The 56,604-nt window shown below is 49.3% G+C and carries 57 protein-coding genes and 1 tRNA gene (2 of these 58 running past the window's edge); 27 read left to right on the forward strand and 31 right to left on the reverse strand.

Features of this window, described 5'->3' with window-relative positions; translation table 11 throughout:
* The 3 genes from O3681_RS06290 to O3681_RS06300 form a co-directional block, all read left to right on the forward strand.
* Positions 1–150: the end of an AMP-binding protein gene (locus O3681_RS06290; RefSeq protein ID WP_107723848.1), read on the forward strand. Its footprint begins 1,290 nt before the window's first position; the window shows 150 of its 1,440 coding nt (coding positions 1,291–1,440); the start codon falls outside the window, past its left edge; it ends in the stop codon at positions 148–150.
* Position 151: 1 nt separating this feature from the next.
* Complete coding sequence (locus O3681_RS06295; RefSeq protein WP_371459539.1) at positions 152–1,522, forward strand: XcbB/CpsF family capsular polysaccharide biosynthesis protein; 1,371 nt, start codon at positions 152–154, stop codon at positions 1,520–1,522.
* A gap of 85 nt (positions 1,523–1,607) precedes the next feature.
* On the forward strand, positions 1,608–2,657 hold the full coding sequence (locus O3681_RS06300) for an acyltransferase (protein ID WP_107723847.1): 1,050 nt from the start codon (positions 1,608–1,610) through the stop codon (positions 2,655–2,657).
* Positions 2,658–2,728: 71 nt separating this feature from the next.
* On the opposite strand, the gene O3681_RS06305 is transcribed toward O3681_RS06300, so the two are convergent.
* Together O3681_RS06305 and O3681_RS06310 are read right to left on the reverse strand one after the other, a co-directional pair.
* Positions 2,729–6,415, reverse strand: a complete 3,687-nt coding sequence (locus O3681_RS06305; protein ID WP_107723846.1) for a CDP-glycerol glycerophosphotransferase family protein — start codon at positions 6,413–6,415, stop codon at positions 2,729–2,731.
* A gap of 18 nt (positions 6,416–6,433) precedes the next feature.
* Entirely contained in the window at positions 6,434–7,537 is a 1,104-nt protein-coding gene (locus O3681_RS06310) for a stealth family protein (protein WP_371459540.1), read from the reverse strand.
* Between the two features lie 119 nt (positions 7,538–7,656).
* Here O3681_RS06310 and O3681_RS06315 point away from each other — a divergent pair, with 119 nt between their 5' ends.
* The 6 genes from O3681_RS06315 to O3681_RS06340 all read left to right on the forward strand — a co-directional run bounded on the left by O3681_RS06315 (position 7,657) and on the right by O3681_RS06340 (position 14,339).
* Entirely contained in the window at positions 7,657–8,835 is a 1,179-nt protein-coding gene (locus O3681_RS06315; protein WP_107723844.1) for a polysaccharide biosynthesis/export family protein, read from the forward strand.
* Between the two features lie 11 nt (positions 8,836–8,846).
* Complete coding sequence (locus O3681_RS06320; RefSeq protein WP_107723843.1) at positions 8,847–10,016, forward strand: capsule biosynthesis protein; 1,170 nt, start codon at positions 8,847–8,849, stop codon at positions 10,014–10,016.
* On the forward strand, positions 10,016–10,813 hold the full coding sequence (locus O3681_RS06325; RefSeq protein WP_049323612.1) for an ABC transporter permease: 798 nt from the start codon (positions 10,016–10,018) through the stop codon (positions 10,811–10,813). Before O3681_RS06320 ends, O3681_RS06325 begins: the two co-directional genes overlap by 1 nt.
* Positions 10,810–11,460 carry an ABC transporter ATP-binding protein gene (locus tag O3681_RS06330; RefSeq protein WP_003747991.1) on the forward strand — a complete coding sequence of 217 codons (651 nt, stop codon included), beginning with the start codon at positions 10,810–10,812 and terminating at the stop codon, positions 11,458–11,460. Before O3681_RS06325 ends, O3681_RS06330 begins: the two co-directional genes overlap by 4 nt.
* A gap of 63 nt (positions 11,461–11,523) precedes the next feature.
* On the forward strand, positions 11,524–13,797 hold the full coding sequence (locus O3681_RS06335; RefSeq protein WP_371459541.1) for a Tex family protein: 2,274 nt from the start codon (positions 11,524–11,526) through the stop codon (positions 13,795–13,797).
* A gap of 200 nt (positions 13,798–13,997) precedes the next feature.
* Positions 13,998–14,339 (forward strand): hypothetical protein, encoded by a 342-nt coding sequence (locus O3681_RS06340; RefSeq protein ID WP_003683849.1) that lies wholly within the window; start codon positions 13,998–14,000, stop codon positions 14,337–14,339.
* 57 nt (positions 14,340–14,396) lie between these two features.
* Here the strand turns inward: O3681_RS06340 and O3681_RS06345 are convergent, their stop codons facing one another.
* A complete protein-coding gene (locus O3681_RS06345) occupies positions 14,397–15,287 on the reverse strand; it encodes a LysR family transcriptional regulator (RefSeq protein ID WP_371459542.1) in 891 nt (296 codons plus the stop codon).
* Positions 15,288–15,415: 128 nt separating this feature from the next.
* Between O3681_RS06345 and O3681_RS06350 the strand changes: the two genes are divergently transcribed.
* Entirely contained in the window at positions 15,416–15,811 is a 396-nt protein-coding gene (locus tag O3681_RS06350; protein WP_371459543.1) for a DoxX family protein, read from the forward strand.
* Positions 15,812–15,826: 15 nt separating this feature from the next.
* Entirely contained in the window at positions 15,827–16,432 is a 606-nt protein-coding gene (locus O3681_RS06355; RefSeq protein WP_371459544.1) for a nitroreductase family protein, read from the forward strand.
* Positions 16,433–16,545: 113 nt separating this feature from the next.
* Here the strand turns inward: O3681_RS06355 and cysS are convergent, their stop codons facing one another.
* The 15 genes from cysS to rpmE all read right to left on the reverse strand — a co-directional run bounded on the left by cysS (position 16,546) and on the right by rpmE (position 28,455).
* A complete protein-coding gene (gene cysS / locus O3681_RS06360; protein ID WP_371459545.1) occupies positions 16,546–17,967 on the reverse strand; it encodes a cysteine--tRNA ligase in 1,422 nt (473 codons plus the stop codon).
* 29 nt (positions 17,968–17,996) lie between these two features.
* Positions 17,997–18,440 carry a YDG/SRA domain-containing protein gene (locus O3681_RS06365; RefSeq protein ID WP_107737412.1) on the reverse strand — a complete coding sequence of 148 codons (444 nt, stop codon included), beginning with the start codon at positions 18,438–18,440 and terminating at the stop codon, positions 17,997–17,999.
* A gap of 39 nt (positions 18,441–18,479) precedes the next feature.
* Positions 18,480–19,634, reverse strand: a complete 1,155-nt coding sequence (gene obgE / locus O3681_RS06370; protein ID WP_371459546.1) for a GTPase ObgE — start codon at positions 19,632–19,634, stop codon at positions 18,480–18,482.
* Between the two features lie 143 nt (positions 19,635–19,777).
* Entirely contained in the window at positions 19,778–20,266 is a 489-nt protein-coding gene (locus tag O3681_RS06375; RefSeq protein WP_295708618.1) for a peroxiredoxin, read from the reverse strand.
* A complete protein-coding gene (locus O3681_RS06380) occupies positions 20,263–20,646 on the reverse strand; it encodes a thioesterase family protein (protein WP_003681810.1) in 384 nt (127 codons plus the stop codon). Before O3681_RS06380 ends, O3681_RS06375 begins: the two co-directional genes overlap by 4 nt.
* Positions 20,646–21,008 carry a hypothetical protein gene (locus O3681_RS06385; protein ID WP_003681812.1) on the reverse strand — a complete coding sequence of 121 codons (363 nt, stop codon included), beginning with the start codon at positions 21,006–21,008 and terminating at the stop codon, positions 20,646–20,648. The genes O3681_RS06380 and O3681_RS06385 overlap by 1 nt, the downstream gene beginning before the upstream one ends.
* Positions 21,009–21,122: 114 nt before the next feature.
* A complete protein-coding gene (locus tag O3681_RS06390; RefSeq protein WP_371459547.1) occupies positions 21,123–21,950 on the reverse strand; it encodes a VacJ family lipoprotein in 828 nt (275 codons plus the stop codon).
* Positions 21,947–22,225 carry a lipid asymmetry maintenance protein MlaB gene (locus O3681_RS06395; RefSeq protein ID WP_036493932.1) on the reverse strand — a complete coding sequence of 93 codons (279 nt, stop codon included), beginning with the start codon at positions 22,223–22,225 and terminating at the stop codon, positions 21,947–21,949. Before O3681_RS06395 ends, O3681_RS06390 begins: the two co-directional genes overlap by 4 nt.
* Positions 22,226–22,288: 63 nt before the next feature.
* Positions 22,289–22,879 (reverse strand): phospholipid-binding protein MlaC, encoded by a 591-nt coding sequence (locus O3681_RS06400; RefSeq protein WP_371459548.1) that lies wholly within the window; start codon positions 22,877–22,879, stop codon positions 22,289–22,291.
* Between the two features lie 32 nt (positions 22,880–22,911).
* Positions 22,912–23,406: an outer membrane lipid asymmetry maintenance protein MlaD gene (mlaD, locus tag O3681_RS06405; protein ID WP_003681819.1), complete on the reverse strand. Its 495-nt coding sequence runs from the start codon at positions 23,404–23,406 to the stop codon at positions 22,912–22,914.
* Between the two features lie 49 nt (positions 23,407–23,455).
* Positions 23,456–24,232: a lipid asymmetry maintenance ABC transporter permease subunit MlaE gene (gene mlaE, locus O3681_RS06410; protein WP_003683792.1), complete on the reverse strand. Its 777-nt coding sequence runs from the start codon at positions 24,230–24,232 to the stop codon at positions 23,456–23,458.
* A 64-nt stretch (positions 24,233–24,296) separates the two neighbouring features.
* The gene (locus O3681_RS06415) at positions 24,297–25,097 is read right to left on the reverse strand and encodes an ABC transporter ATP-binding protein (RefSeq protein ID WP_371459549.1); all 801 of its coding nucleotides are present in this window, start codon (positions 25,095–25,097) and stop codon (positions 24,297–24,299) included.
* 222 nt (positions 25,098–25,319) lie between these two features.
* Positions 25,320–26,207: a hypothetical protein gene (locus O3681_RS06420; RefSeq protein ID WP_234394601.1), complete on the reverse strand. Its 888-nt coding sequence runs from the start codon at positions 26,205–26,207 to the stop codon at positions 25,320–25,322.
* A 138-nt stretch (positions 26,208–26,345) separates the two neighbouring features.
* Positions 26,346–28,004, reverse strand: coding sequence for a glycosyltransferase family 39 protein (locus tag O3681_RS06425; protein WP_107723834.1), 1,659 nt, complete (start codon positions 28,002–28,004; stop codon positions 26,346–26,348).
* A 235-nt stretch (positions 28,005–28,239) separates the two neighbouring features.
* The gene (gene rpmE, locus O3681_RS06430) at positions 28,240–28,455 is read right to left on the reverse strand and encodes a 50S ribosomal protein L31 (RefSeq protein ID WP_003681847.1); all 216 of its coding nucleotides are present in this window, start codon (positions 28,453–28,455) and stop codon (positions 28,240–28,242) included.
* Positions 28,456–28,736: 281 nt separating this feature from the next.
* Between rpmE and O3681_RS06435 the strand changes: the two genes are divergently transcribed.
* Positions 28,737–29,270: a DapH/DapD/GlmU-related protein gene (locus O3681_RS06435; protein ID WP_263339960.1), complete on the forward strand. Its 534-nt coding sequence runs from the start codon at positions 28,737–28,739 to the stop codon at positions 29,268–29,270.
* Between the two features lie 61 nt (positions 29,271–29,331).
* On the opposite strand, the gene O3681_RS06440 is transcribed toward O3681_RS06435, so the two are convergent.
* The 8 genes from O3681_RS06440 to O3681_RS06475 all read right to left on the reverse strand — a co-directional run bounded on the left by O3681_RS06440 (position 29,332) and on the right by O3681_RS06475 (position 35,792).
* On the reverse strand, positions 29,332–29,796 hold the full coding sequence (locus O3681_RS06440) for a four-helix bundle copper-binding protein (RefSeq protein ID WP_371459550.1): 465 nt from the start codon (positions 29,794–29,796) through the stop codon (positions 29,332–29,334).
* 150 nt (positions 29,797–29,946) lie between these two features.
* Positions 29,947–31,164, reverse strand: coding sequence for an MFS transporter (locus O3681_RS06445; protein ID WP_371459551.1), 1,218 nt, complete (start codon positions 31,162–31,164; stop codon positions 29,947–29,949).
* Between the two features lie 300 nt (positions 31,165–31,464).
* Positions 31,465–31,893, reverse strand: coding sequence for a hypothetical protein (locus O3681_RS06450; protein WP_049332858.1), 429 nt, complete (start codon positions 31,891–31,893; stop codon positions 31,465–31,467).
* 8 nt (positions 31,894–31,901) lie between these two features.
* The gene (locus O3681_RS06455) at positions 31,902–32,411 is read right to left on the reverse strand and encodes an outer membrane protein assembly factor BamE (RefSeq protein WP_004519039.1); all 510 of its coding nucleotides are present in this window, start codon (positions 32,409–32,411) and stop codon (positions 31,902–31,904) included.
* Positions 32,412–32,870: 459 nt separating this feature from the next.
* Complete coding sequence (locus tag O3681_RS06460) at positions 32,871–33,509, reverse strand: MBL fold metallo-hydrolase (protein ID WP_004519037.1); 639 nt, start codon at positions 33,507–33,509, stop codon at positions 32,871–32,873.
* Positions 33,510–33,570: 61 nt separating this feature from the next.
* Entirely contained in the window at positions 33,571–34,089 is a 519-nt protein-coding gene (locus O3681_RS06465) for a DUF4189 domain-containing protein (protein ID WP_371459552.1), read from the reverse strand.
* 55 nt (positions 34,090–34,144) lie between these two features.
* The gene (locus tag O3681_RS06470) at positions 34,145–34,795 is read right to left on the reverse strand and encodes an HAD-IA family hydrolase (RefSeq protein WP_371459553.1); all 651 of its coding nucleotides are present in this window, start codon (positions 34,793–34,795) and stop codon (positions 34,145–34,147) included.
* Between the two features lie 10 nt (positions 34,796–34,805).
* Complete coding sequence (locus O3681_RS06475; protein WP_371459554.1) at positions 34,806–35,792, reverse strand: RluA family pseudouridine synthase; 987 nt, start codon at positions 35,790–35,792, stop codon at positions 34,806–34,808.
* A 515-nt stretch (positions 35,793–36,307) separates the two neighbouring features.
* On the opposite strand from O3681_RS06475, the gene O3681_RS06480 reads away from it, so the two are divergent.
* Positions 36,308–39,202: an Rne/Rng family ribonuclease gene (locus O3681_RS06480; RefSeq protein WP_371459555.1), complete on the forward strand. Its 2,895-nt coding sequence runs from the start codon at positions 36,308–36,310 to the stop codon at positions 39,200–39,202.
* 251 nt (positions 39,203–39,453) lie between these two features.
* Here O3681_RS06480 and mscL read toward each other — a convergent pair whose 3' ends face one another.
* Entirely contained in the window at positions 39,454–39,897 is a 444-nt protein-coding gene (gene mscL / locus O3681_RS06485; RefSeq protein WP_222570731.1) for a large conductance mechanosensitive channel protein MscL, read from the reverse strand.
* A gap of 448 nt (positions 39,898–40,345) precedes the next feature.
* The gene (gene fabI / locus O3681_RS06490) at positions 40,346–41,134 is read right to left on the reverse strand and encodes an enoyl-ACP reductase FabI (RefSeq protein WP_049335828.1); all 789 of its coding nucleotides are present in this window, start codon (positions 41,132–41,134) and stop codon (positions 40,346–40,348) included.
* Between the two features lie 208 nt (positions 41,135–41,342).
* Between fabI and ppk1 the strand changes: the two genes are divergently transcribed.
* The 3 genes from ppk1 (at position 41,343) to O3681_RS06505 (ending at position 46,154) form a co-directional block, all read left to right on the forward strand.
* Positions 41,343–43,400, forward strand: a complete 2,058-nt coding sequence (gene ppk1 / locus O3681_RS06495; RefSeq protein ID WP_371459556.1) for a polyphosphate kinase 1 — start codon at positions 41,343–41,345, stop codon at positions 43,398–43,400.
* A gap of 102 nt (positions 43,401–43,502) precedes the next feature.
* Positions 43,503–45,518: a prolyl oligopeptidase family protein gene (locus O3681_RS06500; protein ID WP_371459557.1), complete on the forward strand. Its 2,016-nt coding sequence runs from the start codon at positions 43,503–43,505 to the stop codon at positions 45,516–45,518.
* Positions 45,519–45,938: 420 nt separating this feature from the next.
* Positions 45,939–46,154, forward strand: coding sequence for an aminotransferase class IV (locus tag O3681_RS06505; protein ID WP_371459558.1), 216 nt, complete (start codon positions 45,939–45,941; stop codon positions 46,152–46,154).
* Positions 46,155–46,198: 44 nt separating this feature from the next.
* On the opposite strand, the gene O3681_RS06510 is transcribed toward O3681_RS06505, so the two are convergent.
* A complete protein-coding gene (locus tag O3681_RS06510; RefSeq protein ID WP_371459559.1) occupies positions 46,199–47,656 on the reverse strand; it encodes a DUF389 domain-containing protein in 1,458 nt (485 codons plus the stop codon).
* Between the two features lie 198 nt (positions 47,657–47,854).
* Here O3681_RS06510 and O3681_RS06515 point away from each other — a divergent pair, with 198 nt between their 5' ends.
* The 6 genes from O3681_RS06515 to O3681_RS06540 all read left to right on the forward strand — a co-directional run bounded on the left by O3681_RS06515 (position 47,855) and on the right by O3681_RS06540 (position 53,318).
* The gene (locus O3681_RS06515) at positions 47,855–47,980 is read left to right on the forward strand and encodes a hypothetical protein (RefSeq protein WP_265511057.1); all 126 of its coding nucleotides are present in this window, start codon (positions 47,855–47,857) and stop codon (positions 47,978–47,980) included.
* 260 nt (positions 47,981–48,240) lie between these two features.
* A complete protein-coding gene (acpP, locus tag O3681_RS06520) occupies positions 48,241–48,477 on the forward strand; it encodes an acyl carrier protein (protein WP_003679644.1) in 237 nt (78 codons plus the stop codon).
* 162 nt (positions 48,478–48,639) lie between these two features.
* The gene (gene fabF / locus O3681_RS06525; RefSeq protein ID WP_371459560.1) at positions 48,640–49,887 is read left to right on the forward strand and encodes a beta-ketoacyl-ACP synthase II; all 1,248 of its coding nucleotides are present in this window, start codon (positions 48,640–48,642) and stop codon (positions 49,885–49,887) included.
* A 180-nt stretch (positions 49,888–50,067) separates the two neighbouring features.
* Positions 50,068–50,760: a hypothetical protein gene (locus tag O3681_RS06530; protein ID WP_049351302.1), complete on the forward strand. Its 693-nt coding sequence runs from the start codon at positions 50,068–50,070 to the stop codon at positions 50,758–50,760.
* 141 nt (positions 50,761–50,901) lie between these two features.
* Positions 50,902–51,789 carry a homocysteine S-methyltransferase family protein gene (locus O3681_RS06535; protein WP_371459561.1) on the forward strand — a complete coding sequence of 296 codons (888 nt, stop codon included), beginning with the start codon at positions 50,902–50,904 and terminating at the stop codon, positions 51,787–51,789.
* Positions 51,790–51,887: 98 nt separating this feature from the next.
* Positions 51,888–53,318 carry a basic amino acid/polyamine antiporter gene (locus O3681_RS06540; protein WP_371459562.1) on the forward strand — a complete coding sequence of 477 codons (1,431 nt, stop codon included), beginning with the start codon at positions 51,888–51,890 and terminating at the stop codon, positions 53,316–53,318.
* A 66-nt stretch (positions 53,319–53,384) separates the two neighbouring features.
* Here O3681_RS06540 and O3681_RS06545 read toward each other — a convergent pair whose 3' ends face one another.
* Together O3681_RS06545 and O3681_RS06550 are read right to left on the reverse strand one after the other, a co-directional pair.
* Positions 53,385–53,714 carry a rhodanese-like domain-containing protein gene (locus tag O3681_RS06545; protein ID WP_003679997.1) on the reverse strand — a complete coding sequence of 110 codons (330 nt, stop codon included), beginning with the start codon at positions 53,712–53,714 and terminating at the stop codon, positions 53,385–53,387.
* A gap of 52 nt (positions 53,715–53,766) precedes the next feature.
* The gene (locus tag O3681_RS06550) at positions 53,767–54,423 is read right to left on the reverse strand and encodes a protein-L-isoaspartate O-methyltransferase (protein WP_371459563.1); all 657 of its coding nucleotides are present in this window, start codon (positions 54,421–54,423) and stop codon (positions 53,767–53,769) included.
* 183 nt (positions 54,424–54,606) lie between these two features.
* Here O3681_RS06550 and tpiA point away from each other — a divergent pair, with 183 nt between their 5' ends.
* The 5 genes from tpiA to O3681_RS06575 all read left to right on the forward strand — a co-directional run.
* Complete coding sequence (gene tpiA / locus O3681_RS06555; protein WP_004519014.1) at positions 54,607–55,380, forward strand: triose-phosphate isomerase; 774 nt, start codon at positions 54,607–54,609, stop codon at positions 55,378–55,380.
* A 7-nt stretch (positions 55,381–55,387) separates the two neighbouring features.
* Positions 55,388–55,747 (forward strand): preprotein translocase subunit SecG, encoded by a 360-nt coding sequence (gene secG, locus O3681_RS06560; RefSeq protein WP_036492092.1) that lies wholly within the window; start codon positions 55,388–55,390, stop codon positions 55,745–55,747.
* A gap of 15 nt (positions 55,748–55,762) precedes the next feature.
* Positions 55,763–55,848 (forward strand) — tRNA-Leu (locus tag O3681_RS06565).
* A gap of 90 nt (positions 55,849–55,938) precedes the next feature.
* Positions 55,939–56,496, forward strand: coding sequence for a UbiX family flavin prenyltransferase (locus O3681_RS06570; protein ID WP_371459564.1), 558 nt, complete (start codon positions 55,939–55,941; stop codon positions 56,494–56,496).
* A gap of 56 nt (positions 56,497–56,552) precedes the next feature.
* Positions 56,553–56,604 carry the beginning of a pyridoxamine 5'-phosphate oxidase family protein gene (locus tag O3681_RS06575; RefSeq protein ID WP_371459565.1) on the forward strand. Its footprint extends 383 nt past the window's final position, so 52 of the gene's 435 nt are visible here — the first part of the coding sequence; the start codon lies at positions 56,553–56,555; its stop codon lies off the right edge, out of view.

Consider the following 56,604-nt stretch of genomic DNA (forward strand, 5'->3'; position numbering starts at 1 on the left):
GATACTCAGGCGATCAAAGACGCATTAGTACAAAATTTACCGTCTTACATGATGCCGTCTGAATTTATTCACATTGATGAAATTCCAGTCAGCACCAACCACAAAACCGACAAAAAAGCATTGTTGGAAAAATATCAACAGGGTTTATAAAATGGATTTATATAAAATTCAGCAAAACATCTTACGAAAAGCCAAGATTGATCCTCAAAAGGTTAACGCTTGGATTTATAACAATCAAAGTATAGTGTTTGATTTTCTGTTGAACGACTATTTTGTCAGCGTCAGTTATACGGTAGTAGGACAAACCTTTAACTTTATTGAGCGTAATAAGAGCAAGGTTTCTCAAATTTCTGATTTTCCAAAATTTTTGAAATATATTTCAGAAGTCTATGGAAGTTACCCGCAATCGGTTAATCAAGAAAAGACAGTATTGTCTTTTAAATTTGCTGAAGCCGATTGGGCAAAAATTGAGGATAAATTTAGTGAGATTTTAGAAGTTACTTCCATTTATCTTGGCAGCGAACTGTGCTACATCCTGAATGTTGAAAAAAATAAAGGCATTAATTTAGCCGAGTACTTGGATAAGCCGGAAGTTGAATACATTGGTGTTAAAGGCGACAGTAATGAGTTTTTCCTAAGCTATGCTCGGAATCATGGTCTAAGTGATTATGTCTATGAGCTAAATAATAGAGGCTTTTTAGCTGTTGAACACAAAATGGGTGTAAGTGTGTTCCGTCGTGTGAACAAGCACAGTTATAAAGATCTTTTGGCTTATTTCCCAGACTCTTTCCATGAGTTGGAAAATGTTATTTATACTGTTGAAGCACCGAAAGTATTGAGTGCCAACAAGAAAAATCTATTGGTGTTGTTCTCTTATACCAATAAGAGCAATGAGAATATGGTTGACCGTTATTATAGCCACCCATTTCCATTTATCAGCAACAGCATTATGCCAAATACTTATATCATCCGTATGGCTGATGTATCAGACGCGTTTGGCAGTCACGGGTTGAATACAAAGTTTGATGAAAATATCGAAGACAATATCCAGCGTTTCATTAAGAGCCTGATGAATATTTATGGCGTAGATAAGAAAAACGTAGTCATTTGCGGTGCATCATCAGGCGGTACAGGAGCGGTATATCACGGCTTAATTGGTGGGTACAAAACCTTTGCAATCGACCCATTTTTGGGCAACCATAAATACTATGGTGGCAAAGATCCATTGTATCTGCACTCTATCCGTACGCCGATTTTGGAGACTTTCAAAAAGCTACCGGATGTAATTGATCATAACCTTGAAAATCAAGTGGTCATTTCATCGGCTAAGGTATCAGAGTTTTATCCGGATATTAAAGAGCTGAAAGAAGCATTGCCTACAGTTGTATTATGTGAATTTGACTTTGAAAAAATTCAAAAGCACATAGATTTTTCAGGCAACACAGTATTCTTGTCCAATACCATTATCAATAATTTGCTGTTGGACATCCATATCACTGATTCGGACATTAATCTGAACTAAATGCGAAGTAAATAGACAGTAAGTTTAAAATTTACTGTCTATTTTTTTAATATTTGAACCATATTTATCATGTTTGGGGAATGTAATGATAGATAAAACGACTGAAGAATTTCAGCAAGAAATTCTTAAAAATATCAAATTAAAAAATACGTCTGTTGATATTTATTATCAGCAGAATGTGTACTGCAATTTCAAATCTGACCGTGAAACACCATTTTCTGTCAGTTTAAATTTAGTTTGGCAGAAGATTTTCCTGTTTTATCGTAATAAAAGTGAGATAGATAATATCGGAGAAATGTTTCCAAACTTCAGTTTATCTAAGCAGGATGGGGATAATGTATACATTTATGATGTCAGTGCTTTGGATTTTGCCCAAACCTGTGCAGTCTTTATCAAATTGGCCGAACGTGCGGAACAATATTTTTCTGAACGGCCAGTAGTTAACAGCCGTAAAAAAGAAGTGATGTCAGGCAATTATATTGATACTTCCGGAAATAAAATTACTGCACCTGATAATCTGCGAAACTGTCATTTCCAATTTCTAGGAGGAGGTGGGAATGAAGTTGTTATCCACCCTAATGCAAACTTGCGTAATGTGTTTTTGGAATTTTTAGGCAAGGACAGCAAAGTCTATATTGGCGAGAATGTTTCTATGCAAGGCCAATGGTGTTTGGGAGTAGGCTGTACGATTAACATCGGCAGTAAAACTACCAGTACCAATCCGGTTTATATTACTGTTGCCGAACATACAACCTTGTCCATTGGTGAAGATTGTATGTTTGCCACGAATAATCAAATCCGTACTGATGATGCACACCCGATTTATAATGTTCATACTGGCAAACGTTTAAATGTTTCTAAAGACGTTACCATTGGAGACAGAGTGTGGGTAGCCTATGGCGCAACAATTTGGGGTGGTACAAAGATTGGTAGCGGTAGTATTGTTGGTGCATTTTCGGTAGTGAAAAAACATTTTCCTAATAACTGTGTTATTGCAGGCGTGCCGGCTAAAGTCATACGCAAAGATGTATTTTGGGAACGCAATAATGTTTTATACACAGATATAGATGAAGGTAAGGATTTGGCAGAAATGAATCATGTTACCTATATCAATTCAACAGTAGAACTTGATTAGTGCATCTAATAGTAAAGGCCGTCTGAAAACATAAAAGTTTTCAGACGGCCTTTTTTAAGATAAGACAGAGATTACTCTAAACAAGCCAATTGTTTTTTCAGACACTCAGCCTGTAATGCCTTGTCACCTTTCGCTTCGGCTATTTCAGCTGCCAGTTTCCAATATGCTGCTGTGTCTTGTAGAGAGAGACTGTCAAAATAACGTTGTGCTGTTTGATGGTTTTTCAGACGGCATAAAGCAGTTGTATAAAGATACATCGTTTCCGGTGAGGTTTGTGCAAAATCAGCCAATATTTTGGTGACAGACTCCCAATCTTGGTTTTGGGCTAGTTTTTCAGCTTCATACAAGGCCAAAGACGGATTCTCAGGATATTTTTGGCGCAGTTGAGCCAATAGATATCCTTCGCCGTCAGTGTTGCCGGTAGCGTACATTTTTTTCAGATAATCGACTGTTAAATCTTCAGGAATGAAGAGCAGATTTTCTTCAAAGGCACGGTTAAGCTGGGTAAATAGTTTTTCAGAATCACCGCGTAATTTTGCCAGTCTTGCAATGGCGATACGGCAACTTGGATCATTCTGAGTATGGTTTTCAAAAGAAACCAAATACTGATGCGCGCCTTGTAAGTTACCAAGTTTCATGCAGAGGTAAGAAGCCAATAGCTCGGGTTTTAGATAACCTTTTGTGCGATCGTCCAAGCTATCAATATACGTTTTCAGTAAAGCCAATGCTACAAAATAATTCTGCTCCGATAGCTTTTGTGCTACGGTCAACAAAGGTTGATATGAGTCGGATAAGTCTGTACCTATCCGGGCAAACAGTTTTTCAGACAGCCTTTTTGCTTGATGAAACGAGGCTGCAAGTAATGCTATAAGTAAATCATTTTGCGTTCCTATATGCTCGTTTTCAGCAAAAAATTCCGCCCCTTTAACGGCATTACCGATATATAAGTCCATTTTCGCATTCCAGTAACCTGCGGTATCGGGATAATCAGGTAACAGGTTTTGCAAAGTATCAAACTGTTTGCTCTCAAATAAAGCGTTCAGATAACGATGGCGATAATCAGCTGTTTCTTCCGCATTCAGACGGCCTGTATCAAGCAGAGTTTGAATACGGCTTGCAGCCAAGTCCCATGCCTGATGATTTTCTGCTTGCTCAATCATATCGACCAGAATCGGTAGGTTGTCGACAGTTTCGGCATGATCAAGGGCGATAATAGCTTGATACACACGTTCGCAGTTACCACCTTTTTGAAATGGGAAGGTAGCACGGATACGTTCAAGATATTTTGGTTTTAAACCCGTTTTGAGAATATTTTCTAGTTCATTAAATGTTTCTTGTTCAGTTAACGTGACTGGCCCAAAGCCAGAACTTTCATAGTCAAACCATCCCCTTTGAAGGGTATGGGCTCCAGAGAAAAATTCTTTTTGATCAAATTGATAATAGATAATAGATTTATTCAGATATGCCATATCAAAGGCTACAGAGGAATAGTCAGTAATTAAAATTGATGATTGGCCAAATAAGGTTTGTATACTTTCTATAGCACTTGATCCTTTCCAAACCTGAATGTAATTAGGAATATCAAAGAAGTCTAAATAAGGCTCAATATTCGGGTGTGGAGCAAATATAACTTCATAGTTAAACTTTTCTGCTAATTGTCTTAAATTTATAGAGTGCAAAAAATTAAACCAATGTTGCGCATAGGAAGTTTTCATAAAATCACTATTTAACGCACGTGTGTTGCTACCGCGACCAATATTTTGTCCTACAATATTGTTTCTCCAAGTAGGCATAATTAGGATTTTTCTACTTTGATCAATATTTTTTGATACTAAACTATCATAACGAGGAAAGCCTGCTAACACTGTTTCTTTTTTTGTTAGCTTATAGCGGCTAGGGTTAGCTATGATTGTTTGATATTCAGGGGTGGCAGTAGTAATAAAACAATGTAGATTAGTTTTAGTATTGAACCATGCAGAAAGGTCGTTTTGGGTGACTCCATGTTGAAGGAAGACGAATTTTTTGCTGTGTTCGTACAAATCACCAAAATAATTGTTAATGTGTTTTTCTAGATGGCTGGAAATGATTTTTTCAGCTTTACGCAAACGTTGTTCGTATTCTCTACCACCAAATTCTACAAGTTTAAAGCCTTCTTGTTCGAGACGGTTCCAGTCAGAGGCGGTTCTGTTGAGTGCGAAATAACAAGTTTGTTCAGGGTGGTTCTGCATCATATAACGATAAAAATGCTCAGCGTTGTCGTCAGCTTTGGTTTCCCTGTCCATCAAGAGCCAACTGCCGTCTGAAAGGTATTTTTCAGACGGCGTAAATAAACCGATAAGTTCATTTAATGCGATGCCGTGCATAAAGGTTTTACCTTTAATCGAAATTCGCATTGCTTTTTTGTTAAGTAGAATATTAATTTTGGCGTTGTCTGCAACATCCCCATAGGGAACCCACAAACGTTTTTCGTAAACAAATAATTGTTCATTTAGCTTATTAACTACGCTTTTTACATAGACAGGAATAAGATCATGCCCATCAGCCTGCACAGAATATGGCTGGTCGAAATAGGTAAAATAGCTGATAAGGAACTGTTTGCGTTCACGATCAATGTTTTCAATATAGGCGATTTGGAATGGTGGCTCGCTCTGTTTGAACATTCCAAGCATACCAACTTTATGGAATAGCCATACTCCCGCTAAGCCAAATTCCATAATATTTTTTTGATCAATATAATTAAAAACCTGCTGCATTAGATCATAAAAATGTGATTTTTGTTTGGCATCCAACAAATCTAGACGTTCAGGTCTATTAAGCAATTTTTGGATATACCAAGCCATATCATATAATGCGGTTTTTTGTATTGAGGAGGGTACATGCCCTAAGCGGTTTTTATAGTTTTGAAGCATAGGCAAGAAGCCATACTCAAAAACATTAGAAAACTTTTCTACTTTTTGCCAAGAAGTATCTAAAGTGGATGTGCCACTTTCACGTTTGCGATAGAAATAGACGGCATCTCTGTCAAACACAGCTTTTGCATCCTGCAAATCTAATAAATAGTCTGCAATAAATTTGCCATCTTCAAAGTTTGGCTTAACATTGTGGTCAAACACCAAATTCTGTTTTTTAATATGGCTGACTCTGAAAAAGGTGGAGGCAGCTGACATATTGATAAATTTATCGAGCTTAGCAACATCAATAACGTGGGTTTTATCAAAACGGAATTTTAAAGGATGATTATCTTTTATAATATTTTGATTTTCAAAGAAAAAAATCATATTGGTAGCTACGGTTACTGCCGACGGATGTTGGCTAATTTGAGTATCTACTGATTTGAAGTAGTCAGGGTGAAGATAATCGTCAGGGTCAGTAAATACTACCCATTCCGTTTGTGTATGTTGTAAACCTAGATTGCGTGCCGAGGCCTGGCCGCCATTTTCTTTGTAAAAATAATGGATATTTTTAGGAAATTTGGCTTGCCATCGTTTGATGATTTCTGCTGAATGGTCGGTTGACCCATCATCTACTAGAATGATTTGAATGTGTTTTTTGAAATTCAAGCTTTGTTTGACGATACTGTCAAAGTATTCATCAAGGTATTTTTCGACGTTATAAACGGCTGAAACGATTGTAAATTGATTATTACCTTCGTATTTTAAGGGAAGGTATTTTTTGAGTTTCATTACGCGTTTGGCGTACATGTCGCGGAAAAAGAGTTTAGGGTCTCGTAAGAGCTTCCGAAATTTTTTATTGTTCATTTTTTTGACCTTTTATTTTTATTTGGTTTTGAAGTAATTTTCCAGCATTTGAATCAGTTTGTCCTGGTAGTTTTCAATCTGTTGCTGGCTGTGAAAATCGTTGGCACAAAAAGAGTGTGGCTGCCGCCCATTTTTTTTATTTTCTAAGAGCTTGATATATTGGGCAGGCGCTTTGTTGGAGCGGATATTAAAATAATAACATATTTCATTACCTACTGTAGATTTCCTGTTTAAAAACATCAGCCAAGGTACGAGGAAGGTGGCAAGGTTGAGATCGTGGTTAGAACGGAAACGGTTGGATAAAAAGGCTTCAATCTCAGTACGGTAGTGCTGCCAAGCAAATTGAAAGCTGCTTTTATGCAGTGGGATATAGGTGTGTACTAACGGACGGTCGATGTGGCAGTCGTAGTGCTGTTGTAATAGTGCGATACAGTTTTTTGAGGCGGAAAGAGTGGGTGTGTCGGTTCCTCTTTCGGACATTTGTTTTAGGCTTTTGTCTGCAATAAAAAGTGAAGCAATCCCGTTGGCGTGAAAAAAATGTTCCTTCGGTAATGGTCGGGCAACAAATACATCATCGTTAAAATAGATGAAGTGCTCATTTAGATTGGGAATGTTGTGCAAGTGTGCTTCGATTACATGCGAATTGAAGGTGGGCAGGTATTGTGGGTCAATGATTTGACTGTGATCTATTATGCTGACATTGGGATAGTCGGCAGGGTTGAGCCAATCGGGGCGTTGGTTGTCGGTAATGATGTAGATATGGTTAACCCACGGCAGGAAGGTACGCACGCTGTGAAGTGAATAGTAAAGTTCGTTGTGGTTGCTGAAACGAGCTTCGTCATTATTGTGAAGTGCGTTTTTTTCGGCAGTAGGGCTATATTGGCGGCGGTGTTGCTGCCATTTGGGATCTTGGTTATTTACCCATGTGAAAACGACATCAACTTTAATAGGGGGAAGGTCGATACTATTTTCAATTTCGGCTAAATACAGGCTGTTGTCGATAATGACCGGTTCGTCAGACTCTGTTGTACGCTGTTCGGCGTTTCGGACAGGGTATCTTTTGTTGAGATAGTCGCGGAAGAATACACCTGGTTGTTGAATCAGTTTTTTAAGTTTTCTCATGACGGTATTCGCTGTAATGTGATGTCTTTTGATGCTTATGTCAGGTTTTCAGACGGCCTAATATTTCATCAGGTGTTATAATGGCTGTGCGTAATTAAAAGTATAGTGAGATTTAATCAATGTTGAAAGCAGAATGTCTTACCCGCAGGGGCATGTTATTGTTGTGTGTCAGTCTGTTGGCTGCATGCTCTTCTCTTCCTACTTCCGGCCCAAGTACACGAAATGTTGTTGCTTTGGGGCAACAGCAGGCTACAGCCGAAGTACCGGAGGTGGAATTGATTGATGTGAATGGTGCGGTAGCTCAGTCGCTATATCAAGCGCAAGTTAATCAGTCATTTGCTCAGTTGGGCGATGGTACGTCATCAATAGGGGCTATCAATATAGGTGATGTGCTGGACATTACGATTTGGGAAGCTCCTCCGGCTGTGTTGTTCGGCGGAGCTTTGTCGTCTACCGGTTCGGGTAATGCGCAGCAAACGAAGCTGCCTGAACAGATGGTCAGCTCTTCAGGCACGATTTCTGTGCCGTTTATCGGCGATGTGTCTGTCCTTGGTAAAACACCGGTTCAGGTGCAAAACATTATTAAAGGCCGTCTGAAAAAAATGGCGAACCAGCCGCAGGTAATGGTGCGCATGGTGCAAAATAATGCGGCGAATGTATCGGTTATCCGTGCGGGCAACAGTGTGCGTATGCCTTTGACGGCTGCAGGCGAGCGTGTGTTGGATGCGGTGGCTGCGGTGGGCGGTTCGACTGCGAATGTTCAGGATACGAACGTACAGCTGACACGCGGTAATGTTGTCAGAACGATTGCTCTGGAAGATTTGGTGGCGCATCCGCGTCAAAATATTTTGTTGCGTCGCGGTGACGTGATCACGATGATTACAAATCCGAGCACGTTTACGTCTATGGGTGCGGTTGGTCATACGCAGCAGATTGGTTTCTCTGTGAAGGGCTTGTCTTTGGCTGAGGCTGTGGGACGTATGGGCGGTTTGCAGGATTATCGTGCAGATGCGCGCGGTGTATTTGTATTCCGTTATGCGCCTTTATCCGAGCTGCCTCCTGAGAAACAATCTAAATGGGTTGAAAAGGGTTATGGCGATCGTGCGGAGATTCCTGTGGTCTACCGTTTGAACCTGGCAGATGCGAATTCTATGTTTTGGATGCAGCGTTTCCCTGTGAAGGATAAGGACGTGGTGTACGTATCGAATGCGCCGATGGCTGAAGTACGCAAGTTCTTGTCATTTGTGTTCTCACCTGTGGTGAGCAGTGCGAACAGTATTAATAATTTAGTGAACTAATGGGGAAAATAATGTCTGAGCAAGTTTCTGCAAATGTGGATGTGAAACCGGAACAACCGGCTCCCGAAAAGAAAAAGGCCAAAAAGTCTTGGTTACGTAAGATTAATCCGTTGCTTTGGGTAACGGTTATCGTGCCGACTTTGTGTTCCGGTGTGTATTACGGAATATTTGCTTCCGATCAGTTCACATCCCAGTCCAGCTTTGTGGTGCGCTCTCCTAAGAGCCAATCGTCTTTGAACGGCTTGGGTGCCATTTTGCAGGGGTCTGGTTTCTCTCGTGCGCAAGACGATATTTATACCGTGCAGGAATATATGCAGTCGCGTTCAGCTTTGGACGCGTTGCGTAAGAAAATGCCCGTTCGTGATTTTTATGAAAAAGAAGGCGACATCTTCAGCCGTTTTAATGGTTTTGGCCTGCGTGGCGAGGATGAAGCGTTTTATCAATACTACCGCGATAAGGTATCCATCCATTTTGACTCTGTCTCAGGCATTTCCAATTTGAGCGTTATATCGTTCAATGCCGGTGAATCTCAAAAGATCAATGATGCTTTGCTCAAACAGGGCGAGGTATTGATCAACCAGCTGAACGAACGTGCTCGTCAGGATACGATTCGTTATGCTCAAGAAGTGGTCAATTCGGCTGAGGAGAAAGTTAAAGAAGCTTCTGCCCAATTGACAAAATTCCGTGTTTCCAACGGTATTTTCGACTTGAAGGCGCAATCCGATGTGCAAATGGGTTTGGTATCCAAATTGCAGGATGAGTTGATTGTCATTCAAACCCAGCTTGACCAGGTAAAAGCTGTTACGCCTGAAAACCCGCAAATTCCAGGTTTGATTGCGCGTGAGAAGAGCTTGCGTAAAGAAATCTCGCAACAAATGAAAGCGATTTCCGGCGGTGGCGAGGGATCATTGTCCAATCAGGCGGCGGAATATCAGCGCGTGTATTTGGAAAACGAATTGGCTGAGAAACAATTGGCTGCGGCGATGACTTCTTTGGAAAGTGCAAAAGCGGAAGCAGATCGTCAGCAATTGTATTTGGAAGTGATTTCCCAGCCGAACAAACCTGACTTGGCACATGAGCCAAACCGTTTGTACAACATCGTGGCAACGTTTGTCATCGGTTTGATTGTCTATGGCATAGCCGTGTTGCTGACGGCAAGTATCCGTGAGCATAAAAACTGATGAAAGAGCTACATAAAACATCGTTTTTGGAGTCGCTGCTTATTCAAAAAAGGGTAATCGGCGCACTCTTAATGCGTGAAATTATTACTCGCTACGGTCGTAATAACATTGGTTTTTTGTGGTTGTTTGTCGAACCTTTGCTGCTGACTTTGGTTATGGTGTTGATGTGGAAATTTTTCCGCATGCACAACGTGTCAGCTTTGAATATCGTTGCATTCACGCTGACAGGCTATCCGATGATGATGATGTGGCGTAATGCTTCTAATCGTGCCATCGGTTCGATTTCGGCCAATACAAGCTTGCTGTATCACCGAAATGTACGCGTTTTGGATACCATTTTTGCGCGTATGTTGTTGGAGATTGCCGGCGCCACCATTGCGCAGGTCGTGATTATGTTCGCATTGGTCATCATCGGTTGGATTGATGTACCGGCAGATATTTTCTATATGTTGTTGGCTTGGCTTTTGATGGCAATGTTTGCCGTTGGATTGGGGCTGGTCATTTGTTCGGTGGCGTTTCACTTTGAACCGTTTGGTAAGGTTTGGAGTACCATCAGTTTTGTGATGATGCCTTTATCCGGCGTGTTTTTCTTCGTACACAACCTGCCTCAGCAGTTACAACACTATGTGCTGATGATTCCGATGGTGCATGGTACAGAAATGTTCCGTGCCGGATATTTTGGCGACAGCGTCACGACTTACGAAAATCCTTGGTATATTTTGTTGTGTAACTTGGTTTTGCTGCTGCTTGGTTTGGCGATGGTGGCGAGATTCAGCAAAGGGGTTGAGCCGCAATGATTTCAGTTGAACACGTTTCCAAACGGTATCTGACCCGCCAAGGTTGGCGGACAGTCTTGCACGATATCAACTTCAAAATGGAGAAGGGCGAGAAAATCGGTATTCTTGGCCGCAACGGTGCAGGTAAATCGACGCTCATCCGTTTGATTAGTGGCGTTGAACCGCCGACCACGGGAGAAATCAAACGTACGATGAGTATTTCTTGGCCTTTGGCATTCTCCGGTGCGTTTCAAGGCAGTCTGACCGGTATGGACAATTTGCGTTTCATCTGTCGGATTTACAACGTCGACATCGATTATGTGAAGAACTTTACCGAAGAGTTTTCCGAGCTGGGTCAATATCTTTATGAGCCGGTCAAGCGTTATTCTTCAGGTATGAAGGCACGTTTGGCATTTGCTTTGTCGTTGGCGGTAGAGTTTGACTGCTATCTGATTGACGAAGTGATTGCAGTTGGCGACTCGCGCTTTGCCGATAAATGTAAGTACGAGTTGTTTGAAAAGCGCAAAGACCGTTCCATCATCTTGGTATCGCATAGCCACAGCGCCATGAAGCAATATTGTGATAATGCGATGGTGCTGGAAAAAGGGCATATGTACCAGTTTGAAGACATGGACAAAGCCTACGAATATTATAATTCGCTGCCTTAAAGCGATTGTTTTTAAATCAGGCCGTCTGAAATTTCAGACGGCCTGTCCGTTGGAATTCTATTGATGAACATTACTCAAATTCTTTCCCAAGAACTCTCCGCCACTGCCGCGCAAATCAGTGCCGCCATTGAGCTTTTAGATGATGGCGCGACCGTCCCCTTTATCGCGCGTTACCGTAAAGAAGCCACGGGCGGGTTGGACGATACGCAGTTGCGCCAGCTTGCCGAGCGGCTGCAATACCTGCGCGAATTGGAAGAGCGCAAAGCCGTTGTGTTAAAAAGTATTGAAGAGCAAGGCAAGCTTTCAGACGACCTCAGGGCGCAAATCGAAGCCGCCGACAACAAAACCGCGCTGGAAGACCTGTATCTGCCCTACAAACCCAAACGCCGCACCAAAGCACAAATCGCACGCGAACACGGTTTGCAGCCGCTGGCGGATGCGTTGCTTGCCGAGCAGCCGCAGGACGTGGAAGCCGCCGCGCAGGGCTACCTGAACGAAAATGTCCCCGACGCCAAAGCCGCGCTGGACGGTGCGCGCACGATTCTGATGGAACAGTTTGCTGAAGACGCGGAACTCATCGGTACGCTGCGTGACAAGCTGTGGAATGAAGCCGAAATCCACGCGCAAGTCGTTGAAGGCAAAGAAACAGAAGGCGAAAAATTCAGCGATTATTTCGACCATCGCGAACCCATCCGCACTATGCCCAGCCACCGCGCGCTGGCGGTATTGCGCGGCCGCAACGAAGGCATTTTGAATATCGCGCTCAAATACCAGCCCGACGACACGCCGATTACGCAGCAAAGCGAATACGAGAAACTCATCGCCCGCCGTTTCAAGATTTCAGACGGCCACAAATGGCTGCGCGATACCGTGCGCCTGACTTGGCGCGCGAAAATCTTTTTGTCGTTGGAGCTTGAAGCACTAAATCGTCTGAAAGAAGCCGCCGACACCGACGCGATTACCGTGTTCGCCCGCAATCTCAAAGACTTGCTGCTCGCCGCGCCCGCCGGACGGCTGACCACGCTGGGTCTCGACCCCGGCTACCGCAACGGCGTGAAATGCGCCGTAGTGGACGACACGGGCAAGCTGTTGGATACCGTCATCGTCTATTTGCATCAAGAAAACAATATGTTGGCAACGTTGTCGCGCCTGATTAAACAACACGGCGTGAAACTTATCGCCATCGGCAACGGCACCGCCAGCCGCGAAACCGACAAAATCGCGGGCGAACTGGTGGGCGGAATGCCGGAAATGGGGCTGCACAAAATCGTCGTTTCCGAAGCCGGCGCGTCGATTTATTCCGCGTCCGAACTGGCGGCGCGCGAGTTCCCCGACTTGGACGTTTCCCTGCGCGGCGCGGTGTCCATCGCCCGCAGGCTGCAAGACCCGCTCGCCGAGTTGGTCAAAATCGACCCCAAATCCATCGGCGTGGGGCAGTATCAGCACGACGTGAACCAAAGCCAGCTCGCCAAATCGCTGGACGCGGTGGTCGAAGACTGCGTGAACGCCGTCGGCGTGGACGTGAACACCGCCTCCGCCCCGCTCTTGGCGCGAATTTCCGGCTTAAATCAAACCCTTGCCCAAAACATCGTCGCCTACCGCGATGAAAACGGCGCGTTCGACAGCCGCAAAAAATTGCTGAAAGTACCGCGTTTGGGCGAAAAAACCTTCGAGCAGGCGGCAGGCTTTTTGCGGATTAACGGTGGCAAAGAGCCGTTGGACGCGAGCGCCGTCCACCCCGAAGCCTATCCTGTTGTCGCCAAAATGCTGGCGCAACAAGGCATTACCGCCGCCGAACTCATCGGCAACCGCGAGCGCGTGAAGCAAATCAAAGCCTCCGACTTCACCGACGAACGCTTCGGCCTGCCGACCATTCTGGACATCCTGTCCGAGCTTGAAAAACCCGGTCGCGACCCGCGCGGCGAGTTTCAGACGGCCTCATTCGCCGAAGGCATCCACGAAATCAGCGACTTGCAAGTCGGCATGATACTTGAAGGCGTGGTCTCCAACGTCGCCAACTTCGGCGCGTTCGTGGATATCGGCGTCCATCAAGACGGTTTGGTGCACATCTCCGCCCTGTCCAATAAATTTGTTCAAGACCCGCGCGAAGTCGTGAAAGCCGGAGATGTGGTGAAAGTGAAAGTGCTGGAAGTCGATGCTGCGCGTAAACGCATTGCACTCACCATGCGTTTGGATGACGAACCGGGCGGCACAGTCAAAGGCAACAGGCCGTCTGAAACCCGACATCAAGAACGCCGCGACCGCAAACCCCAACGCAACGACCGCGCCCCAACCAATTCGGCAATGGCGGATGCGTTTGCGAAGTTGAAGCGGTAAGGTAGAAAACCAATTGAAGGCCGTCTGAAAAGTGATGTTCAGACGGCCTTTATCGTATGAGGCGAATTAGATAATTAGTGGAATGGATATACTGATGCGCCCATTGAATGTTAACGATACATTTTGTAGTAGGCACATGCAAACAAGCGTATAGTTCCAAATATCACAAACCCATCATCACAACCTTAGGAGTTCAAACCATGAAACCTGTTTTGTTTGCCGCGCTGATTTCCTGTTTCTCCGTTGCTGCGTATGCAGCCTGTACCGACAGCCAGCAGCAGTGCGTGATTTATAAAAACGGCAATGTTGCGACAGAAGGCGGCTGTACGGTCAGTAAGTGCCAAAGTGCCGATGCGCAAGTGTTGAAATGGAAGCTGAAAAACGGCAAAGGCGTAACCGTGGAAATCGGAAAAAACGGTAAGGTTTTGGTGAACAAGAAACCGGGTGCGAAAGCGAACAACAGTAATGCGTCAGGCATGGGTTTGACATGCTATGCCGCCGATGCGGACAAACGCGAACAGTTCTGCTCGACCAATTATTGATTGGATTGTTGCTTTGATTAAAGGCCGTCTGAAAAGTGTTTCAGACGGCCTTGATGTTTATCTTTCCGATATTTTTTCATTGAGAAAGTCGATAAAGCTGCGTACTTTCGCACTGAGAAATGCCCTGTCGACATAGGTGGCGTTCAGTTGGTCTGTCCAGATGGTGTAATCGGGCAGAAGTTGGATCAATGTACCATCCTTCAATTCCTGCTGAACTGCCCAAAGGGGCTGATAGCCTATGCCTGCGCCTGCTTTAATCAGCTCGCGTATCATCAGTGTGTTGTCGCTGCGGATAACCGGGGAGAGATGGAGAATGGCTTTTTCTCCGGTAATGCGGTGGGTAATCTCCCAGTTTTGTTGACTGGTATAGGAAGGCAGGATGGCTTGATGCTGAATGACGGCTTCGGGCGTATCGGGTGTGCCGTGTCGGGCCAGATAGTCGGGAGCGGCAAGCAGGACGAACTCGATTTTGGCCAGCGGTTTGACGATCAGCGAAGGGGAGGGGGTTTTGGAAACGCGTAAGGCGAGGTCGAAACCTTCGGCAATGAGGTCGATATGGCGGTTGTCGAGGACGAGGTCAAGCGTGACTTTGGGATAACGCTGGCGGTATTCTGCTAGCCATGCGCTCATATTGCCACCTGCAAACCATAGGGGCATGGTAACGCGCAACATACCTTGCGGCGTGTCGGTACCGCCTGCCGCTTTTTGGGCAGCGGTGTCCAAGGTATCCAGCGCGTAGCTGCACTGGCGGTAGTATTCTTCGCCTGCTTCGGTCAGATGAAGGTTGCGGCTGTTGCGGTGTAAGAGCTTGGCTTGAATGGTGTTTTCCAGATGGCTGACGTGTTTGCTGGCCATGGCGGTGGAAATGCCGATCTGATCGGCGGCACGGGTAAAACTGCCGCTTTGCACCACTTGGCGGAAAACTTTTAGGCTGAATAGGGTATCCATGATTTCTTATTAGGAAACGTTGTGTCAATAATTCGAGTATATATCTCTTACTGGGAATTATCTATACTGCACTTATTGAAATTGCTCTCTACCTCTTTCAGGTAGCCATTAAAATAAGGATTATTAAGATGTCAGCCCTCAAATCATTCCAACCTGTTGTATTGTCTGTCTTGCGTATTGTTACGGCATATTTGTTTTTGCTGCATGGTACGGCCAAGTTTTTCAGTTTCCCAATGTCCATGGGCGGCGCGCCCGAAGGCTTGATGCTGGTGGCCGGTATTTTGGAAATTGTCGGCGGTATCTTATTGATATTGGGCCTGTTTACGCGTCCGGCCGCGTTTGTTTTATCCGGTCAGATGGCAGTCGCCTACTTTATGGCGCACGCGTCTTCTGGTAATGTTTTGTTCCCATTGGCTAACCATGGCGAATCTGCCGTTTTGTTCTGCTTCGTGTTTTTGTATCTGGCAGTAGCCGGTGGCGGAGCGTGGGCTTTGGATAACGTTTTTGGTAAAGATAAAGATTAATTTAAGGAAAAGATCATGACTTATTCTGTTTTGCAACAAGCTGCTGAAACCCGTCGTTCTATCTATGCATTGAACAATACCCTGCCTCTGTCCAATGAGGAAGTAACCAAAATCATCGAACACGCCGTTTTGCATACGCCGTCTTCTTTCAATTCGCAATCTGCCCGAGTGGTCGTATTGTTTGGCGAAGAACATGCCAAAGTGTGGCATTTTGTCGAAGAAGCGTTGCGTGCGGTTGTTCCTGCCGAGCAGTTTGAAGCCACTGCACAAAAACTGAACTTGTTTAAAGCAGGCGCGGCGACAGTTTTATTCTTTGAAGATCAAGATGTTGTCAAAGGCTTGCAAGAGCAGTTCCCATCTTATGCGGCCAACTTCCCGATCTGGGCGGATCAGGCAAATGCCATGGTTCAATATGCTGTTTGGACAACATTGGCGGCTGCCGGTATCGGCGCCAATCTGCAACACTACAATCCGCTGCCTGATGCGGCCATTGCCAAAGAATGGAATCTGCCGGAAAGCTGGTTGTTGCGTGCGCAAATGGTGATTGGCGGTATCGCGACTTCAGCCGGTGAAAAAGCCTTCCAACCAATCGAAGGCCGTCTGAAAGTATTTGGCGCATAAATGAAATGATGTTTTAAACAAAGGGCGCGATGTTTGCGCCCTTTTTGAAATACCAAAATTAAAAAGGCTGTCTGAAAAACAGTTTCAGACGGCCTTTCATCTATGCCATGAAATCAACCACGGCGCCAAGTCGTACCGCCAGCGTTGTCTTCCAGAATGATTTTGTGTTCGTTCAGAAGGTCGCGGATACGGTCGGATTCCGCCCAGTTTTTATCCGCGCGTGCCTGTTTGCGTCGGGCGATCAAATCGTCGATTTCCTCGTTGGACAGGCCGTCTGAAACAGCACCGCCTTGCAGGAATTCAATCGGGTCGCGTTGCAGCAGGCCAATGATGCCGCCCAAGGCTTTCAGGCAGCCGGCGAGGTGTGCATCATTGGTTTTGTTCACTTCGCCTGCCAGTTCAAACAACACAGCAACCGCTTCGACCGTACCGAAATCATCGTTCATGGCGGCGTAGAAGCGGCGGGTGTAGTCGTTGGCGTTTTCAGATAAATCAAACTCAGCCGCTGGTGTGTTTTTCAATGTAGTGTACAGACGGGTCAGCGCACCTTTTGCGTCGTCCAAATGTGCGTCGGAGTAGTTCAACGGGCTGCGGTAGTGGGCGCGCAGGATGAAGAAGCGCACGACTTCCGGGTCATATTGTTTCAACACTTCGCGGATGGTGAAGAAGTTGCCCAGCGATTTGGACATTTTTTCGCCGTCCACACGGATGAAGCCGTTGTGCAGCCAGTATTTGACGTGGCTGGCGATGCTTTGACCATGATGGGTTTGAGCGTGGTCGTGGCCGCAGGTATGGCCGCTGGCACCGACGCTTTGGGCAATTTCATTTTCATGGTGCGGGAACTGCAAATCCGCGCCGCCACCGTGGATGTCGAAAGTATCGCCGAACAGGTTTTCACTCATGGCAGAGCATTCAATATGCCAACCCGGACGGCCGTTGCCCCAAGGGCTTTCCCATGCAGGTTCGCCTGCTTTGGCCGCTTTCCACAACACAAAATCAAGCGGATCGCGTTTGAAACCGTCCACTTCTACACGCTCGCCTGCGCGCAGGTCGTCCAACGATTTGCCCGATAATTGGCCGTAAGCGGAAAACTCGCGCACGGCGTAGTAAACGTCGCCGTTGGTGGCAGGATAGGCTTTGCCGTTTTGAATCAAGGTTTCAATCATGGCAATCATTTGCGGAATGTTTTCCGTCGCCTTAGGCTCGATGTCGGGACGCAACACCCCCAGAGCATCGGCATCTTCGTGCATAGCCTGAATGAAACGCGCGGTCAGTTCACCGATGGTTTCGCTGTTTTCTGCCGCACGGGCAATGATTTTGTCGTCGATGTCGGTGATGTTACGCACATAAGTGAGCGGATAACCGCACTCGCGCAGCCAGCGGGCAATCATGTCGAACACAACCATTACGCGGGCATGGCCTAAGTGGCAATAGTCGTAAACAGTCATACCGCAAACGTACATACGCACGTTTTTAGGGTCGATGGGGGCAAAGGGTTCTTTTTGGCGGGTCAGGGTGTTGTAGATGGTGGTCATGGGATTTTCAAAATTTGTGTAAACTGGGGTTATTTGGACTTCTTGTGCAAGCAAAATTCAAATACGTTTCGTTCTGGGCCATTATTAGTTGCATGTGCTTTTTTAACTATATAAGGCTGATGCTCATCTAATGTAAATTCACCGATGTATCGGACATGAGCATTTAGTGTGTCATTAGCAAAAACACGGATGGCTTTTCCTGTCTGTTTATGTTCCAAGAGAGCTTTATTCCCATTGATCATACGCTGATCGCCACGTTGCCCTTCGCCACAATAAAACAGGGTGGTTCCCTTCTCATCCCAGCGATCATAATAGCCGTGGTCTTCGCCTTTTTCTGGGTGAGTAAAGAGGAAGATATTGGGCGTTTTTGCCGAAGCAGCAATGCCACTTTGTCTATTGCCACCGTATTGGTCATGTAATTCTGAACGTTTAATAACATCGTTTTCTCGTAAAGAGAAAGAGTTGGAAGACATGCGACTCTCCATTTTATTAAAAAGGCCGTCTGAAATTTTTTACTCCGGCTTAAACACGCCAGTATCCGTTTTAGGCTGCTGCTCGGCAATTTCGGCTTTTGCCGATGCCTGCTCCGCTTCGGCTTTTTCGGCTTCGATGCGTTTTTTCTCGGTCAGGTATTGGTTGATTTGGTGTACCAACTCCTGCGTACCTTGGTGGGTCAACGCACTGATTTGGAAGAGGCGCGGGGTTTCCATGTCGAATTGGAAGCGGTCGTCTGGTTTCGGGTAGTCCCAGCCGATGGCTTCGAGGAAGGCGGCGGTGCGCGTTTGGGCTTCTTCTTCGTCGAGCATGTCGAGTTTGTTCAGCACCAGCCAGCGCGGTTTGCCGTAGAGTTCTTCGTCGTATTTGCGCAATTCGTTGATGATGGCAAGGGCTTCTTCGGCGGGATTGACGGTTTCGTCGAAGGGGGCCAAATCAACAACGTGCAACAGCAGGCCGGTGCGCGATAGGTGTTTGAGGAAGCGGTGGCCGAGGCCTGCGCCTTCTGCTGCGCCTTCAATCAGGCCGGGGATGTCGGCCATGACGAAGCTGTGGTTTTCGTCGATGCGCACGACGCCTAAATTCGGATGCAGGGTGGTGAAGGGGTAGTTGGCGATTTTGGGGCGTGCGGCGGATACGGCGGTAATCAGGGTGGATTTCCCAGCGTTGGGCATGCCTAACAAGCCGACATCGGCGAGGACTTTGAGCTCAAGTTGCAGGGAACGGGTTTCGCCTTCTTCGCCGGGCGTGGATTGTTTTGGCGCGCGGTTGACGGAGGATTTGAAGTGGATGTTACCCAAGCCGCCTTTACCGCCTTTGGCGAGGCAGACGCGCTGTCCGTGATAAGTCAGGTCGGCGACGATTTCGTCAGTGTCGAGGTCGCGGATAAGGGTGCCGACGGGCATTTTGAGGACGATGTCGTCCGCACCTGCGCCGTAGCGGTCGGAACCGTGGCCTTTTTCGCCATTTTTGGCTTGGTAGCGTTTGACGAAGCGGTATTCGACGAGGGTGTTGGTGTTTTCATCGGCTTCTGCCCAAACGCTGCCTCCTTTGCCGCCGTCGCCGCCGTCAGGGCCGCCGCGGGGTACGAATTTTTCGCGGCGGAAACTGGTTGCGCCATTACCGCCTTTGCCTGCGGCGACTTCGATTTTTGCTTCGTCGATAAATTTCATGATGTTCTCTTATGGGTATTCGGTTGTTTCAGACGGCCTTTGTTAATAGAGGAGCTTGGTGTCTGAACGGATAAAATGTTGCTTATTATAAAGGATATTTCGGTTTTAGGCCGTCTGAAATGTGGTTTCAGACGGCCTTGGATTTATTGGGCGAGGGCTTGGTCGATTTCTTGGTAGAGTTGGGTGAAATTGGGTTCGCCAACGTAGGTTTTGAGGATGTTGCCGTTTTTGTCGATCAGGACGGAAGTCGGGTAAACCTGTGTGCCAAAGGCTTTTGCGGCAGTTTTGTCTGCATCGTACATGACGGTGAAAGGAAGCCCGTATTCTTTGACGTACTGATGGACGCTTTCAATGGGGTCGATGGGTTGGGCAATGCCGAGGACTTGGAAGTTTTTGCCTTGATAGTCTTGAGCGGTTTTGATGATTTTAGGCATCTCGCTCACGCAGCCGGGGCAGGAGGGAAACCAGAAGTTAATGAGGGTAACTTTGTCTTTTAAATCGGTGTTGGTAATGGTTTTGCCTTGCAGGTCGGGCAGGGCGAACTCAGGGGCGGCTTTGTTGCTGGGGATAAGGACGAAGGCAAGAAGCGCGCCAATTGTGGCAATGACAAGGAGTGTGAGTATTTTTTTCATGATTCGAGGTTTTGAATGGCGTGTGCTAAGGTTTGGGGAACGCTGATGCTGCGGCCGCTTTCGCTGCTGACGGGCATAAGGGTCACTTCGGCTTCGATGGCGGCTTTGCCGTTGGGTAGGGTCGCGGTTTGGCTGAGGATGATGTGGCGTGTGCCGATGTCTTTCAGACGGCCTGTGAAGGTTAAAACATCGCCTTCAAGCGACGGGCGGCGGTAGCGGATATCGACGCGTGCAACAACGAGCATGATGCCTTTGAGTTCGGACAGAAGGTCATGCTCTTGGAAAAACGTCCAGCGCGCTTCTTCGAGAAATTCAAGATAGCGCGCATTGTTGACGTGGCCGTAGCCGTCGAGGTGGTAGTTGCGGACGGTCAGTTTCATCAGTTGAGATTGATGGGTTGGAACTCTTCGCGTGCGATGGGTTCGTGTTCGAGGTCGGTAATCACGGTGGAGAGTTGGATGTCGAACCATTCGTTGAAAATGTCGGCGTCCAAATCCGGCCATTCGCTTTCGTCTTCGCACCAGTCGGCCAATTCGGCAGCAAAAATGTCTTCAAAACGCGCTTCGATTTCGTCCCATACTTCGTCGGCAGTTTCGCATGGGCGAACGAGGTAGGAATTGGCATCGGCTTGGATATCTTCAAGCGTCAGGCCGTCCAGGTGATTGCCGGGCAGGGATTTCAGCCAGTTCCAAAAAGGATCGAGGGGGATAAGCAGGAAGACGCTGCGGTTGACTTCGTACATGGTGTTTTCCTTGGTTTCTGTATAGTTGAATGATATAGCAAAGGTGGTGGACTGGCTATCTTTTGGGGGATAAAGGCCGTCTGAATTTCAGACGGCCTTTATTTTTGGGAATAATCAGGGGTTTTCTGATGGTGTTTGATACAGGGTTTGGGGATTGGCTGTATCGGGGATTTCTGCCGGAGCGGATTGTGGTACTGCTACCGGTTCGGAAGTGGTGTTGCTGTCCACCAAGTCATCGATGTCGATATTGTCGTCTTCGCTTTGAGGGAGCGTGCCGCCGGTTTGTTGGGTGCGGACTTTCATGTAAAGGTCGCGTGTGTAGCTGTATTTGTCGATGGCTGCGCCTTCGAGGCTGTCGGTCAGGTCGAGCAGTTCTTCACGGGTGTTGATGGCCTGCAGGCCGATTGTGCCCCAGCGTCCTGCTCTGGTGTGGAAGACGGCGTTTTTAACTGGGTAGACGGTGGTAACGGCGTTGCCAATGGTATCGCGTACGGTAGATGGGCCGAACAGGGGGACAACGAAGTAGTTGCTGTTTTTCCAGCCCCATGAGGCGAAGGTGTCGCCGAGGGTGTTTTTATTGCTGGGTACGCCGCCTGCACCGGCTACGTCGATTAAACCGCCAAGGCCGAAGGTGGTGTTGATGCCGACGCGGACGAGGTCTTCGCTGGCGCGTTTGACGTCAAGGCGCAGAACATTGCTGCCGAAGCTGACGACATCGCGCAGGTTGTTGAAGAAGTTGATCACGCCGGTACGCACTGGTTTGGGCGTTACTTTGCGATAACCGCGTGCGACAGGGGAAAGGACGTATTTGTCTGCTTTGTCGTTGAACTTGGAAACGGTACGGTTGTAGCCTTCATAAGGGTCGGCCGGATTGCGTTCGGCCAGTGCGGGCGCGGAGGCAAGGCTGATGAGAAGGCAGAGGGAAGCGGTGGTTTTTTTCATGATTGCAACCAGTCTTTGATTTCGTAAAGTTCGGCCAGTGCGCGGACGGAATCGGGAATATTTTGAATGGTCGGTTTTTTGTCTGTCCGGCGCAGAGCGTTGAGCAGCAGGGAAACGCAGGCTGAATCTGCTTTGCCTACTTGGCTGAAGTCTATGCTGTCTGTTTCTTTCAGACGGCATTGTTGTTCGTAGCGCGCAAAGGCGGAGGCAGTCAGGGTTTTGACGGTAACGTCGCCGCTGATGTAGAGCGTGCCGTTGCGGATTTCTGTTTGCATGGTGTCTTTATGATGTAAGGCACCATGCCGTCTGAACATCAGGCGGCATGGTGTGTGGGTGGATTATTTACCGCCGTTTTTGGCTTTCAAGTCGGCAATCAGGCCATCGATGCCTTTGGCCTTGATGGTTTCGCCAAATTGGTTGCGGTATACGGTAACCAAGCTTGCGCCTTCGACTGCGACATTGTATGCGCGGTATTTGCTGCCGCTTTGGTAGGTGGTGAAGTCCATGTTGACCGGTTTTTGGCCGGAAACGTTGATTTCGGCGCGGACAACGATTTCTTTACCGCCTTTGTTTACGACCGGGTTGTCTTTGATGTTGACCTTGGCGTTTTTGAATTTCAGCATGGTGCCGGAGTAGGTGCGGATCAGCAGGGTTTGGAACTCTTTGGTCAACGCTTGTTTTTGTGCGTCAGTCGCAGTACGCCATGGGTTGCCGACGGCCAAAGCGGTCATGCGTTGGAAGTCGAAGTAAGGGATGGCGTAGGCTTCGGCTTTTTGGCGTGCGGTGTTGGCATCGTCGCTGTTGAGGATTTTCAGCACTTGAACGGAGTTTTCACGGATTTGGTTGACTGCGTCGGCAGGAGAGGCAAATGCCATGCTGATGCTCAATACGCCGATGCTCAATGCGCTGATGAAGGAAGTTTTTTTCATGGGAGTGTCCTGAATATTGGGTTGATATGTGTTTATTGTTCGTTTTGACCAGCAGATTCACTGTCTGCGTTTTTTTCGGCAAAGCTGGTCATGAATTTGCCGATAAGGTTTTCCAAAACCATGGCGGAGCTGGTGACGGTAATGGTGTCGCCTGCCGCCAAAGAATCAGTATCGCCGCCTTGTTGCAGGCCGATGTATTGTTCGCCCAACAGGCCTGAAGTCAGGATTTGTGCGGAAACGTCGCTGCTGAACTGATATTGGCTGTCCAGATTAAGGGCGACTTTTGCCTGATAGGATTTAGGGTCGAGCTGAATGGAGGCAACGCGGCCCACCAGTACGCCTGCGGATTTGACCGGCGCGTTGGTTTTCAAGCCGCCGATGTCGCTGAAATCGGCATAGACGGTGTAGGTTTGTGATGATTTGCCGAACGATTGTCCGCCGGCGGCACGGAAGGCGAGAAAGCCGATAGCGGCTGCGCCCAGTAAGACAAACAGTCCTACCCAAAATTCCAAAGCATTTTTTTTCATGTGCTATTGTCCTTGTTTCATTCTTTTTAAGTGTCGTTTCAGATGGCCTTTAGTCGGTAAACATCCACGCGGTCAACATAAAGTCGACGGCAAGGATGGTCAGGGCGGAAGACACTACTGTGCGTGTACTGGCGCGCAAAATACCTTCGGAAGTCGGTACGCAGTGGAAGCCCTGATGTACGGCGATCAGCGTAACGGCTACACCGAAAGCGGCGGATTTGATTAAGCCGTTGAGTACGTCGTAATGGAAGGTAATGTTGTTTTGCATTTGCGACCAGAAAATACCGCCGTCCAAACCCAGCCATTCGACGCCGACCAAATACGCGCCGTAAATACCGGCAACGTTGAAAATCGAAGCCAGCAAAGGCATGGAAAACACGCCCGCCCAAAAGCGCGGCGCAACCACGCGTGCCACAGGGTCGACCGCCATCACGTTCATTGCTTCAAGCTGCTCGGTGGTTTTCATCAAGCCGATTTCGCTGGTCATGGCACCGCCCGCGCTGCTGGCAAACAGGATGGCCGCCAATACGGGACCTAATTCGCGCAACAGGGAAGCGGCAACCATATAGCCCAAAATATCGGCGGATTTGAATTTTGCCAGCTGCGTATAGCCTTGCAAGCCCAATACCATACCGACAAACAGGCCGGACACGGCAACAATCAGGACAGACAACACGCCTGCAAAGTAAACCTGGCGGATGCTCAGGCGCGGGCGGGCAAACGCCGTACCTGATTTGGCCAGGATCTGCAGGAAAAACAGCGTAATGCTGCCCAGCGATTGGATGAAGCCGAGGGTTTTTGCCCCGACGGAACGGATAAAATTCATAGGTTTCAGTTGATTGGTTAAATGGTTTTCAGACGGCCTTGTTTAAGTTTCAGGCCGTCTGAAATTAGCCCAGCAAGTCTTGTTTTAAAGTCGTTTGCGCCGGATAGCGGTATGCGACAGGACCGTCTGCCAAACCGCCGACAAACTGGCGTACCCAAGGCGAGTCGAGTTCGCGCATTTCTTTGGGCGAGCCGGAGAACATGATTTCGCCGTGTGCCAAGAAAATCACTTGATCGACGATTTCCAGCGATTTTTCGATGTCGTGCGTTACCATCACGCTGGTTGAGCGCAGGGCTTTGTTGGCACGGCTGATGAGGTGGGCGATGACGCCCAGCGAAATCGGGTCGAGGCCGGTGAAAGGTTCGTCATACAACATGATTTCAGGGTCGAGCGCAATCGTACGCGCGAGGGCGACGCGGCGCGACATACCGCCGGAAAGCTCGGAAGGCATCAGGTTTTCAATGCCGCGCAAACCGACTGCATTCAGTTTCAACACCACCAAATCGCGGATGACCGCTTCGGGCAAATCCGTCAGCTCGCGCATAGGGAAGGCGATGTTGTCGAAGACGGATAAGTCGGTGAACAATGCGCCGTGTTGGAACAAAACGCCCATGCGGCGACGGTGTTCGTACAGCTCCTGCGCCGAAAATGCGGCCAAATCTCGCCCTTCAATCAGCACTTTGCCCGATTGCGGGTGAATTTGACCCGTAATCAGGCGCATCAGCGTGGTTTTACCGCTGCCCGAACCACCCATTACGGCGGCGAAATTGCCTTGTGGAATGCTGAAGTTGATGTTGTTCAGAATAGGACGGTCGCCATATGCGAAGGCAACGTCTTTCATTTCGATGAAGGGTGTGGAACTCATGCAGGAGAGGGGTGTCGAAAAATGTATTTTAATTACGAGTATTGTAAAGGGTATTGGATATTCGGGCAATTTTCAGACGGCCTGCGCTTAGGAATAACGGGTAAAAACGTGTGAAAGAATGCAGAAGCGTTGGTGCTACGGTCATTTTGTCGTATGTTGTGTCAAACATACAGACAGATGTGTAGGTAAATAAAGAGGCGGGCAAACATGCCCGCCTTATTTTTAATATTTCTGCAAACCTTCTACCTTGATTTCTTTGGCATTGGCATTGATGAAGGCTTGAGTTGCTTTCATCGTGGCTTGAATGCGCGGATCGTTCCAGCGCACGATTTGGTTGTTTTCATCGCGCTTGTCCGACCAGATAATCACGCCGTCGGTGTATTTTTTGCTGATTTCGAGCATTTTGCGCCAGCGGACGGGGTCGATGAACTGCTTGAAATAAGGGCTGTTGGTGGCCGAATAATATTGCGGCCAGATGTAGCCGATGATTTTTTTGTTGGGAAAGCGTTGATGAATGTCGTCAACGGCGATTTTCACGTCTTTTTCCCATTGCACCAAATCGGGGGAAGTGATGTAGAACACAGGATTGGCATAGTCGCTGATGGCGGCGGTGGGCGCACGGCGTTTGCTGACTTGCCGCCATTTGGCCAAGATGGCTTCGTTATCAACGTTGGGGCGGTAGTGGCGGATGCCGTGCAGGTGTTCGGAGGGCATGCCGTAGTTGCTGATGACGGCGCGCGGATTTTCTTCTCTGAAGATTTGGTACATCCGCGCAAAGTCGGTTCTTAATGCGTCGGGAGTCAGCAGCTGGCCGTCTTTTTCGGCAAACCAGCTTTCGATGTCGGTAGAAATGGTACGGTAGCCTTCGCGACGCGATTGTTTGGCCAATTCGCGGATACGCGCTTCGTTGAGTACGCCGTGTTTGCGTTTGCCCGTCGGATCGGGTTTGACCAGCTCGCTTTCGTAAACCAAGAACACTTTGGAGAGTTTGTCGGCGGTCAGGTCGGGTTTGCCGACGTAGTCCATGCGGTCGTAGATGATGAAATCTTTGGCATGGGCGGAGAGGGCGGTCAATAAGAGGACGAGGGGTAAAAGGCGGTTGGGTTTCATATTTTTAGGCAGATAAGGGAAAAGGGCCATTGTACGGGAAGCGGTGTTAAAGTGAGTCAAAGGCCGTCTGAAAGGATAAAAGTTCTTTCAGACGGCCTTTGTTGGACTGGGAATGTTCAGTTTTGAGGCTGGTATGGCTTACTGCGCCGCAGTTTTTTCCAGTAATAGGAAAGTCTCGGCTTTGTTGCGCGGTCTTGCGCCTTGCCACAAGGTTTGCCAACCCGAAGGTGCACCGACATTGGCGGCTTGGCGGATGAGGCGGTAGCGGCAGGATGGGTTGTCGGTCGTGGTTTTAATATGGCTGTATTGTGTCCATGCGATTCGTGTGCGCTGGTCTTGGCTGTCGATGCTGATACATTCGAGGCCGTCTGAAAGCTGCTGTTTCAATTCGGAAGAAAGTGCGGTTTCCATTTGGTGTACCACCGGCGCATGGCTTTTGGCGGCGTTGAGCCACGGTAAAAACAGGGTCATCAGCAAGGCCCAGGCCAAGGTAACGCCGGCTGCCCAGTTGGTTACGGCTTGGCGGCCACGGATGTTTTTACGCGTAATCGCCCAAAGCCATAACGGGGTAAACAGAAGGGCGACGGCCATCGGAATCGGATCGATGTCGGGGATGTAATACGGGCTGAAATAGGCGGCGCGTTCGGCCAGTTTGGCAGGCCAGCCGTAGTTCATGGCGAAGAAGCCCAGCCACAGGAACACGGCAATCAAACCGAATGCCATGATGCCGAACCAGTTGATAAATGCCGCTGCACCGCGACGCAGGCCGTCCAGTTTTGCCGCGCCGAGCAGGGCAAGCGGCGGCAACAGCCAAACGAGGTTGTCTTGCAGGCGTTGCGGATTGATGGCGAGTAGGGCTGTCATGATAATCAGCCACGACAGGCTCAGAATGCCCCAGTTTTTATCGTGGATACGCGTGCGGCTGAGTGTCCATGCCGCCAGCGGCCAAGCAGGCAAGGCAAACCACAGCAGGTTTTTCAGATAATAGGGTAGGTTGAAGGCCGTCTGAATCTGATGGAAACCGCCGAATACGCCTAAGGAATAATGGTTGAACCAAATATCAAACCATTCGGGATTGGTTTTTGATAAAACCAGCGGATACAGAATCAGCAGGGGCAGGGAAACGACGATGGCGCCAATCAGGGTCAGCAGATAGCGTTTGCTTTGCCAAGTAGAATGGAACGACAGGGCAAGTGCCAAAAACATCATGGCCGCGGTCAGCAGATAGCCTGAGGAAAGGGAGAGTAAAACCCAACCGCCGCACAACAGCAAAATGGCAATAATGACGCGGCGGCGTGCCAGTGAAAAGCCGCACAGAATCAATCCAAATGCGGCAAAAGCGGCCGACATGGGATTGAGGAAGTGGGCGATGGGCAGCAAACCGATGCTGCCGATAAGGATTAAGACAACGCTGCGGCCGTGATGTCTGCCGAGAAAGTTGAAACCAGCAAATCCGCAGGCGGTCAGTCCGATGGCAGTGAATACCACGCCGGCAAAACGCGCGGCATCATAGGTATCGGCCGCCCAAGGCGAAAACAGGGTTTGGAATGCGGTTGCCGCCCATAAAAAAGCAGGGGAGAGGGTGAAATCGGGTTGGCCGAAGATTTGTGCAACCAACAGGCTGCCGCCGTTTTTCATGGATTCGGAGGCGGTAAAGAGGGAGGGTTCGGCAGGATTCCACAAGTCATGCGAGAACACGCCCGGCCACAGCCAGGCAAAGGCCATCAGCAGCAGAAGCCATGGTTTTTCATGGGTTTTTTGGGGGCGGTGCGGATCGGGCGGTGTGTAAGTCAGCATGGAAGGTCAAAAAACGGTTGGTTTGAATAGCAATGGTACAGGGTTTGACGGGTTTGCGCGATATGCCGGACCGGAGAGCTTTGTAAAATAATGCTTACGGCTCGTTTTTATCGGGTGTTTGGAAGGATATGGCATTCGGTTGACGACAAAAAGCTCAGGCTGTCTGAAAGAAATGTTTCAGACGGCCTGAATGCAAAAAAGACTGCACGAAGCAGTCTTTTTGACAAAGCGGCAATTAGCGTTTGAACAGGTTGCCGAATTTGTTGTTGAATTTGTCCACACGACCGGTAGTGTCGACGATTTTTTGAGTACCGGTGTAGAAAGGGTGGCACAGAGAGCAAACCTCAACGTTGAAGCTGTCTTTCTCCATTGCGGATTTGGTTACGAATTTGTTGCCGCAAGAGCAGGTAACGTTGATTTCGTGGTAGTTCGGGTGAATACCTTGTTTCATTTGATTTCCTTTCGATTAAGCGGGCACAGGGGTTTTGCCTGTACTTCAGTTAAGCGTGGAATTTTCGCTATTTTTGGCTGTTTCGTCAAGCGGATATTTTGCGTAGCGGGCAGTTTCGCAACAGGCGAGAACAGTTTAGAATAGAGTTTCAAACCAAATGTTGTGTAATCGGGCTGTAATCTAACTGAAAAGAGGATGTAAAACCTCTTCTAGATGTGAAACTTTAAGAAGAATAATAGTCTGAATAATATTTACGCTTGTACGAACAGGAGACGGAATCAATGTGGAAAAGGATATTGACGTGCATTTTGCGTGTTTGGGGAGGAATGTTGCCTCCGTCTTATTGCAAACCATTCGGCAGAATTGCGCAAAAATTCCGTGCTGCTTTGGCTGCGTGCATTTCTCCAAACATTGGTAAAAACGTCAATATTGAAAAAGGCGGATACGTCTTTCCGGATACGGTAGTCGGCGATAATTCGGGTATCGGCGTAAACTGCGAAATCTGCCACGGTTTGACCCTCGGCAAGAACGTGATGATGGGGCCGGAATGCCTGTTTTATTCGACCAACCACAAATTCAACCCTGAAACCCGCCGCTTTGAAGGCTATACGGACATCCGCCCGATTGTGATTGAAGACGATGTCTGGATTGGTCGGCGTGCGATTATCATGGGCGGCGTTACCATCGGCAAGGGCGCGGTAATCGGCGCAGGTTCGGTGGTTACTAAAGATGTACCGCCTTATTGCGTGGCTGCGGGCAATCCTGCGATTGTTCGGAAAAATCTGCTCGATGAGCAAGAGCTTGCAGCCGAATAGCGTGAACGAAACCATAAACAAAAGGCCATCTGAATTTCAGACGGCCTTTTTTTAATATTGATTAAGCGGCAATTTTTTCACATTCTTTAATGCAAGCCAAGCAAGATTCGTAGCAGGCTTTGCATTCAGCGTGGTGGCCGGCGTGTTCTTTGCAGGCGGCAGCACATTGTTTGCAGGCTTCGATGCACACTTTTGCCAAAGACGGAGTCAAGCGTGAATTTTGGGCGGCAAGGTTTTGCAAGGTGCCGCACAGTGCCAACATTTGATTGACGCCGGCTGCGCAGTCTTTCATGGAGGTATCGCCTTCGCTCAACAGGGCAATGCAGTGTGCCAAACAGATTTGACCGGCTTCAACGCAATGTGCGGCCGCTTTGCGCGCAGCTTCGTAGGCGCGTGGTGCAGAATGCGCGTGACCAGCATGACCGGCATGGTGTGCATGGCCGGCATGGTCGTGAGCGCGGGCGAAAGAAGCGGCGGCGGTGAGGGAAACAGCAGCAGCGCTGCCGATAAATTGACGACGGTTCATAAGATAGAGTCCTTTTTGCTTTGTAGAAATATCGGACGAATTATTTCATCCGTTATTAAAAGGTTATCATGTTATTCGTTTTTAAACAATGGGCCGTCTGAAGGTATCGATAACACGTTCAGATGGCCTTGAAATGTCAAAGTTTCCGTGTCAGACGGCAGCCTCTTTCCGTTCATGAATCAGTAAATTCAACAGGGCGGCCGCGCCTGCCAAGACTGCGTCGGCGTACCACATCCAGCCGTAATCGTTGAAGCGCGTGATGACGATGCCGCCGATGTATGAACCCAAAAAGCCGCCGATTTGGTGGCTCAACATGGTCAACCCGAAGAGGGTGGCCAAGTAGCGCGTGCCGAAAAGTTTGCCGGTGATGGCGGCGGTGGGGGCGACGGTTGCCAGCCAAGTGAAACCGAGTCCGGCGGCGAAAAGATAGAAGTTCAAATCGGTTTTAGGTGCGGCCAAATAAATCAATATCATGGCGACACGCGAAGCATATAAACCGAAGAGGACGTATTTGCCCAAAAATCTGCCGGTACACCAGCCTGAAAAAATACAGCCGGCAATGTTTGCCAAACCAATAATGGCAATAGAGGTTGAAGCGACCGTAGCGGGGAGGCCGCAAAGTGAAATTTCGGTCGGTAGGTGGGTAACCAAAAAGGCGATGTGGAAGCCGCAGGTAAAGAAACCCAAATGCAGCAAGATATAGCTGCGGTTGGCGAAAGCCTTACAGACGGCCTGCTTCAAGGTTTGGCCGTCGTCGTCGGTATGGACGGTGTGAGAAGCATGTTTGCCGCCGGCCAGCCACCAAGAAATCGGCAAAATCAAGATGGCAATGACTGCCCAAACATAAAATGTCCCCGTCCAGCCGATGTGGGGCAGTGCAATCAAACCTTGAACCAGCGGCGCGAACAAAAATTGCCCTGCGGACCCGCCTGCATTGACCAGGCCGGAAGCCAAGCCGCGCCGATGAGGCGGTGTTTTGGCGGCGACCTGTCCCATAATGATGGAAAATCCGCCCGAACCCGTACCGAATGCCAACAATAAACCGATACCCAGCATCAGCCCCCAATAAGTCGGCATTTGCGGCACCATCAGACAGGCAGCAATCAATAGAACCGTACCGCCGGCTAAAACCTTAAACGCGCCGAAACGGTCGGCCAACGCGCCGGACAAGGGTTGCGATATGCCCCACATCAATTGGAACACGGCAATAATCAGGCTGAACTGGGTCATGCTCAATTCGGTCGAGTTGACGACGGGCAGGACAAAAAGCCCTAAAGTCATTCTCATGCCGATGGTAATCAACAGGATGGAGGCGGCAGCGGCAATCAGCAGCCACAAATTGGGTAATTTGGCAGAAGAATCGGTCATGATGTTTGTGTGTAAGGGGGCAGGGAATAAAAGCTATTCCTGCCACTATATTATTTATTTGATTTCTCGGCGAGCCGATATATAAACGCGCGATTCTAGCATTGGGCGGGAAACGGCATAAATAACCGTTGGTTCTTTGGATATGGTAAAAAGTGATATGGCTTGAGGACGAATTGAGGATGAAGCGGTCAAATATTCTTCGTTTGGTACTGACGGAGCAAGCAAATTGCCGTTGAATTTTCGTTTGAGAAGAAAGGCCGTCTGAAAAGTTTCAGACGGCCTTTGTTTGACTGACTTACATCAGATGATTTCCAGAATGAAATACTGACGCAGTTTTTCGTACACATTATTTTGTACGTTGATACAACCATTGGTTATGATGCGGTCGGCCACGTGAGGGGAGGCGATGCGTTCCATGCGTCTTTCCTGCGGCTTGAGCGTCCATACCCTGTGTAACGCAAACAGAAAGTCATTTTCTTCTTTGAAGCCGATAACTTCGCCACCGTAACCCGGTTTGCTGGTCATCATCGGCGTCATATTGAATTTGCCTTTCGGAGTGGTTTTGCCAATCAGTACCGGATGGCACTGACCGTCATCGGCAAAGCAAAGCTCCGCCTTAGCTGTATTGACCACAACTTTTTTACGCTGGATATAGTCGCTGACAGCATCGGCAGCGGCCAAAGAATTCAGACCTGCTGCCAAGGCTATACCCAATAGGATCCGTTTCAAATTTGTCCTTATTGACGGATGCGTTTAGGAGCTTCTTTAATGATCTCGCGGATGATCACTTGAGGCTCTTGTTTAGGTGCTGGAGGAGGACATACGGCATCTTTAGGGAATACTGGATTCCAGAAGAAGCTGCGTGCAAATTTGTCTTTGTCGAAGATCACTTTGTATTGGCAAGTAGTGATGCCTTCAACGCCGGAAGTGTTTTCAGGGTCAACGCCTACGCCTGGGGTGTAGAAGTGGAACAGGTAGTCCCATTCACGCACGCCAACCATGCCTTCGTCGTAGTGAGGACGGCCGAGGATTTTGTAGATGTCGTCTTTGGTCAGACCAGGACGCATTTGATCCAGCTCGTCAAAAGTCGGGAATGTACCACGGTCTTTGTTGAAGGTCAGGGAGTAAGGTTTAGGGAAGCGTGGCTCGTCGGTAGTGCCTTCAGGAGTGATTTTGCTCTTAGTAGCACAGGCGGCCAGCAGGCCGGTAGCCAGCAGGACGAAGCCTACTTTTGCGATTTTTTTCATTTGATAATCCTTTTATTGATTTTACCGGCCGAACTTTTCAGACGGCCTGTTAGTGCCGGCAGCGAGTTTGCCGGTTTACCCAAATAATGTTGTGCTTCTTAAAGATGTACCCGACGGTTTGACAAACAGAACATTGGCACATTCCGGCAGGGCATTGCGCCTCATCTCCGTTGTATCCGCCTGAGTCGGCAGAACCGTTCAGACGGCCTGACTGACATTTATTGTCACTTTGTAACAATTTCACTGCGAGTAAGGCTTGGGGTTTAGAGATGTCCGGTTTTCGATAAATCAGGTTGTATTGCGTAATACCTTGTTATCTTTGTGCTTTAGTTCTTTTTGGCATTTGCCGGAGATTAGGTACTTAATCTTTCGGGTATTATCCCTGCAAATTGTATGCCAGTTTTCCTTTATACGCATAATTTGCGTATGCCAGAATGTTGGCTTTATACAACATTCATATTAACGAACCAGAAACGGATTGTACCTTTTCTCATGCCCGATGCTGGTCATGCGGCCGTGTCCGGCTATAACTTGCGTGGTTTCGGGCAGGGTTAATAGTTTAGCGCAGATATTGTTTATGAGGTCATCATGATTGCCGCGCGGAAAATCTGTGCGACCAACGGTTTCATAAAATAAAACATCGCCTGCGACTAAAAGTCCGTTTTCGGCGTTGTAAAAAACGACTTGGCCGGGGGTATGGCCGGGAATGTGGAGGACTTGGAAGCTATGGTTGCCGACTTTGAGCGTTTCCCCTTCTTCCAGCCAGCGTGTCGGCGTGAATGACGGAGAAACAGGGAAGCCGTATTGCGCCGTTGTTTGCGGAAGGGCTTGGAGCAGGAATTCGTCGTCTTTGTGCGGGCCGAGAACGGGTACGTCGCAGGTTTTCAAAAGTTCAACCACGCCGCCTGCGTGGTCAAGATGGCCGTGGGTCAGCCAAATGGCGGTCAGCTTGAGGCCTTTGTTTTGGACTTGTTGCAATAAATAAGGGACGTCGCCGCCTACATCGGTCAAAACGGCTTCTTTTGTTTCGTCATCCCAAATCAACGTGCAGTTTTGACGGAAGGGGGTAACGGCGTTGATTTCAAATTGGAGTGCCATAGGTGTTCCTGGGAAATGCTTATTTAATGGTTGTTTACGTTTTAGACGGTCTTTTGTCTATTTAGAATCTAGGCATTGAGCAACCTTCGTTAGCAATAATAGAACATTGAGAGCTGCCAGAAGCTTGACATTTCCTTAAGGCGTCAGCCTCTGCAAGACCAGGGCCTTGTATACTGGGAAAGGCAATCCATTTTTTACCAGACTTGCCTTGGGCAACAGCAATACAGCTATTTTTTGCCCATGCTACTACTTTGCATGGCGCGTTACGTCCTCCTCGTTCACACGTCTTAATAGCTTGTTTTTTAGCCGCTTCAAGTGACTCCATATCAATTGCACCACCTGAAACACCAGTTTTTGCATTAGCAGCCCATGCACCGTATCTTGAAGGTACATCAATATTGATAATTTCCGTAGTCCGTCTTTGTTGACGTTGACTAGACGAGCCACAATTGGAGTTATAGCCGTATTGGCATAAGCTAGAGTCATTTTGCAATGCACCTCTAGTTGCATCATAAGTAGGGTTGGCAACGCAGACATTAAGGCCGGCCAGCCCTAATAACACAAAAAGCATTTTTTTCATTTCAAGTCCAATCTGTTAGTTAGCTAAATCTTTGTCAGTTGACGCACGCCGTCATTTATAAGGTTTCCAATACATCAGGCAATTCGGCCAGGCTGTTGAGCATGGCGACATGGGGTAGGGCGGAAAGCTGTTTGGCGGTGTGCGCGCCGGTGGTGACTGCGATGGCGTGGATTTTGGCGTTGGCGGCCATTTCTAGGTCGTGGGTGGTGTCGCCGACGACGACGGCCTCTTCCGGCTCAACACCCAGTCGGTCGCAGAGGGCGAGTACCATATCGGGCGCTGGTTTGGACGGATATTCGCTAGCGCAGGCGGTTTCCAGCCAAAAGGCTTGGGTATCGGTTTGTGCGATGGCTTTGTCCAAGCCGCTCCGCCCTTTACCGGTCGCTACGGCGAGCCAATAGCCTTGTTGCTTCAAGTGTTGCAGGCAGGGCAGGGCTTCGGGGAACAGGGTCATGTTGTGGTTGTTGGGATTGAGGTAGTGCGCGGCATAGGTCTCAATCAGGGTTTCCTGAACGTGTTCGCTGACGTTGTGGGCAAGGCGGCGGATGATGCCGGAGAGACTGTATCCGATGAGCGGGCGGATTTGGTCGGCTTCGGGAACGGGCAGACCGCAATCGGCAAAGCTTTGTTGGAAGGTGTGGATAATGGGGTTGGTGGTGTCGGCAAGCGTGCCGTCCCAGTCGAAAATAATGAGTTTGGGTTTCATGGGTTTCCTTTCAGACGGCCTTTTTCTGATTTTCCAACATTACAATGAATTGCGCCAATTCTTGCGGCAGGGGGGCTTTCAGGATTAGTTTTTCGCCGGTCAGCGGATGGGCGAGGTGCAGCTCGGAGGCGTGCAGGAACATTCTTTTCAAACCGAGTTTCTGCAGGCGTTTGTTGGCTTGATAGTCGCCGTAGCGTTCGTCGCCGGCAATGGGGCAGTCTTGCGATTGCAGATGGACGCGGATTTGGTGGGTGCGACCGGTTTTTAGGGTGGCTTCGACAAGGGTCAGGTCGGATAGGCCGACTTGGTGCAAAAGGCCGTCTGAAAAACGGTTTAACACGCGGAAGATGGTGTGGGCGGATTGACCGTCTTCGCTGACGCGCACCATTTTTTCGCCTTGTGCGCCGGTGTATTTGAACAGGGGGAGCTTGACGTGGAAGCGGTCGTTCGGCAGCCTGCCGACACCCAGCGCGAGATAGATTTTTTTCGGATGGTCGTTGCGGATGGCTTCGTGCAGTTTCACCAAGGCGCTGCGTTTTTTGGCTATCATCAAAAGGCCGCTGGTGTCTTTGTCGAGGCGGTGGACGAGTTCGAGATAACGCGCTTCGGGACGGGCGCGGCGGATTTGTTCGATGACGCCGAAGCTCACGCCGCTGCCGCCGTGGACGGCAACGCCGGACGGTTTGTTGATGACCAAAAGCGCATCGTCTTCGTAAACGATGTCAAACTCGCGTGCTGGCGCGGCCTGGTTTTCAGCCGGCCTTTGTTTTTCTGCGATGCGTATCGGCGGAATGCGAATAGTATCGCCTGCCTGAATGCGGTTGTCGGGTTTGCAGCGTTTTTTGTTCAGCCGCACTTCGCCGGCGCGGATAATGCGGTGGATATGGCTTTTCGGGACGCCTTTGAGGATTTTTATCAGATAGTTATCAAGGCGTTGGCCTTCCTCGTGTTCGGCAACGGCAATCAGGCTGACTGAATCTTTGCGTATTGCGTGCATTTTCTCTATAATCCCAAACGTCCATTTCGGGACTTGAACCTGCCGTCGCAGGCCGTCTGAAACGGATTTATTGTTAAAACGAGATTTTATATTAAAAACGCACTCCGCAAAGCATTTCCTTGTGTTTGTTCAAAGCCGGCAAACGCAATCCCGTAATTAAGTTTGAATTGAACCTGCCGTCCGGCCGGGCGTAAGACGCAGTCCGCGCAGCACCGTCCGAAATTACCGGCGCTACGATAATAAGAAGATGTAGGCTGCCTTAATTTTGTCCGAAGCATCAGCATTCGGACGGCAGCGGAACCATCAACCTTTCCGCCGCATTGTTCTTTATTTCCTTCTTTATCCGAATCCGTCCGCACATGGCTTGAGTTCAAGCATGCAACCTTGCGGATTTCAAATCAAATACTGGTTACACGGGGATTTTCCCATCTTGCCTTTGAAGAGTGCCAACCGGACAGACAGGCCGTCTGAAAAAGATATTCACAAATCAAACGGCCGCTGTTCACGAGGTGACTATGAAAAGAATGTTATTCAACGCAACGCAGGCCGAAGAGCTGCGCGTTGCCATTGTCGATGGCCAAAACCTTTTGGACTTGGACATCGAAACGCTGGGCAAAGAACAGCGTAAAGGCAATATCTACAAAGGTATCATTACCCGCATCGAGCCGTCGCTGGAAGCGTGTTTCGTCGATTACGGAACCGACCGCCACGGCTTTTTGCCGTTTAAGGAAGTATCGCGTTCATATTTCCGCGACTACGAAGGCGGCAGGGCGCGTATTCAGGACGTGCTCAAAGAGGGCATGGAAGTTATCGTCCAAGTCGAAAAAGATGAGCGCGGCAACAAAGGCGCGGCACTGACCACCTTCATCAGCCTGGCCGGCCGCTATTTGGTATTGATGCCGAACAACCCGCGCGGCGGCGGCGTATCCCGCCGTATCGAAGGCGAAGAGCGCCAAGAGTTGAAAGCCGCCATGGCCGAACTCGACATTCCGAACGGTATGAGCATCATCGCCCGCACCGCCGGCATCGGCCGCAGCGCGGAAGAGTTGGAATGGGACTTGAACTACCTCAAGCAACTCTGGCAAGCCATTGAAGAAGCAGGCAAAGCACACCATGACCCTTACCTGCTCTTTATGGAAAGCTCGCTGCTGATTCGTGCGATTCGCGACTATTTCCGTCCCGATATCGGCGAGATTCTGGTGGATAATCAAGAAGTTTACGACCAAGTTGCCGAGTTCATGAGCTACGTTATGCCGAGCAATGTAGGCCGTCTGAAACTCTATCAAGACCACACGCCGCTATTCTCCCGTTTCCAAATCGAACACCAAATCGAAAGCGCGTTCTCACGCAGCGTCAGCCTGCCATCAGGCGGCGCGATTGTGATTGACCACACCGAAGCCTTGGTTTCCATCGACGTCAACTCTGCGCGTGCCACACGCGGCTCGGATATTGAAGACACCGCGTTTAAAACCAATATGGAAGCCGCCGAAGAGGTTGCCCGTCAAATGCGCCTGCGCGACTTGGGCGGTTTGGTCGTCATCGACTTCATCGACATGGAAAATCCGAAACACCAACGCGATGTTGAAAACGTCCTGCGCGACGCGCTCAAAAAAGACCGCGCCCGCGTGCAAATGGGCAAACTTTCGCGTTTCGGCCTTTTGGAATTGAGCCGCCAACGTTTGAAACCGGCTTTGGGCGAAAGTAGCCATGTTGCGTGTCCGCGCTGTGCCGGTACCGGCGTCATCCGCGGTATCGAATCCACCGCCCTGCACGTTTTGCGCATCATTCAAGAAGAAGCGATGAAAGACAACACCGGCGAAGTACATGCACAAGTGCCTGTCGATGTCGCCACTTTCCTGTTGAACGAAAAACGCGCCGAGCTGTTTGCGATGGAAGAGCGCTTGGATGTAAACGTCGTTCTGATTCCAAATATCCACTTGGAAAATCCGCACTACGAAATCAACCGCATCCGCATTGATGACGTAGAAGAAGACGGCGAACCGAGCTACAAACGCGTCGCCGAGCCGGAAGAAGACGAATCCGCCAAACCTTTCGGCAGCGAAAAAGCCAAAGCTTCCCGTCCTGAGCCAGCTGTCAAAGGCGTACGCCATACCCAGCCTGCACCGACTGTCGCCCCTGAGAAAAAAGCCTCTTGGTGGGACAGCTTCAAAGCTTGGTTGAAACGCATTTTCGGCGGCAATACCGCAGCCGAAACCGCGCCTGTTGCCGAAGTGGCAGAAAAACGCACTTCGGGCAGCAACAACCGCAACAGCAATTCCAGCAACCGCCGCGCAAACAGCCGCCGTCAAAATCCACGCCGCAACAACAAAAACGACGGCAGCAAAGTTGAAGTGCGCGAAGTGAATGCCGAAGCTGCCGACAGCAAGTTTGAAGAAAGCAAATCAAACGAAAGCCGCAACGACGAGCGTAAAGACACTCGCCGCAACCGCAACCGTAACAACCGCCGTGATGATCGCAACAACGAGCGTAACCGTGTTGAGGAAGTGGTTGAAGACGTAAATGTTCAAGAAGTGGCTGCACTGGCTGAGATGCCGTCTGAAAACCAAGCGGAACAAAACGGCAATAAACGCCGCCGCAACAACAGTCGCAACGAGCGCAACCGTAATCAATCTGCGGAAAACCGTGTTGAGGACGTGAACGTTCAAGCCAATGGCGAACAGGTGCAAGTTGAAACGGACGACAACGCCCGCAGCGAAGAGGGTGTGAAAAACAACGGCCGTCAAGGACGCGACCGCAACAACCGTCAGCGCAGCAATCGCAACGACCGCCGTTCCAACAGCAAAAAACGCAATATCCCGTCTTCGGCAAAAATCGAGCAATACCTGAACATTACCGATACCGCCGACAAAGTCCTCTTTGCCGTAGCGCATGTTTTGGGTTTGAATGAAACGGTTGAAGCTGCAAATGCGACATTGTCTTCTGAAAGCGACCAAGCCGAGCCGCTGGTGATTGTGGTATCCGAGCCTGAAGTGACCAGCGCAGAGCCATTCGTATTTGCGATTGAAAGCGAAGACGAGCCTGCCGTAGCGCAAACTGAAGGCGCTGATGCCGAACAAGCCCTGCTTGCATCTGCGGTCAACAACGTCAAAGAAGCCATTTCTGCGGTATTGTCTCCGAATGCAACGGCTACTGTTGCACCGGTTGAAGCACCAGCCGAAACTGTTGCCACACCAACTGAAACTGTCGCTGAAGCAGCGCCTGTCGCAATCGTTGTGCCTGAGAGCTTGGGCAATTTGATCTTCGTTGAAACCGATCCGCAAGCCGTTGCTGCTTTTGCCGCGCAGCCACAACCTGAACCAGTTGCTAAAACACGCCGTTCGGATGTGCCTAAAGTAGAAGTGGAAGACGTAGCAGTCGAAATGATTTTGGTGGAAACACGCAAAGACTAAGATTGGTTTTCCAGTTAAAAGCCCGATGTTGAACGCATCGGGCTTTTTTATTGGCAAGGAGATGCACTACTCATTTGCTTTGTGTTTGCCACGAGGGTTGCTTCATGGTTAAAAAAGCAGAATAACTTGCTGAGAAAGGGAAGGACGTGATTCTTTCAATGGGAAGGACTTAACGAAATATTGGTATGAGAAAAGGCCGTCTGAAATGGTTTCAGACGGCCTTGGTTTGTGTGTATGTTTAGGTATTGTGATTAGTTTTTGTTCAGAGAGTCACGGATTTCGCGCAACAACAGAACTTCTTCGCTAGGCTCTGCCGGTGCTTCTTCAGCAGGAGCTTCGGTTTTTTTCACAGAGTTGATGGCTTTAACCACACAGAAGATGGCAGCGGCAACGATCAGGAAGCTGATCACAGTATTGATGAACAGACCGATGTTCAGGGTAACGGCACCGGCTGCTTGAGCGGCTGCTAGATTGGCGTAACCTTCTGCAGGAGCGGCTTGTGCGCCGTCTTTCAGGGTGATGAACAGGTTGGAGAAATCAACGCCGCCGATCAGCAGACCGATAGGAGGCATGATTACATCGTCAACCAATGATTTGACGATGCCGCTGAATGCTGTACCGACAACCATACCGACTGCGAGGTCGACAACGTTGCCACGCATAATAAATTCTTTAAATTCTGAAGCGATTGACATAATTAATCTCCTGTATGTGTTTGAGTCAAAATCAGATGTAGTTCAATAAAACGGCAGGCATATTAACGCTTTATCGGTTAAGAAAAATTCATTAATGTTAAATTTTGTATTTCATGCTAAAAATACCCGGCTTCTATGCCTTCTGTATGAAAAACAGGCCGTCTGAATTTTTTCTGTTACTTTTTTACACCACTTTTATCAGCGGCTAAGTATCAGATAACATGAATGTTATCTTTAGAATCAATGCTCTATCTTGTATTTTAAATGAGATGAAATGATAATGTTGTAATGTTAGTAACATAATTCGCCAAAGTATATGACAATTTATGTTTCATGCTTGTATTTGAATTTCAGACGGCCTTATCGGTTATGCCATCATTCAAACCATAATGTAATGGACATAAAAAACGCACTTTCATGATGAAAGTGCGTTTTGCGTGAAAACTGTTTAGTTCTCTTCGTCGTTCAGCGCGTTGATGCTGTAACCGCCGTCAACGTAGGTAATCTCGCCGGTGATGCCGGAAGCGAGGTCGGACAGCAGGAAGGCGGCTGTGTTGCCGACTTCTTCGGTGGTCACGTTGCGGCCCAATGGGTTGTGGGAAGCGACGTGACCCAAGAGTTTGCTTAAATCGGCGATGCCGGAAGCGGCCAGGGTTTTGATCGGGCCTGCGGAGATGCCGTTGCAGCGGATGCCTTCTTTGCCCAGGCAGGCGGCGGTGAAGCGGATGCCGGCTTCAAGGCTGGCTTTGGCCATGCCCATAACGTTGTAGTTAGGAATGGCACGAACGGCGCCCAAGTAGCTCAGTGCAACGATTGCGGCGTTGCGGCCCTGCATCATCGGACGGGCGGCTTTTGCCAGCGCGGGCAGGCTGTATGCGGAGATTTCGTGAGCAGTGTTGAACGCTTCGCGGCTGATGCTGTCGAGGAAGTCGCCGCTCAAAGCTTCTTTCGGGGCAAACGCGATGGCGTGCACCAAACCGTCGAGGCCGTCCCAGTGTTTGCCCAAGTCAACGAAAACTTGGTTGATTTCGTCATCGCTGGCAACGTCGCAGCGGAACACGAGTTCGGAGCCGAGTTCGGCCGCCATTTTACGGACGCGCTCTTCCAGTTTGTCGACAACATAAGTAAATGCCAATTCCGCGCCTTGTTCGCGGCAGGCTTTGGCGATGCCGTAAGCGATGGAACGCTCGGAGATCATGCCGGTAATCAGAATTTTTTTGCCTTGCAAAAAGCCCATTTTCTTATCCTTTAACAGTGGTATTGCGGTTGCATTAAACTGCGCATTATAGCAAAAAACGCTGTTTCGGCATAGAAAACAACGGATAACCCTTTGTCTTGCCTCAAATAGGGATAAGGTTTTCTGTCAAGGCCGTCTGAAACCTGACGGAACAGCGGCAAAACGTTATACTTGATCATCTTAATGACCGATGTTTCAGGAGGAAACCATGCCCGAACAAAACCGAATTCTTTGCCGGGAACTCAGCCTGTTGGCGTTTAACCGCCGCGTATTGGCTCAGGCGCAGGATGCGAATGTTCCTTTGTTGGAGCGTTTGCGTTTTTTGTGCATTGTTTCTTCCAATTTGGACGAATTTTTTGAAGTCCGCATGGCGTGGTTGAAACGCGAAAACAAACTGCGTCCGCATCAACTGCTCGACAACGGCAAAACCGCAGCCGAAACCATTGAGGCGGTGGCAAAAGAGGCGCAGGCGCTGATCCGCGAGCAATATGATTTGTTTAATAATGTGCTTCAACCCGAACTTGACCGTGCAGGCATCCATTTTTACCGCCGCCGCAATTGGACGGCCGCGCAAAAGAAATGGATTGAAAACTATTTCGACAACGAGCTTTTGCCCATTCTCACCCCCATCGGCCTCGATCCTTCGCACCCGTTCCCGCGCCCGTTAAACAAATCGCTCAACTTTGCCGTCGAACTCGAAGGCACGGATGCGTTCGGCCGTCCGTCCGGCATGGCGATTGTGCAGGCTCCGCGCATTTTGCCGCGCGTCGTCCCCATGCCGTCTGAAATTTGCGGCGGCGATGCAGGCTTTGTGTTCTTGTCTTCGATTTTGCACGCCCATGTCGGCAAACTTTTCCCCGGCATGAAAGTGAAGGGTTGCCATCAATTCCGCCTCACGCGCGACAGCGATTTGACGGTGGATGAAGAAGATTTGAAAAACCTGCGTGCCGCGATTCAAAACGAGTTGCACGACCGCGAATACGGCGACGGCGTGCGCTTGGAAGTGGCGGACACTTGCCCGGCATACATTCACGATTTCCTGCTCGCCCAGTTCAAACTGACTTCTACCGAGCTGTATCAGGTCAAAGGGCCGGTCAATTTGGTGCGCCTCAATGCCGTCCCCGATTTGGTGGACAGGCCGGATTTGAAGTTTCCACCGCGCAATGCAGGCCGTCTGAAAGCCTTACGTAAAAACGGCTCCGTGTTCAAGCTGGTCAAACAGTCGCCGATTTTGCTGCACCACCCGTATCAGTCTTTCGATCCGGTTGTCCAAATGATACGCGAGGCCGCTGCCGATCCGGATGTGTTGGCCGTCAAAATGACCATCTACCGCACCGGCAGCAATTCCGAGCTTGTGCGCGCATTGATGAAGGCCGCGCTGGCGGGTAAACAAGTTACCGTCGTCGTTGAACTGATGGCGCGTTTTGACGAAGCCAACAACGTCAACTGGGCGAAACAGCTGGAAGAGGCAGGCGCACACGTCGTGTACGGCGTATTCGGCTACAAAGTCCATGCCAAAATGGCTTTGGTTATCCGTCGCGAAGACGGCGTGCTCAAGCGTTATGCCCACCTCGGTACCGGCAACTACCACCAAGGCACATCGCGCATTTACACCGACTTTGGCATCATTACCGCCGACGAACAAATCACTGCCGATGTGAACACCCTGTTTATGGAAATCACAGGCTTGGGCAAGCCGGGCTGTCTGAACAAGCTCTATCAAAGTCCTTTTACCCTGCACAAAATGGTCATCGACCGCATCAAGCAGGAAACCGAACACGCCAAAGCCGGTAAACCGGCGCGGATTACCGCCAAGATGAATTCCCTCATCGAACCGAGTGTGATTGATGCGTTGTATCAGGCCAGCGCGGCAGGCGTACAAATCGACCTGATTGTGCGCGGTATGTGTACTTTGCGCCCGGGTGTAAAAGGCTTGTCCGAAAACATCCGCGTCCGCTCCATCATCGGCCGCCAACTCGAACACTCGCGCGTGTATTGCTTCCATAACAACGGCGCAGACGATACCTTTATCTCCAGCGCCGACTGGATGGGTCGTAACTTCTTCCGCCGCATTGAAGTCGCCACGCCGATTACCACGCCCGAACTCAAAGAACGCGTGATCCGCGAAGGTTTGGAAATGGCCTTGGAAGACAATACCCAGGCTTGGCTGATGCAGCCTGACGGCAGCTACGTCCGTACCCATCCGCAAGACGGCGAGCCTGCGTTTGGTTTGCAGGAAGGTTTGTGGAAAATATACGGACGTTAAATTGAATAATGTCTCAGGCCGTCTGAAATGCAGGTTTCAGACGGCCTTTTTTGATTTTGCCGTTATAATTCCGTTTCCCAATCTTTCAGACGGCCTTTTCTTATGAAATCTTACCCCGATTCCTATCTTCATTTTGAAAACCTCGAATCTCCCGAAACGCAAGATTTTGCCGCTGCGGCGCATGCCGAAACGCGTGCGCGTTTTTTAGAAAACGACAAGGCGCGCGAATTGTCCGACGGTATTTTGGCGCAGTTGCAGGACACGCGGCAGATTCCGTTTTGTCAGGAACACCGTGCGCGGATGTACCATTTCCATCAGGACGCAGAATATCCGAAGGGCGTGTACCGCGTGTGTACAGCGGCGACGTACCGTTCCGGCTATCCCGAGTGGAAAATCCTGTTTTCAGTGGCGGATTTCGATGAATTGCTCGGCGACGATGTGTATTTGGGCGGCGTGTCGCACTTGGTGGAACAGCCCAACCGCGCGTTGTTAACACTGAGCAAATCGGGCGGCGATACGGCGTACACGCTGGAAGTGGATTTGGAAGCAGGGGAATTGGTAGAAGGCGGTTTTCACTTTCCGGCAGGCAAAAACCATGTGTCGTGGCGCGATGAAAACAGCGTGTGGGTGTGTCCGGCCTGGGACGAGCGGCAGTTGACCGAATCGGGCTATCCGCGCGAAGTGTGGCTGGTGGAGCGCGGCAAGAGTTTCGAGGAAAGCCTGCCGGTGTATCAAATTGCCGAAGACGGCATGATGGTGAACGCGTGGCGTTACCTCGATCCGCAGGGGTCGCCGATTGATTTGATTGAAGCGTCAGATGGTTTTTACACCAAAACCTATTTGCAGGTGTCGTCTGAAGGCGAGGCGAAACCGTTAAACCTGCCCAACGATTGCGACGTAGTCGGCTATTTGGCCGGACATCTTTTGCTGACGCTGCGTAAAGACTGGAACCGCGCGAACCAAAGCTATCCGAGCGGTGCGCTGGTGGCTGTGAAACTGAATCGGGGCGAACTCGGGGCGGCGCAGCTTTTGTTTGCGCCTGATGAAACGCAGGCATTGGAAAGCGTGGAAACGACCAAGCGTTTTGTCGTGGCGAGCCTGTTGGAAAACGTACAAGGCCATCTGAAAGCATGGCGCTTTAGCGACGGCAAATGGCAGGAAGTCGAACTGCCGCGCTTGCCTTCGGGTGCGTTGGAAATGACCGACCAACCGTGGGGTGGCGACGTGGTTTACCTTGCCGCCAGCGATTTCACCACGCCGCTGACGCTGTTTGCGCTGGATTTGAACGTGATGGAACTGACCGTCATGCGCCGTCAGCCGCAGCAGTTTGATTCAGACGGCATCAACGTGCAGCAGTTTTGGACGACTTCGGCCGACGGCGAGCGCATTCCTTATTTCCACATCGGCAAAAACGCCACGCCCGACACGCCGACCTTGGTTTATGCTTACGGCGGTTTCGGCATTCCCGAATTGCCGCATTATCTGGGCAGCGTCGGCAAATATTGGCTGGAAGAGGGCAATGCCTTTGTATTGGCAAACATCCGCGGCGGCGGCGAGTTCGGTCCGCGTTGGCATCAGGCGGCGCAAGGCGTGAGCAAACACAAAAGCGTTGATGATTTATTGGCAGTCGTGCGCGATTTGTCCGAACGCGGCATGAGTTCGCCCAAACACATCGGTTTGCAGGGCGGCAGCAACGGCGGCCTGATTACCGCCGCCGCCTTTGTGCGCGAACCGCAAAGCATAGGCGCGCTGGTGTGCGAAGTACCGCTGACCGACATGATCCGTTATCCGCTGCTGTCCGCCGGTTCAAGCTGGACGGACGAATACGGCAATCCGCAAAAATACGAAGTCTGCAAACGCTGGCTGGGCGAATTGTCGCCGTATCACAATCTTTCAGACGGCATCGATTATCCGCCAGCGCTCATCACCACCAGCCTCAGCGACGATCGCGTCCATCCCGCCCACGCGCTCAAGTTCTACGCCAAACTGCGTGAAACCTCGCCGCAATCTTGGCTCTACTCGCCTGACGGCGGCGGCCATACCGGCAACGGCACGCAACGCGAATCCGCCGACGAACTTACCTGCGTCTTGCTGTTTTTGAAAGAGTTTTTAGGGTAGAAGTAAGCAGCAGGACTGACCGTTTTGTAAAGTTGAGAAACAAAATACTCTTGTTTCGGCAAGTGAAAAGAAGGCCGTCTGAAAAACGAATATTAAAGTTTTTCAGACGGCCTTCTTTTCTTTTAACTTTCAACATATCCCGATAAAATGGACACTTTGTAAGTAATCATTGATGGAAGACGCAATTATGGCAACCGAACTGAAAAATTATACACGATTTAGAAAATAATTTCAAACAAAACAATATATTAAAACTCAAACAAATCTTTCCCGAAGTCTTTTGCGAAGACCAAATCGACTTTGAGAAACTCAAACTCGTCCTTGGCGCAGAAAACCTTGCCGGTGTGGGCGAACGTTATCAACTCGATGCTGTAGAAACTAGTAGCGTTGTTTACAGTATTTCCAGGAGAATACTGAAACATGAACATGCACAAAAACACCCGTCTCACCCCGTCTCTGGATTTGGATATCCTCAACGGCATCATGCGCCAAGCCGTGTTGCAGCAGCTGCAAACCTACTTGGGCGCGGACACCATCATCGAAACACACATCACCCGCGATATGCTCGAACGCGTAGAAAAAATCCGCCTCTCCAACGCCTTGAGAGGCGTGTTTGAGGCGGATTTGGTGTACTAGGAACAATCAATGATTTCTCGGAAATGGATAAAGCCTGAAGGCGATTATTCGTTAGACGGTTTATCTGTCTGAGACTTGTGCGTTTGCAATATGCGCACTACCTTACCCTCATAACGCTGGTTTAACCACGCCTGTATCCGCTCGTGATCTTTGGCAGGTAGTGGCTGCTCCAATTCGAGAGAGACAACGACGATATCGTCATATGTATCTGTCTTCGGTTCTGCGTTTTTTTGGCTTTCAGACTGTTCGGAAACAGGCGTTGTTTGCGCTTTATCCCAAGCCAAGCCGCGTCCGACAACGATTTTTTCCGCTTCCGGATATTGGGCTTTTAATTCCTTAAGTACCGCTGCATCGTCGATATCGGAGGCTTTGCCTGCCAGTACGGTATCGATATAGGCCTGTTGCTCTTTCAGCTCATTTTGCTGCTGAACCGGGTTGTTTTGGCTTGCCAGCAATTCTTCGATTTTGGCATTGTCCCCTCCCGCATAGACCACGTTGACCTTCGGCTCTTTCACACCTGACGCTTCAAGGCTTTTCACCAGCAAGGCGGAAATTTTCTCGGCATTGCCCGTTCCATTGACAACCAGACTGACTTTATTTTCTCTATGGTTCAACATCTTACGCAGCACGAAAAAACCTTCCTGTTGCTTCGCAGTGGCAATGGCAGCATTGGCTCTGGTGTTGAAGATTTCCTGACGCACCAGTCCTGATGCCATATAGCCGCTCGGAATCATGACAGCAAGTACGACGGCAGTAATAATGATGCTGTGCAACCGGCGTTTGGATTCCTTTACCAACCCCCTGCGCGGCAGCTTGAGCAGCTTGGAAAACAACAAGGTCGCAAAAGCGATGAACACGCAGTTGATGGCAAAAAGATATGAAGCACCGAGAAAGTAGTGCCAGTTGCCATGTGCCAGTCCGTAGCCCGCAGTACACAGGGGCGGCATCAATGCGGTAGCAATCGCCACACCCGGTATGGCATTGCCTCCCTCTTTTCGGGTCAGCGCCACAATACCCGCACTACCGCCGAAGAAGGCAATCAACACATCCCAAAGGGTCGGCTGAGTACGCGCCAAAATCTCGCTTTGCGCCTCTTTAAGCGGGGTTAACAGGAAATACAACGTAGCGGTAATCAAGCTGATGACGACGAATATAATAATATTGCGCACGGCTTGACGGATCAGCGCAGTATCCCCTACCGCCAAACCGTAACCCATACCGACTATCGGCCCCATCAACGGCGAAATCAACATCGCTCCGATCACTACTGCCGTGCTGTTTACATTCAGACCGATACTCGACACGGCAATGGCAAACATCAATACCCACATACTGGTTCCGGTCACCCGAGTATTGGCGCGGATGGTGGCATCGATCTTATCGGGATGAGCTTGGTCATGCGCAAGATTGAACACATCTTGCAACTTGGTCATGGCACCATTGTCTTCTTGTTTCTGCTTTTCTTGTATTTCCTGATTTTTACTTTCTTCCTGATCTTGCATATGCGTATCCTAAAGTTTTAATAGTTTATTTTAAACATCTAATTCATAAAGAATTTTTGAGTAATGAAATAATGCCTTGCCATTACGGCTAAATCTGACAGGCACACTTCCCGCAATATACTATATTAGCATACGTCCTCAAACTTCTCCTCCGTTAGATGAAGGAAGGGCAAAGTTGCCGTTACAGCAAGCCGTAACGTGGGCTTTACCCACGAGATGAATGCCAAAATGAAAGTCTATGTGACTGTTGTCGGATTTAGTTGTTGGATGGTGGATTTCGTGGGCAAAGCCCACGCTACTTGGGTTATCCCAAATCTGCCTTGATTGAATAAAAGGTCGTCTGAAAACGGGGAAATCAGTTTTCAGACGACCTTTCCGCTTATTAACTTATTGATACCAAGGAAAAACAAATTCCCGCTTGTAGGTTAAAATCAGCATATGCTAATATGCGCAACAACAGGTTTTTCCAGAATAATCTGTGCTAAAATGCAGGATTAGATGGAAAACTCTATCCGAATTCGGTACAATACCGACGAATTATTTCCCTTAAACAACCTGCCGCAAGGCGAAAAGGAACGACTGACATGTCAAACATCGAACAACAAGTTAAAAAAATTGTTGCTGAACAACTGGGCGTAAACGAAGCCGAAGTGAAAAACGAATCTTCTTTCCAAGACGATTTGGGTGCTGACTCTCTGGACACCGTAGAACTGGTGATGGCTTTGGAAGAAGCTTTCGGCTGCGAAATCCCTGACGAAGACGCTGAAAAAATCACTACCGTACAATTGGCTATCGACTACATCAACGCCCACCAAGGCTAATCGGTCGCACCAAACATCCAGCCTCTGCTGCGCCATCGCAATAGAGGCTTTTACCTTATTATTAAACCCCTGAAATTTCAGACGGCATGAGTTTTGCCCGTTTTCACGAAGAAAAAGAGCAAGGCTGCCGCGAAAATCCCGACAACCAACAGCGAGATTATCATGAGTCAGAGAAGAGTAGTCATCACAGGTCTTGGCCAAGTATCACCGGTCGGCAACGACGTCGCCACCGCATGGAGCAATCTGCTCGCAGGCAAAAGCGGCATCGGACGGATTACCCGCTTTGACGCATCCGACATCAACAGCCAAATCGCCGGCGAAGTGCGTGATTTCGACATCGGCCAATACATCAGCGCGAAAGAAGCGCGCCGCATGGACGTGTTTATCCATTACGGTATCGCCGCCGCCCTGCAAGCCATCAATGATTCAGGCTTGGACGATTTGGAAACCCTCGACAAAGACCGCGTCGGTGTCAACATCGGCTCCGGTATCGGCGGCCTGCCCAGCATCGAAGCGACCAGCAAAGCCGTTATCGAAGGCGGCGCGCGCAAAATCAATCCTTTCTTTATCCCAGGCTCGCTGATTAACCTGATTTCCGGCCACGTAACCATCCTCAAAGGCTACCGCGGCCCGAGCTACGGCATGGTGTCTGCCTGTACGACTGGCGCACACTCCATCGGCGACTCTGCACGACTGATTAAATACGGCGACGCAGACGTGATGATTGCCGGCGGTGCAGAAGGCGCGATCAGCACTTTGGGCGTTGGCGGTTTTGCTGCTATGAAGGCACTTTCCACTCGCAACGATGATCCTGCTACCGCTTCCCGTCCGTGGGACAAAGGCCGTGACGGTTTCGTCATCGGCGAAGGCGCTGGCGTGCTGGTGTTGGAAGAATTGGAACACGCGAAAAAACGCGGTGCGAAAATTTACGCCGAAATCGTCGGCTTCGGTATGAGCTCCGATGCTTACCACATTACCGCGCCTAACGAAGAAGGCCCTGCATTGGCCGTTACCCGCGCCCTGAAAGATGCCGGCCTGAATCCTGAAGACGTTGATTACGTCAACGCACACGGTACATCGACTCCTTTGGGCGATGCCAATGAAACCAAAGCCATCAAACGCGCTTTGGGCGATCATGCCCGCAAAGTCATTGTTAACTCCACCAAATCCATGACCGGCCACTTGCTTGGCGCGGCAGGCGGCGTGGAAGCGTTGTACAGCGTGTTGGCGGTACACGAGCAAAAATCTCCGCCGACCATCAATATCTTTGAACAAGACGTTGAAGCCGGTTGCGATTTGGACTACTGCGCCAACGAAGCACGCGATGCGAAAATCGACGTTGCCATCTCCAATTCCTTCGGCTTTGGCGGTACCAACGGCACATTGGTATTCAAATGCTTCAAAGACTGACAGAAGGTTTTAAGTAGATTAAAAGGCCGTCTGAAACTAGGTTTCAGACGGCCTTTTTTATTTTAAAATACAAATATTCTTGATAATCTGTATCATTTATATAAAAATATCGACTCCAATCAATATTGCCCGGATTTTATCGGGTAATCAACCCAATTACATTTTTATCAGGAGTCTGCAATGAAAACTATCCGTATTCTAGCATTGGCCGCTGCACTGGCCGCCGTGCCTGCATTTGCGTCTGATTTCGGCCATGAACAGGCATTGACCATAGACGGCAAGCCTGCCCATTTGGCAGAAACTTCAGCCCGTATTTTGGCAAACGAAACCCTGACTGCGCCGCAACTGGTCGAAGATATCACTGATGGATTCGGTTCGAAAAAAATTCCAGGTTATAAATTGATGATTATGGGTCGCACTTATTCGGTGGCGGCAGAAACCAAACCGCCGAAAGAGGGCCAAACTCAGTGGCGGGACAATACGTTTATTCATCGCGGCGTAAAACTATTTGTCGGTATTCCGGTCAAAAACGGCAAGATGGATTTGGCGTCTGCCAGATTGATTAATATAGGCGTGGTTGACGACAACGGTGGTGCCGCGCCTCATGATGAGGGTGAAAAAATCCGTCCGGTCGGCAAGCAGCTGATGTCTCCCGATACCAAAGTGGAAAATGTGAAACTCAATATTGCCAAACTGACGTTACCAAATATGAAATTGGGCGAAACCAGTGGTGGTGGTGTGAAATTGGAAGCATCGGCAACATTGGACGGTAAGCCGATACAGACTAAAATCGACAGCACTTTCTCCCGCTTCTATTCCGCTAAACCAGCCGCTACACGGCCGTTTATGGCAGATGCACGGTTTGTGAAATAATCGTAAAGGCCGTCTGAAATCCAGTTTCAGACGGCCTTTTATATAGCGAAACTGCATAAGTTTAGTTTTTCATAGATTAAAGGTAAGGAGTTAAAAAAGCGTAGAATGGCGATTTTAAAAATTCATCATTGGAGGTCGATCATGACGGTAACGATTTTAGACGGTGGAATGGGGCGTGAACTGCATCGGCGCGGCGCACCGTTTCGCCAGCCGGAATGGTCTGCTTTGGCTTTGATGGAAGCACCGGATATTGTGCGTGAAACGCATTTGGATTTTCTCCAGGCCGGCGCACAGGTGATTACGACCAACAGCTATGCGCTTGTACCGTTTCATATCGGGCAGGAGCGCTTTGATGCTCAAGCTGCCGAATGGGCAAGGCAGGCCGGCCGTTTAGCGCGTGAAGCAGTGGAACAAAGCGGGACTACTGCAAAAGTGGCCGCAAGCCTGCCGCCGTTGTTCGGTTCTTACCGTCCTGACTTGTTTGACAAACAAGTCGCACCTGCTTTGGCTCGCCCTTTAATATCGGGTTTGATGCCGTTTGCTGATATTTGGTTGGCAGAAACCGTATCCAGCTTGGAAGAAGCGCGTTTCTGGCGCAGCAGTCTGCCTGATGACGGTAAGCCGTTTTGGGTGTCGTTTACTTTGGAAGATACGATGCCGCATGATGTACCGGTGTTGCGTTCGGGAGAAAACGTGCACGAGGCGGCGGATTCCGCGGTAGAAATAGGTGCGGCGGCAATGTTGTTCAATTGCAGTCAGCCTGAAGTAATGGCGGAAGCTTTGAAAGTGGCACATGAAGCCCAAAACCGTCTGAAACTGGGTGTTTACGCTAATGCATTTGAACCGGTGCAAGGACAGATGAACGAGGCCAACGATGGTTTGGATCCGATTCGCGCTGATGCCACGCCGGAAAATTATTTGGCGTGGGCGAGAAAATGGGCGGATTTGGGTGCTGAAATCATCGGTGGGTGCTGCGGTATCGCACCTGAACATATCCGTGCGTTGGCGCAAGGATTTAAGGCCGTCTGAAAGCGGCTGCATAATATTTTGATACGGTTAGAACAGGCTAAAAAAGCCGGTAATGCCGTCGCTTCACAAACACATAATGATAAAAATCAGGAATAAACATGTCGCAAAAATCTCAAATCGGTCTGGTTGCGCTGACGGCCTTGGTTATCAGTTCCATGATTGGTTCGGGTATTTTCAGCCTGCCGCAGAATATGGCTGCCGTTGCAGGTTCGCAGGCTTTGCTGTTGGGTTGGCTGATTACCGGTGTGGGCATTATCTTTCTCGGCCTGTCATTTTCAGCCTTGTCCAAACTTAAGCCCGAATTGGACGGTGGTATTTATACGTACGCCCGCGACGGCTTCGGCGATTTGATGGGTTTTTTCTCGGCGTGGGGCTATTGGCTTTGCACCACGGTCGGTATTGTCGGCTATTTGGTGGTTGCGTTTGAAGCAGTAGGCGGATTTGTCGATACGCCGGACAACGTGATTTTCGGTAAAGGCAACACATTTGCTGCTTTTGTTGGAGAGTCAGTAATTGTGTGGCTGATTTACTGGTTGGTAGTGCGCGGTATTAAAGAAGCGGCAGGAGTGAACCTGATTGCGACGGCAGTCAAAGTATTTCCGCTGATTTTATTTATCGGTATGGCAGCCTATTTCTTTCAAATCGAAGTGTTTATGTCCGATTGGACAGGGGCGAGCCTTGCTACGCCTGAAAATCCTGATGTCAGCCTGATGACGCAGGTGAAAAACACAATGCTGATTACGCTGTGGGTGTTTACCGGTATTGAGGGTGCGGCGGTTTTGTCTAAGCATGCGCGAAGTCGTGCTGATGTCGGTCGAGCAACCATTATCGGAGTCAGCTTGACGCTGGCAATGTATGTGGCAATTACCGTCTTGGCTCAAGGCATTTTGCCTCGTGCGGATATTGCTGCAATGGCTAATCCGTCTATGGCAGGCGTGTTGGCGCACATGGTCGGCCCTTGGGGTAACGTGCTGATTTCTTCCTGCCTGATTGTGTCTGTGCTGTCGTCTTATTTAAGCTGGACGCTGTATGCGACCGAGATTCCGCACATGGGTGCGAGAAACGGCGCATTTCCAAAATCGTTTATCCCGTTGAATAAAAACGAAGTGCCGCAGGGTTCGTTGATGTTTACCACCTTGACCGTGCAGTTTTGCCTATTGTTGGTATGGTTAAAAGGCGAGGATTATTCTGCCTTGCTGATGGTATCGACTTCCATGATTTTGATACCATATTTGTTAATTGGTGCATATCTGCTCAAATTATCGCTGACACAAAAGGCCGCGGCGAAATACCGTCTTATCGGTGCGGCAGCAACGCTTTATGCAGCTTGGATTGTCTATGCGGCAGGCACGGAATATTTGCTGCTTTCAGTCTTGCTCTATTTGCCAGGCGTATTGCTATTTCTCTATTCGCAAAAGAAACACTACGGAAGTTGTCAGTTCAACCGTATGGAAAAAGCCGTATTGGTATTGCTGTTGATTTTGGCTGTGCCGGCCGTACAGCAGTTTGTCGCTAGCTTGCAAGCGTAAGCAGAAAGGTTTGAAAAAGGCCGTCTGAAATCCAGTTTCAGACAGCCTTTTATTGATAAAACCGATTCAGTACCGCATCATTTTGCTGTCCACCTGCATTGCCCAAGCATCAATACCGCCTTGCAGGTTATAGAGGTTTTCAAATCCGGCGTCTTCTAAATACATTGCCGTGTGCAGGCTGCGGATGCCGTGGTGGCAGTAAACGACAATGGGCAAATCGTCGTCGGGCAGCTCGTTTTGACGCAGGGGGATGAGGTTCATCGGGATATGAATGGCGGCGGGCAGGGTGCAGATGGCGCGTTCTTCATCGGTGCGGACGTCGAGCAGATGAAATGCGCGGCCTTCGTCCTGCCATTGTTTCAATTCGGTGGGCGAGAGTTGGATAATGTCGGTCATAGGGTTGGGTATAAAAGTATGAGGCCGTCTGAACTTTCAGACGGCCTGTTGTTTAAAAATCGAAATTGCCGAACGGATTGGCCGATTTGTCTTCCAAGTGTGCTACGACGGTGTCGAACAATACTTTTTCGGAAAACTCATTGCCGTTGCGCGTCAGCAAAAGCGCGTGTTGTACCGGTTTGCGGCCGACAATGACCACCATACGGCCGCCGTCTTTCAGTTGCTCTTTCAGAATTTCAGGTACGCTGTCTACTGCGCCGCCTACATAAATCGCATCAAAAGGCGCGCCTTGCGATGCTTCGGTCAGGCCGTTGTTTTGCACATAATCGACGTTGGCAAAGCCCAATTCGTCCAAAACTTTTTTGGCGCGTTGCTGCTGCTCGGCATCGATGTCGTCGGTTACGACTTTGCCGGCCAGTTTGGACAGCAGGGCGGTCGCATAGCCTGAACCTGTACCGATTTCTAAGACGGTTTCGTCTTTTTTCAGTTTCAAGCCTTGAGCCAGGCGGGCAACGACTTTGGGTTCCAACATCTTATGGCCGTTGGCCAGCGGCAGCTCCATATCCGCATAGGCCAAACCTTGAAAAGCCTCGCCGACAAAATGTTCGCGCTCGATCTCCTCCAAAGCATCCAAAATGTCGAAGTCCAAGACATCCCACGGACGAATCTGCTGTTCAACCATATTGAAACGCGCTTTTTCAAAGTCCATATTTGTGCTCCGTTCAATTCTTAATTTTATCGAAGCATACATTATAAATCCTTGTCGGAGAGTGTGCCATCTTTCAGACGGCCTCGGAGGCCCGTTAATAATTGCCAAGCGCACATATATCCACTAAACTTTCACATTACGCGACGCTATAACAAGCAACAACCAACACACGGAGCAATAAAGATGTATCACCAAATCGGAATGTGGGACCAAAAATGGGTTATCGGCAACTGGAAAATGAACGGCCGACTCCAAAACAACAATGCGCTTATGCACCGCTTCCGTGTCATGCCAACCGCAGAACGCGTGTTAATCGGCCTGGCCGCTCCGACCGTTTATCTGTTGCAACTGCACAACGCCATGCAGATTGTTTTGAACAACCGCATCTTGACCTGCGCGCAAGACGTGAGCCGTTTCCCCAATAATGGCGCGTACACAGGCGAAGTGTCCGCCGAAATGCTTGCCGACATCGGTACAGACATCGTCCTCATCGGTCACTCCGAACGCAGCCTTTATTTCGGCGAGAAAAACGAAATCCAACGCCGCAAAATGGAAAACGTCCTCAACGTCGGCCTGATTCCATTGTTGTGCGTCGGTGAAAGCTTGGAAGAACGCGAAGCCGGTAAAGAACATGAAGTCATTGCCCACCAGCTTTCTATCCTGCAAGGGTTGAACACCAAAAACATCGCCGTTGCCTACGAGCCGGTTTGGGCGATCGGTACAGGCAAAGTCGCCACTGTCGAACAAATCGCCGACATGCACGCATTTATCTACAAAGAAATCTTGTCTTTGTGCGGAAGCGATGTTAAAATCCGCGTTCTTTACGGCGGAAGTGTGAAAGCGGATAACGCGGCCGACATCTTCGCAGTACCTCATGTAGACGGCGCATTGGTTGGTGGCGCGTCATTATCATATGACTCCTTTACCGCCATCATCAACGCAGCACAAGCCTCGTAGAAAACATATGGAAGCCTTTAAAACCCTTATCTGGATTATTAATATTATTTCCGCTCTATTCGTAATCGTGTTAGTATTGCTGCAACACGGTAAAGGTGCGGATGCCGGCGCAACATTCGGTTCCGGCAGCGGTAGCGCGCAAGGCGTATTCGGTTCTGCCGGTAATGCCAACTTCCTCAGCCGATCGACTGCCGTTGCTGCAACATTTTTCTTTGCGACCTGCATGGCAATGGTGTATATTCACACCCACTCCAATAAGCACGGTTTAGACTTCAGCGATGTGAAGCAGACCCAGCAAGCTCCTAAGCCTGCAACGCCTGCACAAAACAATACAACTCCTGTTGCACCGAATCCTCAGCAGCAGTAAGACAATTTAATTTATGCCGACATGGTGGAATTGGTAGACACGCTATCTTGAGGGGGTAGTGGCCGTAGGCTGTGCGAGTTCAAATCTCGCTGTCGGCACCACATTAGAAAATCTAACCGCTTTTTAGCGGTTATTTTTTCGTCTTGAGAATCTGCCTTTCATTTATTTTTAGGCCGAGACAGGGAAATACAATGAAGCGTTTGGTTGTCGGCATCAGCGGTGCCAGCGGTTTTCAGTATGGCGTGAAGGCTTTGCAGCTTTTGCGTGAGCATCAGGTAGAAACGCATTTGGTGGTTTCGCAAGGGGCGGAGATGACCCGTGCTTTGGAAACGGATTACACTAAAGAAGACGTTTATGCTTTGGCGGATGTTGTGTATTCTATCCGTAATGTCGGGGCAAGTATTGCCAGCGGTTCGTTTTTGACGGATGGAATGTTGATTGCGCCGTGTTCAATGAAGACCTTGGCTTCGGTTGCTCATGGATTTGCCGATAATTTGCTCAGCCGTGCGGCGGATGTAACGTTGAAAGAGCGGCGCAAGCTGGTGTTGATGGTGCGTGAAGCGCCGTTAAACTTGGCGCACATTGAAAATATGCGCCGTGTGACAGAGATGGGCGGTATCGTGTTTCCTCCCGTTCCGGCTTTATATCAGAAGCCTGAATCCATCGAAGATATGATTACACACAGCGTCTCTCACGCTTTGGACTTGTTCGGTATTATTCAAAACGATGTGCCGCGCTGGCAGGGCTGATATTTCAGACGGCCTGAAAATAAATTTAATACACTGAGAAAGAGGATAAAAAAATCATGCAAGCGATTCCTGCCAATATCGTTAAATTTTTGAGCAATCATCATGTCG

The organism is Neisseria sp. 27098_8_158 (genome assembly GCF_041433145.1).
In the GTDB taxonomy this organism is placed as follows: Bacteria; Pseudomonadota; Gammaproteobacteria; order Burkholderiales; family Neisseriaceae; genus Neisseria; species Neisseria subflava_E.

What these genes read in the sequence shown, in the direction of transcription:
- O3681_RS06480 (WP_371459555.1), top strand. Translation starts at nt 36,308, where the DNA reads ATGAAAAGAATGTTATTCAACGCAACGCAGGCCGAAGAGCTGCGCGTT.
- O3681_RS06380 (WP_003681810.1), bottom strand. Translation starts at nt 20,646, where the DNA reads ATGAAACTGACCGTCCGCAACTACCACCTCGACGGCTACGGCCACGTC.
- O3681_RS06470 (WP_371459553.1), bottom strand. Translation starts at nt 34,795, where the DNA reads ATGAAACCCAAACTCATTATTTTCGACTGGGACGGCACGCTTGCCGAC.
- O3681_RS06460 (WP_004519037.1), bottom strand. Translation starts at nt 33,509, where the DNA reads ATGGCACTCCAATTTGAAATCAACGCCGTTACCCCCTTCCGTCAAAAC.
- O3681_RS06540 (WP_371459562.1), top strand. Translation starts at nt 51,888, where the DNA reads ATGTCGCAAAAATCTCAAATCGGTCTGGTTGCGCTGACGGCCTTGGTT.
- O3681_RS06390 (WP_371459547.1), bottom strand. Translation starts at nt 21,950, where the DNA reads ATGAAAAAAACCACCGCTTCCCTCTGCCTTCTCATCAGCCTTGCCTCC.
- O3681_RS06295 (WP_371459539.1), top strand. Translation starts at nt 152, where the DNA reads ATGGATTTATATAAAATTCAGCAAAACATCTTACGAAAAGCCAAGATT.
- mscL (WP_222570731.1), bottom strand. Translation starts at nt 39,897, where the DNA reads ATGTCAATCGCTTCAGAATTTAAAGAATTTATTATGCGTGGCAACGTT.
- O3681_RS06440 (WP_371459550.1), bottom strand. Translation starts at nt 29,796, where the DNA reads ATGAACCGTCGTCAATTTATCGGCAGCGCTGCTGCTGTTTCCCTCACC.
- O3681_RS06530 (WP_049351302.1), top strand. Translation starts at nt 50,068, where the DNA reads ATGAAAACTATCCGTATTCTAGCATTGGCCGCTGCACTGGCCGCCGTG.
- O3681_RS06345 (WP_371459542.1), bottom strand. Translation starts at nt 15,287, where the DNA reads ATGGATACCCTATTCAGCCTAAAAGTTTTCCGCCAAGTGGTGCAAAGC.
- O3681_RS06550 (WP_371459563.1), bottom strand. Translation starts at nt 54,423, where the DNA reads ATGGACTTTGAAAAAGCGCGTTTCAATATGGTTGAACAGCAGATTCGT.
- O3681_RS06500 (WP_371459557.1), top strand. Translation starts at nt 43,503, where the DNA reads ATGAAATCTTACCCCGATTCCTATCTTCATTTTGAAAACCTCGAATCT.
- O3681_RS06475 (WP_371459554.1), bottom strand. Translation starts at nt 35,792, where the DNA reads ATGCACGCAATACGCAAAGATTCAGTCAGCCTGATTGCCGTTGCCGAA.
- O3681_RS06510 (WP_371459559.1), bottom strand. Translation starts at nt 47,656, where the DNA reads ATGCAAGATCAGGAAGAAAGTAAAAATCAGGAAATACAAGAAAAGCAG.
- O3681_RS06375 (WP_295708618.1), bottom strand. Translation starts at nt 20,266, where the DNA reads ATGAAAAAAATACTCACACTCCTTGTCATTGCCACAATTGGCGCGCTT.
- O3681_RS06305 (WP_107723846.1), bottom strand. Translation starts at nt 6,415, where the DNA reads ATGAACAATAAAAAATTTCGGAAGCTCTTACGAGACCCTAAACTCTTT.
- O3681_RS06315 (WP_107723844.1), top strand. Translation starts at nt 7,657, where the DNA reads ATGTTGAAAGCAGAATGTCTTACCCGCAGGGGCATGTTATTGTTGTGT.
- O3681_RS06420 (WP_234394601.1), bottom strand. Translation starts at nt 26,207, where the DNA reads ATGAAACCCAACCGCCTTTTACCCCTCGTCCTCTTATTGACCGCCCTC.
- O3681_RS06435 (WP_263339960.1), top strand. Translation starts at nt 28,737, where the DNA reads ATGTGGAAAAGGATATTGACGTGCATTTTGCGTGTTTGGGGAGGAATG.
- O3681_RS06395 (WP_036493932.1), bottom strand. Translation starts at nt 22,225, where the DNA reads ATGCAAACAGAAATCCGCAACGGCACGCTCTACATCAGCGGCGACGTT.
- acpP (WP_003679644.1), top strand. Translation starts at nt 48,241, where the DNA reads ATGTCAAACATCGAACAACAAGTTAAAAAAATTGTTGCTGAACAACTG.
- mlaD (WP_003681819.1), bottom strand. Translation starts at nt 23,406, where the DNA reads ATGAAAAAAAATGCTTTGGAATTTTGGGTAGGACTGTTTGTCTTACTG.
- mlaE (WP_003683792.1), bottom strand. Translation starts at nt 24,232, where the DNA reads ATGAATTTTATCCGTTCCGTCGGGGCAAAAACCCTCGGCTTCATCCAA.
- O3681_RS06330 (WP_003747991.1), top strand. Translation starts at nt 10,810, where the DNA reads ATGATTTCAGTTGAACACGTTTCCAAACGGTATCTGACCCGCCAAGGT.
- O3681_RS06335 (WP_371459541.1), top strand. Translation starts at nt 11,524, where the DNA reads ATGAACATTACTCAAATTCTTTCCCAAGAACTCTCCGCCACTGCCGCG.
- obgE (WP_371459546.1), bottom strand. Translation starts at nt 19,634, where the DNA reads ATGAAATTTATCGACGAAGCAAAAATCGAAGTCGCCGCAGGCAAAGGC.
- O3681_RS06355 (WP_371459544.1), top strand. Translation starts at nt 15,827, where the DNA reads ATGACTTATTCTGTTTTGCAACAAGCTGCTGAAACCCGTCGTTCTATC.
- O3681_RS06445 (WP_371459551.1), bottom strand. Translation starts at nt 31,164, where the DNA reads ATGACCGATTCTTCTGCCAAATTACCCAATTTGTGGCTGCTGATTGCC.
- fabI (WP_049335828.1), bottom strand. Translation starts at nt 41,134, where the DNA reads ATGGGCTTTTTGCAAGGCAAAAAAATTCTGATTACCGGCATGATCTCC.
- rpmE (WP_003681847.1), bottom strand. Translation starts at nt 28,455, where the DNA reads ATGAAACAAGGTATTCACCCGAACTACCACGAAATCAACGTTACCTGC.
- ppk1 (WP_371459556.1), top strand. Translation starts at nt 41,343, where the DNA reads ATGCCCGAACAAAACCGAATTCTTTGCCGGGAACTCAGCCTGTTGGCG.
- fabF (WP_371459560.1), top strand. Translation starts at nt 48,640, where the DNA reads ATGAGTCAGAGAAGAGTAGTCATCACAGGTCTTGGCCAAGTATCACCG.
- O3681_RS06350 (WP_371459543.1), top strand. Translation starts at nt 15,416, where the DNA reads ATGTCAGCCCTCAAATCATTCCAACCTGTTGTATTGTCTGTCTTGCGT.
- tpiA (WP_004519014.1), top strand. Translation starts at nt 54,607, where the DNA reads ATGTATCACCAAATCGGAATGTGGGACCAAAAATGGGTTATCGGCAAC.
- O3681_RS06325 (WP_049323612.1), top strand. Translation starts at nt 10,016, where the DNA reads ATGAAAGAGCTACATAAAACATCGTTTTTGGAGTCGCTGCTTATTCAA.
- O3681_RS06505 (WP_371459558.1), top strand. Translation starts at nt 45,939, where the DNA reads ATGAACATGCACAAAAACACCCGTCTCACCCCGTCTCTGGATTTGGAT.
- O3681_RS06465 (WP_371459552.1), bottom strand. Translation starts at nt 34,089, where the DNA reads ATGAAAAAAATGCTTTTTGTGTTATTAGGGCTGGCCGGCCTTAATGTC.
- O3681_RS06570 (WP_371459564.1), top strand. Translation starts at nt 55,939, where the DNA reads ATGAAGCGTTTGGTTGTCGGCATCAGCGGTGCCAGCGGTTTTCAGTAT.
- O3681_RS06545 (WP_003679997.1), bottom strand. Translation starts at nt 53,714, where the DNA reads ATGACCGACATTATCCAACTCTCGCCCACCGAATTGAAACAATGGCAG.
- O3681_RS06340 (WP_003683849.1), top strand. Translation starts at nt 13,998, where the DNA reads ATGAAACCTGTTTTGTTTGCCGCGCTGATTTCCTGTTTCTCCGTTGCT.
- cysS (WP_371459545.1), bottom strand. Translation starts at nt 17,967, where the DNA reads ATGACCACCATCTACAACACCCTGACCCGCCAAAAAGAACCCTTTGCC.
- O3681_RS06415 (WP_371459549.1), bottom strand. Translation starts at nt 25,097, where the DNA reads ATGAGTTCCACACCCTTCATCGAAATGAAAGACGTTGCCTTCGCATAT.
- O3681_RS06425 (WP_107723834.1), bottom strand. Translation starts at nt 28,004, where the DNA reads ATGCTGACTTACACACCGCCCGATCCGCACCGCCCCCAAAAAACCCAT.
- O3681_RS06400 (WP_371459548.1), bottom strand. Translation starts at nt 22,879, where the DNA reads ATGAAAAAAACTTCCTTCATCAGCGCATTGAGCATCGGCGTATTGAGC.
- O3681_RS06320 (WP_107723843.1), top strand. Translation starts at nt 8,847, where the DNA reads ATGTCTGAGCAAGTTTCTGCAAATGTGGATGTGAAACCGGAACAACCG.
- O3681_RS06310 (WP_371459540.1), bottom strand. Translation starts at nt 7,537, where the DNA reads ATGAGAAAACTTAAAAAACTGATTCAACAACCAGGTGTATTCTTCCGC.
- secG (WP_036492092.1), top strand. Translation starts at nt 55,388, where the DNA reads ATGGAAGCCTTTAAAACCCTTATCTGGATTATTAATATTATTTCCGCT.
- O3681_RS06535 (WP_371459561.1), top strand. Translation starts at nt 50,902, where the DNA reads ATGACGGTAACGATTTTAGACGGTGGAATGGGGCGTGAACTGCATCGG.
- O3681_RS06385 (WP_003681812.1), bottom strand. Translation starts at nt 21,008, where the DNA reads ATGTACGAAGTCAACCGCAGCGTCTTCCTGCTTATCCCCCTCGATCCT.
- O3681_RS06455 (WP_004519039.1), bottom strand. Translation starts at nt 32,411, where the DNA reads ATGAAAAAAATCGCAAAAGTAGGCTTCGTCCTGCTGGCTACCGGCCTG.
- O3681_RS06365 (WP_107737412.1), bottom strand. Translation starts at nt 18,440, where the DNA reads ATGTCTTCCAACTCTTTCTCTTTACGAGAAAACGATGTTATTAAACGT.
- O3681_RS06300 (WP_107723847.1), top strand. Translation starts at nt 1,608, where the DNA reads ATGATAGATAAAACGACTGAAGAATTTCAGCAAGAAATTCTTAAAAAT.